This window comes from Nostoc sp., assembly GCF_036917555.1.
Taxonomy (GTDB): domain Bacteria; phylum Cyanobacteriota; class Cyanobacteriia; order Cyanobacteriales; family Nostocaceae; genus Nostoc.
This window is the reverse complement of sequence record NZ_JBALDD010000047.1, coordinates 115,343-173,013: the sequence shown is the minus strand read 5'-3', so window position 1 is coordinate 173,013 and position 57,671 is coordinate 115,343. Positions and strand designations below refer to the sequence as shown.

Here is a 57,671-nt window from a genome sequence, read left to right as displayed (position 1 = left end):
ACTCTTAAGGATCAAAAGTCAGCTAGCGCGGCGTGGCAATTACTCATAGGTAAATACGGTAACTCTGACGAAGCAGCAGAATACCGTTGGAAAACTGCCCAAGATAAAGCCAAAGCCAAAGATTACGTCGGTGCTTGGCAATGGGCAGAACCAATCGTCACTAATAATCCCAATAGTATTTTGGCTCCAAGAGCAGGCTTTTGGGTAGGTAAATGGGCAGCTTCACTGGGAAAACAGCAAGAATCTAAAACTGCTTATGAATATGTGATTAGCCAGTTTCCCTACTCTTACTATGCATGGCGAGCCGCGACAATGTTAGGGCTAAATGTCGGCAACTTTGACAACGTCCGCGTCATGAACCCGGAAGTAATCGCACCCCAGCGTCCATTACCACCTGCTGGTTCTGAAACTTTCAAAGAATTGTATCTGTTGGGTCAAAACCGCGATGCCTGGTTACAATGGCAAACAGAATTTCAGAACAAAATGCAGCCAACAGTTGCAGAGCAATTTACTGAAGGGTTGATGCGGCAGGCTAAGGGAGAAAATCTCATCGGAATTGATGAAATTTCTAAATTAGAAGACCGAGAAATACCAGCCGAACTTGCCCAATATCAGACTCTGAGTAAACAAATCACCTACTGGCAAGCGCGTTATCCATTTCCCTATTTGCGAGAGATTGAAAAGTGGTCTATTGACCGTAAACTTAATCCTTTGCTAGTAACTGCTTTGATGCGTCAAGAGTCACGGTTTGAACCAAAAATCAAATCTGTCGCTGAAGCTACTGGTTTAATGCAGCTGTTGCCGAGTACAGCTAAATGGATCGCCCCACAAATCAAGGTGGATTTCAAAACAATCAACTTAGAAAATCCCAATGATAACATCATGCTGGGTACATGGTATTTGGGTCATACCCACGATCAATATAACAATAACTCCTTGCTGGCGATCGCTAGTTATAATGCTGGCCCCGGCAATGTCTCCAAATGGTTGCAAACTTTAACTACAAAAGATCCAGATGAGTTTGTTGAAGAAATTCCCTTTGATGAAACCAAAAACTATGTGCGGCAAGTATTTGGCAACTACTGGAATTATCTAAGGCTTTACAACCCTGAAATTTCTGGCATCGTAACAAAGTACTCGACTACACACCCACAATTACCGGCGCGATAATCTTAGAAAGTTATGAGTTGTGAGTGTTGAGTTCAAGCAATTTTTTAATTCAAAGTTCACAACTCATAGTGATATCTGTTTAACTAATTACTAATAGGTATTACCTTCAATGCTGTTATTACAGCCATAAATGCTGGTACATTCAAGTAGGGCATAGGTAATAGCAAAGCCTGGTCAAAAGCATCACTTTTACCCAGGTTTACGATGTGCTATTATTGACAGTTGAAGCTCGTAAATAACTTTTCATCTGCTGGCAACAGTGTTATAAAACGCAATTTTTGGAGAGGCGATCGCTAATAGCTTGAGTTGATTACACCTGTGGCGTTAATATATCTTAATGTATTCAGTATTGCTTTTTTAGCGCCCCAATGGAGTTAACCTCAAAAGAATTTAAGTCAGAACTGATATTAGAAGTCCAAGCCTGCCTGCAATTAGCAATTCCTTTGGTAATTACTCAAATATTAGAAGCGGGCATTCCTTTATTGGATGGGGTAATGATGGGCTTACTTAACAGCCAAGCTTTAGCTGCGGGTGCTTTAGGCGCTGTTACCTTTTCTACCTTAGCTTCCGTTTGTCGTTCTGTTCTTTCAGCCGTGGGTGTGAGTGTTGCTAACGCTTTTGGTGCAGGAAAGATAGACCAAGTGAGCCGTGCTACCGGTCAAGGAATTTGGTTAGCCGTGACGATGTGCTTACCTGTGATGTTTATCATTTGGCACTTTGACTATATCCTGCTGCTAACTGGTCAAGAACAAAGCAATGTATTATTAGCTCAAACATATTTGCGGTCTATTGTTTGGGGTTTTCCGGCTGCACTCGGTTTTTGTATCTTAAAAGAAGTTAGCTCTGCCCTGAATCGTCCCCAATTCTTAACAGTAATTACGGTAGCTGGACTATTATTAAATGCGGTTGTTAATTACGTGCTAATGTTCGGTAAATTTGGTTTACCAGCCTTTGGTTTAGCCGGTATCGGTTGGGGAAGCACACTCATTTTTTGGCTAAATTTTATCGCTGCCGCCAGTTGGATTTGCTTTGATAACTACTTTCAATACTATCAGCTTGATTGTGCTTTGCATCAGTTCGATAAAGATATGTTTATAGATATCTTCCAAACTGGGTGGTTTTTGGGGTTGCAATATGGAGCAGAAATTGGAGTATTCACTGCCACTGCTTTACTGATGGGGTGGTTTGGAACAGAGACGTTAGCAGCACATGAAATTACCGTCGAGACAGAAAGTTTTGTCGAAACAGTGTCTATAGGTATTTCCTATGCCGTTACGATGAGAGTAGGACAGTTGAGGGGACAAAACGATCTCAAGGGTGCAAGCACAGCGGGATTAGTCTGCATTGCGCTTGTTACTCCTTTTATAAGTATTGTGGCATTAATTTTTTGGCTGTTTCCCAACTATATTGTGGCAATGTATTTGGATACCAGTAATCTAAATAATATCGAGATAGTTAAAACGGCAACTTCTTTCCTCGCTGCGGGGGCAATAGTCCAAATATTTTATTCTATTCAGACTATTGCTGCTGGTGCTTTAATTGGGTTGAAAGATACCAAAGTACCAGTGTTAATTACTATGTTCGCTTACTGGGGAGTAGGTCTAGGTGGGGGCTATCTAATGGCATTCACTTTCGCCTGGGGTGCTATAGGTTTATGGTTGGGTTTAGTACTAGGGCTACTTGTGGGTGCAGTGCTTTTAACTGGGCGTTTTTATCTTTTGACTTCTGAGATTGAGTCTGGTTGACTAAAGAGGTAGAGGGGCAAGGGGAATAGACTTATTGTATTGCAAGTTTTCACTCATGTTTCCTTGTCTCCCCTGCCCCTGCCCCTGCCCTGACAGGTGTAGGTTTGTTGCACAGCAATCAAAAAATAAAGCATAGAAGTAAGTGGGATAGGTAACTCAAATGCTGAAAAATGAGTACCTTAAACAGTGGTCGTGCATAGTATCAACAATGCCCACTTCTGATTACTGTTGAGAAGGTCTAAGTCTATCCCGCCAAGATGGTTGTGGCGATGAAGAACCTGAAGAACCAGAACTATTTGAAGGAGGCAACTCTCGCCGACTTCTTCTAGGCGGCGGTGAATCAGATTCTACTCTTCTGGAGCGTCGCCGTGGAGTAGATGATTCTGAGGAGGAGTTACTAGAAGTTGATTCGCTGCGATCGCGTCTTCTCCGTCTTGGGGTATAATCGCTCGATTGCTGTTCTTCTTGAGAATATCTTCTTCTGCTTCTACGTCTTTGAGATGAACCACTCTCCTCAGAATTAGAATTTCTAGCTCTTTCACCTTCTGAGTCATCATCATCTTTAGAGGCAATAGAACGATTCAGCACTTGTTTGGGCTTGATGGACTGGGCTTTGATAGTGCCTTTGCGACCGTCTAACTTGGGTCGTTTGGGAAACTTTTCTACAGGCATCCCCTCTACCGCTTTTTCCATAAATTCGTGCCAGGTGTAAGCGGCACTACTACTACTGCCATCAGTGGGGTGGTTGTCATCGTTACCTAGCCATACCCCTGTCACCATCTGAGGAATGTAGCCAATAAACCATAAATCGCGGGCTTCGTCGGAGGTGCCGGTTTTGCCTGCAACTGGTCTATTATCTAATTGGGCAGCACCACCAGTTCCCGCTTCGACGACGTTGCGTAGCATCCAAGTCATGATGGCGGCACTGTCAGCATCAAGGGCGCGTTTTGACTTGAAATTAGCTGACCAGATGACTTTGCCTTGGCGGTTGAGGATGCGAGTAATACCATGAGGTTCTGCGTGCAATCCCTGAGTTGCAAAACTGCCATAAGCGCTAGTCAACTCTAGCAGATTGACTTCATTTGAGCCGAGTGCTAAAGAGTAGGTGGGCTTGAGTTCAGATGTTATCCCCATCTCATGGGCAAGTTTAATCGTTGGTATAAATCCCACATCAATCAACACCTTGACCGCAATAATATTAACAGAGCGGGTGAGGGCATCTCGGATGTTCATTGAACCGTGGAAGTTTTCACTATAGTTTTTCGGTTCATAGCCGTCTACAACAAAGGGCGCATCTTCGTAGCTATCGTAAGGGCTTTTACCGGTAGCGATCGCAGTTGCATATACAAACCCTTTAAATGTCGATCCTGGCTGCCGTTGTGCCTGGGTAACTCGATTAAACTGATTTTTACCAAAGTCTTTTCCCCCAACCATTGCCTTAATTTCACCGTTGCGGGGGTCTATGGCCACCATTGCCGCTTGCTTAAAGTTTTCCCAGCGTCCTTGATTTCGCAATGTTTTTGCAACTGCCTCTTCTGCCACCTTCTGCCAACTTGGGTTGAGCGTGGTTTCTACTACTAGACCCCCACTTTTTAGCACGTTAGCAGAAACATACTTGGGCAATTCTTTTTGGATATAGCTGGTAAAGTAGGGTGATTCTACTTGGACTCGCTTGGGTGAACTACTTTTGAGGGTTAATGGCTCCTGAACGGCTACTTGCCTTTGCTCTGGTGTAATTACTTTATCTTCTTGCATCCGTAGCAATACCAAGTCCCGCCGCCGTTTTGCCGCATCGGGATTTTTGTCTGGGGCGTATAAGCTAGGAGCAGGAGCTAATCCAGCAATCGTTGCCATTTGGGCGAGGGAAAGTTGGTCTGGCGACTTACTAAAGTATACCCAGGCGGCATCTGTTACACCGTAAGCTCCACCTCCCAAATAAACCAGATTTAGGTAACGCTCTAGAATCTGATCTTTGGTTAATTCTTGCTCCATTTTTTGAGCTAGGCGGACTTCCTTGAGTTTGCGCCAGATTGTCTGTTCTTGTTTCAAAAATAGAATCCGCGTTAACTGTTGGGTGATGGTGCTACCACCTTCTACCACACCTTGCGATCGCAAATTATTCAAACCCGCTCTGACAATCCCTTGCGGATCGACTCCGTTGTGTTGCCTAAATCTTCTATCTTCTGAGGCGATGAAAGCTTTTTTTAAATTATCTGGTATTTGTTCTAGCTTTAGCTGTTCTCTGCTCGCTTCACCTTGTTGTTGTAATATCGCGCCATCAGCAGCTTTAATGGTCAGTGTTTGCTCTCGAAACACAGCATTCAACTCAGACTTATCTGGCAAAGTCCGATCTATTAAACTAATGCCGTAGATCGAGGCAAGTATCCCACCACCAACACCCAAACTCGCCCAAAACCAGATGCGGCGATAGAGCGGTCTAGCGCCAGTTGCCCGATTGACCCTCATCTTAGATGGTAAAATTTTCATTTTGCTCAGTAACTGCCTCGTCTGTGCCAGATGTGCTGGTGGTAAGCTATCATTCGTTCCTCCTTGTCCAAAGTCACTCAAATTAGTTGGTCTTCGCTTGAACCAGGAGGTAAGCTTCCCCACGTCAGTTCCTCGCTCAAAGTAGTAAGCAATTATATAACCATCAATCAACTTTGGGGTTATACTACTACCATTGTGTTAGTATAATATCCTATAAATAATTAACTAAATTCACTATAAAATAATGTTTTTTAAATTTGGTTAATTTAGTTTTGTAAAAAATGCTGCAATTTTAATAACTACTACGAATATAAAAGCTATTGACAAGTATCCGCAAAGACAGCCCGAAAACGGCTTATGTCAGGAAAGTATAATGTCTACACCGGGCTACGACGAAGCAGAGCTAAGACGAAGCGCCGTTGCTCTTGGTAGTAATATCGGCGATTCCCAGACAATTTTAGAAGCAGCTATAGAGACTTTAGCCCAAACGCCAGGTATTGTTTTAGAAGCCAAATCCCATTGGTATCAAACCAAAGCTGTCGGGCCACCACAGCCAGATTACCTCAATGGCTGCGTCACATTGCAGGTAGAAATACTCCCCCAGCAATTATTAGAAATTTTGTTAGGAATTGAACAACAATTTGGGCGTGTGCGTCAGGAACGCTGGGGGCCACGAATTATAGATATGGATTTGTTATTATATGATGACATTACTTTGGATACATCAAATCTCCAGATTCCCCATCCACGAATGCGGGATCGGGCCTTTGTGTTAGTCCCACTGGCAGAAATTGCCCCAGATTGGATAGAACCAGTTTCCGGGTGTGTTATTAAAGAGCTGTTGAAAAAGGTAGACTGTTCTGATGTACATTTATGGATGGACTATTAAAATTACCATCCTTAAAAGTAGAAGAACACTGATTTTGCCTCTGTATTCACAGATAATCAGATTTTATTATGCCATTAGGTAGAGAATTACCACAACTGCTGAGACAACGCTTGTTTCATAAAGGACGCAAGTTTGATTTTGAAGTTAATCGCTTGCGTTTGCCGAATAAATCGGAAGGAGAATGGGAATGTATTCGTCACCCTGGTGGTGCCCTAGCTGTACCAGTGACAGCGGAAGGTAAACTTATACTGGTACGCCAGTATCGTTTTGCGATTCAGGGACGGATATTAGAATTTCCGGCGGGGACAGTGGAAGTAAGTGAAGAACCTTTAGAAACAATACAGCGTGAAATTGCCGAAGAAACTGGCTATAGTGCCCAAAAATGGGATAAATTAGGCGAATTTTTCCTAGCTCCTGGCTATTCTGATGAAATTATCTATGCTTTTCTGGCGCGAGATTTAGAAAAGCTGGAGACACCACCACCACAAGATGGAGACGAGGATATCGAAACTGTGTTTATGACTCCTGAAGAATTAGAAAAAGCTATTCTAGAGGGAGAGCCGGTAGATGCTAAATCAGTTTCTAGCTTTTTTCTAGCGCGTCCGTTTTTAGGTTAATACCCTTATGCTGCTAGAGTTAGCGATTGCAGATGCCTATGGTGCAGATTTTGAATATGCTGAGGAAACGATCGCTAACAATGATTTGAGTCGATACGTCGAACATCCGCGTTTTCGACTCAATCCTGGCAGCTACACTGACGACACCCAGATGAGTATTGCCATTGCTGAAGTAATTGTTTCTCAAGTACCGTGAACGGCAGAAGTTTTAGCCGATAGTTTCATTAGAGCCTTCAAACGTGATGAGATAGAAGGTTATGCTCGAAGCTTCTACCATTTTCTGAGATAAATTCAAGATGGGGAAGAGTTTTTAACGAAAATTAACCCTGAGAGTGACAAAAGCGGGGCGGCGATGCGTGCAGCCCCCATTGGCATCTATCTGACACCAAGAAAAAGTCATTGAGGCGGCAACAATTCAAGCGGCAATTACCCACACCCGATGGGATCAATGCTGCCGTTGCGGCTGCCTTAATGTCACATTATTTTATCTATCGACTGGGAGCAAAACGCAAATTAGGAGAGTTTCTGGAAGGTTATGTATCTGGAGAGTGGAATCAACTCATTCCAATGAGAAGGAACATTCCTATTACAAAGCTAAATCAAAAACCTGTTGTGCAGTTAGGTTGAGTTTGGGAAAGGTGGGGGAAATAATCACATCACTACCCCTGAATAACTTTTTTATATATTCTCCATCAACTAGTTCGCAGACAAAAAGAGCAGGTTGTTTGGGGTTTCCAATAAAATCACGTCCCCCTAACCCGGCATAATCTACAATCCAGTATTCGGGGATACCCATCTCCTCATAGTCCCCAAACTTGTCATAGTAATCGTCACGCCAATTGCTGCTCACAACTTCTACTATTAATTTGACGGAAGTTGAGTTTTGAATAACTGATTCACTTTCCCAACGTGTTTCAGTATCAATAGTTTCTTGGTTCAGAACAATGATATCCGGTTCGTAACCTGACTGATGGCGATTAGGTTTAATTATCGATTCTCTAGGAATAAACCAAATATCGCCTTTAGCTGTATCTCTAAGAGGGTGTTTATAAAATAAATCTTAAGCAGTTGAGCAATGATGATTGTGGGCTAATCGACGTAACATTAGATGCGTCATTGCGGCGTATATCATGGTTTCGCTTGTTTGAGGATGATATTCGTAATCTTTACTCAGACGACGATAGCGACCAAGCCATGCAAGTGTACGCTCTACAACCCAACGTCGAGGCAATACTTTAAAACCTGAAGCGTCATCAGAGCGTTTGACGATCTCAATTACACAACCAATAAAATATCTGACCCAATCGACTAATTTTCCTGCATATCCACCATCCGCCCAAATTAAATGTAATTTGGGGAAAGAATATCGAATTTGATTTAGTACAAGCTTTGCTCCATCACGGTCTTGAATTGAAGCAGCATGTACAACAACGATTAAAAGTAAACCCATCGTATCGACAAGAATATGGCGTTTACGACCATTAATCTTTTTTCCAGCATCATAACCATCAATCCCTCCTTTTTCAGTTGTTTTAACCGTTTGAGAGTCTATAATTCCAGCAGATGGTTCTACGTCTCGTCCTTCAATTTTACGCAGTTGCGATGGCGTAACCGCCCGCTGGAAGCGATCGCAATACGGTATGAATTTTTTGCCATACCCCTTTACGCTCCCAGCGTCAGAAATATGAATATACCGTTTGCCATGCAGGTAAATCGTGAGGCATCATTTGCCATGAGCAGCCTGCACGCAATATGTAAAAAATCGCATTTACTACTTCGTGCATATCTACTTCACGCTTTTTTCCACGCTTTCGCTTACATTCTGTTGGAATCATTGGTTTTATCAAATTCCATTCGATATCGGAAACGTCTGTGGGATAAGGTTTTCGACTCATGGCATCCAATTCAAATCTGACGACTGTCTCTTTTAAAACACGTGTCCTGAAGAAGAAATGCCGTGCTCTTTATTTTTTATTTATAAACACCCTCTAATAGTTATAAGTAGTTTTTCAATCAAGGAACCTGTTAATTTAGAATGCTTGCCTCTAGGCTTAGGCATTTCAACAATTACCCCATTATGTAATTCGTAGCGCACTTGTGAGGTTTCTGGATACCATTCGATAAATTCATCGAAAGTAAATATTTTTGGTTCGGCTTGTATTTGGTTCATAAGGTTTGGTAGTAATCCTTGCTTTGAGCGATGAATTGCTCACTACAAACTAGGATTTTATTTATGTTGAATTATGCCTACTGGTTTGTCAAACCCATTTTGACGTTTGCACAGACGCGATAAATCACCGTCTCTACAGAAAATTTATTTGTCAATTATTTCTTGACAGACTACTACCTACTTATTAAAAAGGCTGATAGCGCACTGAAAAATTAAACCCATTCTCTTGCAGCGAATTACCGCGATCGCTTGTGCCAATTAATGGTATACCATAGTCTGCACGCAATACCAAACCGTTAAAAGGTTGCCAGTTCAAGCCCAACCCCAAGCTGGCAATGGTTTGCGGGTCTGCATTAATACCGCGATTATTCCAAGCTGTACCGATGTCGAAAAATGGGATTAGCTGTAGTGTTTCCACATTTGAGGCCAGGGGAATCCGAACTTCCATACCTCCAACTACCCCATTGTCAGCAACAATTTGATTTTGATCGTAACCGCGCACTGTATCAACTCCTCCAATGCTAATTTTTTCCAACGAAAGTAAGGAATCAGGTGTAAGTTGGGTGTTAACTTTGGCTAGCATCAAGATGCGGGGAGATAGTCGTTGTACCCATTGAAATTGTCCCACCCAAGAGAAAAAACGCCCATCAGTACCACTATCGTTAATGGTTGCGTCAATTGCATCAATCCCAAAACTAAATTGCGATCGCGCTGCTAAAACACTGTTAGCGTTACGTTGTAACCAATCTTGGGAAAAGCGGATTACCGTAACTCTTGATTCCCCATCTTCGGGGCCTTCGGTAAAGGAGAAGGGGATATCATTGAGTATGTATGTTTGACTGCGCCGTAAATCGAATGCTAACGAGAGAGCAAATTCTCTGTTTGGCGTGTGGATTAGTGGTTGACGGACGTTAAAAGAAAGGGTTTCGGCTTGGCTGCGAATATTTAAGTCACGAAATTCGCTTTCAATAATGCGGCTAGCGCTGTTGCTGTAGCGGACACCAATGGTTCCATCTAAGGCGTTGAAGGGAATAGAATAATTGATATCGTAAATGTCTAAACCTTCGCTACCACCATATTCAGCACTAAATTTATCCCCAAATCCTAATAAATTATCATGAGCAAGAAAAACACTCCCTTGTTCTGAGCCTACGCTAGTTGATTGGTTATTTGCAAAAGTAACTCCAAGGTGGAATGGTGGCGATTCGGTAATTGTCACCTGTAAAATATTATTTCCAGGAGTGCTACCTGCAGTTAACTCAGCATTAACTCGTTGAATCACCGGATCAAGTTGTAATAATTGTAGTGCTTGTTCGAGACTTTTTTGATTTAAAGGCTTACCTGCAAGCCGTTCAATCCGGGAACGCACATATCCAGGCTGCAATCTTTGTAACCCTAAAATGGAAATTCCTTCAAGTTCGCCTTCCACAACTTGAATTTGCACGACACCGCTAGCGACATTTTGATTGTTGGAAATAAATGCACCACTGGTGATATAGCCATTATCAACATAGAGTTGAGTGATTTGCGATCGCAGTTGCAATAACTGCTCAAATGTAATTTTTTTATTTTCTAAAGGCTGTTTTAACTTGATGATTTCATCTTCTAAAACAGAATAGCCTATGACTTGAATTTCTTTAACAAAGAACTTTTCACCGCTAGGAAAAGTTGTATCGGGTAGATTTTCCTGTGGGGGTGATGGGAGTATGGGGACAGTTGGTGTCGGTGGTGTGGGCAGAAGAGTTGGTGTCGGTGATGGTTGGGGTAGAGTTTCTTCGACTTTCCCCGGTGTATCGGGAGGAATTGTGACTCCCGATGGGGGTGTCGATTGTGCAAATACTGCAAGTGGAGTAATGCTGATGCAGGTAAGTAATATGAAAAAAAGCTTTTGAAACTGAAAGTATGAACCCATTGTTTATATATGATATGTAAAATTTGTAAAATAATTTTTGCAAGTTACAATAGGGTATCTGAGAGGATAAAATACCCAGATATCCGACTTTTATTTAATAATTAATAAAGCATATATGATGTTATATCATGTCCAGATTAATCATTAATCAAGCAGGCATGATGTTAGTAGATTCTCTAAAATTGTGTTCTCAGGCTGAAATCTGGAACAGGATATTCTTATTTAATTAAAATACCATAATAGTTTTCTTGATGATTGCATAAAAGTGCAAATCATCAAGAAACGATTTGGAAATGTCTAAGATTATTGATGGTCGCCTCCATGACCATAAAAAGTTATTCCATAGGTACTGCAAAGATCGGCCTGACGCATGAGATCATAAGTACCATCGCTATAAATAGCTTTGACATCATAGGTACAATGATTACTATTATTGCCAAAGGTAACGGTGTCAGATGAACCGTTAACAATATCTGAATTGAGAATATTACTACCCCAATATTTAGATTTTGTTGAGGATACATACAATTGAGTGATTTCTAACTCATTGTTGTTGTAAACTAAAAAATCGCGCTCGTCTGCAAGAGCATTTTGGCTAGTTAATGGTACTATTGGTAATGCCAAAGCTGTTGTTAAAAGTATGTTGCGAAATAGTTTGGAAAGCATAAAAACCTCTCAATCTGAGTGAATAAAAATTACAAGATTTTTATCAGCAACGGTTAATCAATGATGGTTTTGGTTGTTTTTCGATTCATTAACTGTTTCTTTAATACTCAGATTAAGGGATATGACTAAGTAATGCATTCACCATTTATGCACATATAGTTACATGAATTGTATGGTGCGATCGCATGATGGTGCGTCCCATTTTGCAGAAAACTGTGTATGCGATTTTTCCGATATGTGCAATATTTATTTTGAACAACTTCGACTCAAGATTAATTGCCCATTGGGTAATTGATACAATCCTTGTGGTTCAATTATTGGGTCGCCTTTTTTCCAAGGACGTGGTGCTGGTTCCACATTACGCACATCACCAGTTGTGTAGGCTGAAGTTAACACATCTCCGGGAGTATAGCGTAAAGCACCAGAACCTGTGATGGTAAAAGAGTTTTCTTGTCGCTTGGTGCCGCGTGAAATGCAGCTATTGGCAATGAGTGCGTTGGTATCGATAACGTTTGGTGATAATCCGGTGAAGCTGTTTTGGATTGAACTATTGTCAGGAGAATTAACATCAACAGTTCCTGATAAGCCTACTCCAGAATTCGCTGTAATATATTTAGAAACATCGCTGGGTTGAGTACCAACAAATGCACCTTGGGAGTTGACTACAACTCGACCACCGCGAGAATTGTCTGAGTTAACGCTGATGCGGCTATTTTCTAAAGCGATTAAGAATTTTGTTGTATATATATTGATATTGCCACCAAAGACATTTTCGCCTGTGGCATCGGTAGTAATGTTGCTACCATGACGAAGGGTTAAATTTTGGGTGTTGAGGTTGATGGTTGCTTGTTCTCGGTTGGGATCTTTATTTGGGCTACGGGTGTTGGCGTTGAGGGAGGCTTTGTTGTCTAAGTTGATGCGATCGGCGTTGATGGTCATAATACCTGCGTTACCTGTTCCCAGACTATTCACAAATACCCCAGCGCGATCGCTTATAAGTAAATTTTGGGTATCAACCTGCAAATCTCCTGCATCTCTAGACCCTAAAGTGCTAGTAGAGATAGTGCTGGGAGTAGTATTGAGTGAACTACTTACAACCTCTATTGAGTCTTTAGCATTTATGGTCAAATTTCCTGGGTGACCAAGCTGACTCGCAGTGCTAATATCTCCACCATCGAGAACACTCAGTCGTTCCGTATTAATAGTTAATTGCCCACTATTTCCAGTACTGAAAGCGCTCGTCGTCAGCCGACTTCCTGTAGTAATTTTCTCTCCTGTTTGTCGATCAATCAGCGTTGTTATGCCGCTCAAGCTAACGGAATCTGAAGCGTTAACTAATAAATCGCCACTACTACCATGTCCTGACGATTGCGTACCAATGTTTCCACCGTTGGCCAGTGTAAGCGATCGCGTTTGAAGTTCGATATTCCCACCATCTCCTTTACCACTGCTAGAAGATGAAATGGACACCAAGCCATTTAAAGAAATAAAGTCATCTGCGATAATTTGAATATTACCTGCCTTACCATCATCCAGATTTGTAGAAGTAATAAAGGTATTTGCACCACCGTCAATAGAAAGTTTTCTCGTACGAATTTCAATATCACCGCTTGACTCGCTATTAACTCCACCAAAACTGGATGCACCAGAATTACTAGTAATAGTACTTCCATCAGAGAGCGAAATGGTATCCTCAGCTTTTAGACTTATTTTTCCGCCTTGTCCTTGCCCTAAAGTACTAGAAGTTATAAACCCTTGGTTACTCAAGTTAATTGTTTGAGCTTTAAGCGTAATATTCCCAGCATTACCAATGGAACCTGGTTGAGTAGAAGAATTTAATCCGCCATCAATAAATTGAACACTACCAGATGCGTTGACTGTCAAATTTCCCCCTTTACCCTTACCGGATGTGCCACTAAACACCTTTGTCCCATTCCGCATAAGTAAATTTTGGGTGTTGATGTCAATATTTCCACCATTTGCCTGTCCATCATTGCCAGAGGATAGTACAGCGCCATCAGTGAAAGAAACCGATGGTGCAGAGATTTGAATATCGCTACCATTGCCCACAGCCCCTGATTCTACATTGGCAAATATCCCACTATTTGTACCTGTAAAAGAAATGGTGTCCTGAGCTTTGACAGACACAAGTCCCGCATTTCCTTCACCCCCAGAATAAAAACCTGCTTGCAATTGCGCCCCATTGCTTAAGGAAACTGTTCTCGCTGAAATCTCAATATTACCAACATTGCCCTTGGCTTGCTGTCCTTGAGGACTGCCAATATTGCTGGCAATCAAACTATTATTGGCAAAGAAATTGTCTTGAGCCTGCACCAGTATGTTACCTGCATTCCCCTGTCCTGCATTACTAGACCTAATAATCGCTTGGTTGCTTAAGTTAATCGTTTGAGCATTAACCGTAATATCTCCAGCATTTCCAGTTGAATCTCGTTGAGCATAAGAATCCAAGCCACTACCAATTAATTGAACGCTACCAGATGCGTTGACTGTCAAATTTCCCCCCTTGCCCTTACCAGATGTACTAGTACTAATAAACGCCCCATCACGCACTAGTAAATCTTTTGTGGAAATTGTCAAGTTTCCCCCATTTCCAGTTGCACCTGGATAAACTTGAGCAGCCAAATAAGTGAGAGTATTATTAAGTTCCACCGACTCAGTAGCATTGACAACTAATCCCCCACCATTATTTGCTTCCAAGGTGCTAGCTTCTATTTGGGAACCATCACTCAACGTGATACGCTTACCAGTTACCTGCACATCACCTGCACCTGTCCCACTCGCGTCAACTGATGCTTTTTGAGTTAATTGAATATTGCCAAAATTTTGAACGCCACTATAACCCAACGAAAAGCCTTTATCCGTCGAATTCAAGCTAACCAAACCTTCTCCAGAGACACTACCTAACTCTATCCTTCCCCCAGCAGTCTTAATGGTTGCACCTTCTAAATTGATATCATCACCCACCAATGCCAAAGTTTGATTAGAAGGCACTCGTAACCCAGAATTAGTATCAATTAAATCTACGGTGCTTCTAAGTCCTGTGCCATCACCCTGTACTGTAATTTTTCCAGGGTTCGCGCCAAATTGTAAACCTAGAGGAATGCTGATAGTTAGCAAAGGTGCGTTTTGAGGGGTAGTTGCACTAAACTCTCTACCATCAGCGAATTTTACACTACTTGCTGTTGTCCCCACAAACGAACCCTGCACATTTAAACTAGCATCTTTCCCAAAAACAATTCCATTGGGATTTATCAAAAATAAATTGGCATTAGAACCAGCTATATTACCATTAATAATCTGGAAAGTACCTAGGTTACCCAAAATTTCTGAAGGGTTATTACCTGTGACCCGTGCCAAAATATTCTGGATGTCAGCATTAGGAGTAAAAAAATAAGCTCCTCTATCAGCGCTAACATTAAATTCTCCAAAGCTGTGAAACAGATTGATTTGGCGAATCGCACCACCTGTAATTACTTCAATCGGTTGTCCCTGAAAGTTGCCTATCACTTGAGATGACTCAGCGCCAAGTGTGTTGTCAGGTACGATATTACTTGGCTGTGCCAGGGTTTTATTAATGAACAGACTTATATTTAACCAGCCCAGAAACCCCGTCAATCCCAACTGCAAACACTTATTTAAGGCGTATTTGATCGTCATAGGGTGCTATTCATATAGATTATTTGAGTATCTAATAAAACTGTACTTTTGGACAATAAACAAGACAATATTCGTTAATTATGCAGTTTTCTGCAATGGGACATCATATTTATGCATTCTCCGGTTTTTTGAATGTTTCCCTAGAGCAACGTTCTTAATGCAAGGTGCGATCGTATTTATTTAGTACATAAGTTTTATATTGAAACTAGGCGATCGCATTTTGGTTTTTGACGAGTACGATAAGTCTGAAACCGCCTGTTAAAACCATATTATGACTAATTTACACAGTGCGTAAGTCTTATAAATTGCAGAAAACTGCACACTTTCCGAAAGCTCGGTTTTCAATGCCTATTTCTGGTAATTTAAAAAATAAAAGCGAATAGAATTCACACGCTAGTTGCTTATGGGCAAAACCCCCAGACGCTCACTGACTCGCTAAAGTGTCTCCCTTTCTCCCAAAGGGACAGGCTAAGGTCTGTCGTAGGATAACCTGCGTAGCATCTACTTTAGGAGAAGGGCGGTAGAGAGAAGACTGCACTGCCTTTGCTATACAAATTACTAAATTAAAATATGAAATTCCAAAATAAATATCTCAACCTCTTACTTATTGTACCTTTGGGATTCTGCACAAGGCTAATTCATCTCTTCACCCAGCAATACCAAAAACTAAATCACCATCGATTGATTAAAGTATTATTTTTGGCAAGTCTCGTAATTTGTTTATTGTTTGGACAAGTTGTATCTGCACAAACTCCAAATGTCACTGTACTAATTGAACAAGGAATTAAAGACTATAATGCCGGAGATTTTGTTAATGCTATAAAAAATTGGCAAGAAGCATTAAATCAGGATAAAAATAATCCGTCAGTTACAGCAGTTGTGAATGAAAATTTGGCGCGTGCTTACCAACAAATAGGAGAAAGCAAAGCAGCAATTACATCCCTATCGGCAGCAATTAATAACTATAATACGGTGAATAATGTCCAGCAAGTCGGACGCATGAAGTCAGAACTTGCCCAAGTTTACAGCAATTTGGGACAGCCTCGCAAAGCGATCGCACTTTTGTGTGGCAAACTAGTAGATAAGTCGAAAAATTCCGAAAATCAACTAAATCACGAAGAAAAATGCACTCCAGAAAGTGCTGAACAAATCGCCACCAAATACAACGACAAACACGGTCATGTTGCAGCTTTGGGTATTCTTGGTGAAGCATATCGCTTAATCGGAAGTTACGACCAAGCAATTAAGTATCTAGACACAGCGCAACAAGTTGCTCCCGAATCTAAATTTTTGGTGTTTAATAGTTTGGGTAATGCTTATAAAAGTCGCGGTCAATTGCGAGAGTTACAAGCCGATTCGGCAAAGAAGGCTGGTATTTTTAGTAAAGAAAAAGAATTTACTCAAAATTCACAAGAAGACTACAACAAAGCTTATCAATATTTTCAAGATAGTATAAAACTCGCCCGCAACGAAAAACAACCTTTAGCAGAGATGCGGGGATTATTAAATTTTATTCAGTTGGCTTCCCAGACAAATAAGAGCAAATTTATTAATGATGAGGAGTTTAATAAAGCCCTTAAGGATGCTTTAAAAGTTCTCAAAGCTTTGCCTGATTCCGCCACAAAAGTCTATGGCGCAATTGATTTAGCATACTTGCAGCGCGATGCTAAAGGAACTTCACCCTTTACCTACTGTCCAACTCAGTTGGTTTTATCTGGAGACAACGAAGCATTAAATTTGCTCGAAAACTCAGTATTAACAAGTAAAAAATTACAAGATGAGCGCCTCATTTCTTATGCTAATGGTGCTTTGGGTCATTTCTGGGAATGTAGCCCAGATAATGAAAAAGCATTAAATAATCAAAAAACATTCAATAATCAAAAAGCATTAAAATATACCCAAGCTGCTCTCATCGCAGCAGACAGCAAGTTGAGTGCAAAAGATAGCTTGTATTTGTGGGAGTGGCAAGCTGGACGGATTTTAGACGAACAGAAGCGAAAAGAAGAAGCGATCGCATCTTATCAACGAGCATTTGATACCTTAGAAGATATCCGCCAGGATATTTTGACCGCCGAACGAGATGTACAGTTTGACTTCCGCGATGTCGTTCGACCATTATACCGGACATTGGCACAGTCGCGGCTCGATTTGCTAGGAGTTGGGGCAATTGCAGACGAAGGACGTGGGAAGGAACTATCGAAAGTAGTTAACACCATCGATGCTCTGAAACTCGCAGAATTACAGAATTATTTTGGCAATGATTGCATTTTGAGTGGGTTGAATCCCAAACAGGTGGGCGAACTCCTTGAAGATAACAGTGTAGCCTTTAAGAAGACTGGGTTTTTGAGTTCAATAATTTTAGATGGCAAAACCGGGATATTATTGCAGTTACCCAATCAGGCAACTAAATTTAAGTGGATTGAAAACCGCAATCAACAAGGTGAGAAAATAGTTAGCAGTGAAACCCTACAGAAAAAAATTGCCGAGTTTCGCACCGGACTAGTTAAAAAAGAAGAAATTAATTACGATACAACAATTGCAGCACAGCTTTATGATTGGATGATTCGTCCCTTTGCTGAGGATATCAACCCAGAGAAAGTCAAAACTCTGGTATTTATTCAGGATGGGTTTTTGCGTAGCGTTCCAATGGCGGCACTTTATGATAGCAAACTCAACAAATATTTAGTTGAAACCTACGCAGTTGCGACAACTCCCAGTTTACGACTTAACACACCTAAAATACGCGATCGCAGTACGCAAAAGGCGTTAATTTTGGGTTTGACAAAACAAGCCACTATCGACGGCAAGACTTTTGAACAACTTTTTGCGGTTGCCGATGAAATCAGTGCAGTTGAAAGTATATTCCCCAATCATACCCCCCTGATTGACGATAATTTTCTCCCCGAAAGTTTTCAAGACAAACTTGATAAAACCACATATCCCATTGTTCACATAGCTAGTCACGCTCAATTTGGCATCATTCCTGAAGACACCTTCATTGTCACAGGGAAAAACCAAAAACTTACCATTAGCCAATTAGAAAACTCACTGCGAAACCTCAACAGTAAATCAGATAGCGTCGAACTACTCACACTAACTGCCTGTGAAACCGCAGTTGGCGATGACCGTGCCACACTAGGATTAGCTGGAGTTGCATTGCAAGTTGGGGTTAAAAGTGCGATCGCATCTTTGTGGAGTGTTACCGATCAATCGACATCCAAACTAGTGAAAACATTTTACGCCAACTATCGCAACACTGGCATGAGTATTGCAGAGGCTTTACAAACGGCTCAAATCAGAATGATTCATGCTAAGAAATTACCGCCATCAGAAGGTGTCAATATCATGTACGATCATCCTGCATATTGGGCACCAATGGTTGCGATCGGTAATTGGCTTTGAAAAAGATCCCCAGTACCGCAAGGCGGAAGTCAAAAGGAGCCAGTGCGTTGGGCGGCTCTGCCGACTTGAAGCAACTGGCGTTCAAAAGTCAAAAGTCAAAAGAATTGTATTTCAAGCTCTTGCGCCATTTGAAATGGTATGTTTATTTACGCAGTGCTGTGCTAGTAGTTTGCAAAAGGAACTTGACTGGGTAAAGGGGAAAGGTGTTTATATCCCTTAGTTGCACAAAATTCATTCTGAATTCTGGTGACTGACGCTTTTATTCTGTTTCGATAAATTACCATAGGGACGCATAACTATGCGTCCCTAAAGCAAATTGCTGTAAACCTTTAGAAGGTGAAAGTTGTTCTCAGCGTACCGATAATTGCATCATCGTTATTGCTGTTTTGACCAGGAGAGGTCAACCAGATTACACCAGGAGTGATTGAGATGTTATCTGACACGCGATATTTGTAAAAGCCTTCAAAGTGATAAGGTATATCATTACCAGTACCAGCAAAAACTCCTCCTCGGTTACGCGCATAAGGTTCTGCACCAGCAAAAATACCTAAAACGTTACCCTTTTTACCAAGGTCAGGTAAGGCTACCCCAAGACCGTAGCTCCAAGCTTCATAATCATCATCAGCACCAACGCCTGTGACATCGTGGTAAGAAATGAAGCCACTAATTGACAGTTTGTCACTGGGTCTGAAAGCTGCCGACACACCATAGGAATTACTGGAAGATGGGTTTAGGAGGGTGTTAGCTTGATTAGTACCTACGACGCGGATAGTGCCTGGATTACCACTACCTCCATCAAATAAACCGATACTTCCAGCACCATTATAACCGTGAACGTAGGTAGCACCTATAGAGAAGCGATCGCCAACACTAAAGTTCAACTGTCCAAGAGCTGCATAGTTACCTTCCAATAAACCTTGATTTGGCCCAGGATCATTAGCATTTGACGCCAAATAACCTATAGTCAATGAAGGTTTGAAAAAACTGCTACTGCCACCTAAGGGTAAAGTTAGTGCTGCACCTGCACCACCACCAATGCGATAAATCGGACTTTCAGAAGCAAAGGTAGACAAGGCACCATTACCACCATCAAAATCCTCAAAGTAAGGGTTGTTAGTGGGCACATAATCACTATGAATACCTCCGGTGCCCGCAAAGTAAGCTTGAACTGGGCCTATAGGTACGTAATAGGCCAGCCAGTCTATAATTACACCGTTGTTACCAGTGCTACCGATTTGAAAACTTTGTGTGCCTTCAGCAGTATTGATCGCAACACCATCATTTCCTACTTGTGTAAAGGCTAGTGCATTCCCGGCTGCAAGACGGGTGTGTAAAAGGTCTTTACCCGTGAAACTGGTTTGCAAGTCTAAACGTATCCTATCTTGGAAGACAGTATTATTCGCATCGCCAGTATTATTGCCAAAAATATCAGTAGCGACAAAAATAGCTTCACCCACCAATTTTGTGGTAGTAGAAAACTGATTGGCTTCTAGTTCAGCAGTCCGTGCTTCTACAGAATCGACTCGACCGCGTAGAGTTGCCAGTTCTGCCGAGAATTCCTCTTGCAAACGCTGGAGAGTCGCCAAATCCTGTTTTGTCACCAAGTCAGTAGTTGCTGTCGCAATCAGTTCATTAACTCGATCTAAACAAGCATTCAAACCTGCGGCAAACTCATAACGAGTCAGTGCCCGATTGCCACGGTAAGTGCTATTAGGGTATCCTGCAATACAACCGTAGCGTTCAACCAAGGATTGCAAAGCTTGGAATGCCCAATCAGTCGGCTGTACATCAGAAAATTGAGAAACTGATGTAACTTGAGACAGTGAATTCTGGTTTTTGCCTTCGTTGGTGTAGCGATTAACCTCTTCTAAAACCTTATTCTCATCAGTCTTTTGGGCAACCAATTGCTGATTAACTTTTGGTTGCTCTATTTGAATGAATATTGAAGCATTAGCAGCTATTGGTGCTTCTGTCTGAGCAGCTTTTGGCTTTATATCTTCAGAATAACTTGCTACTTTAGTAGCCATAGCCCTAGCAGAAACCAACACCGTCACTCCCAAAACTACTGGACTTAGTACCAGAGTTTTCCACAATAGATGAGACATTTTTATTTTCCTTTCCCAAAAAATAACCGAAATCAGTTGGTTCAAGAAAAAGAGAACAAGTGATTATTCTACTTGTTGGGAATCTTATCAGATTGCTGTTACCTAAGCTATATATCTAAGAAAATTTTTACAGATAAGGAATTGTCAAGTTTTGCAGATAATTTATTTGCAAAAGGTTGAGTTTATAAGGTAATTTCGGACGATTTTGTGCTATTCATGGACTTTATCTTCTTGTTTTTAACCCTGATTTGCGGTAGTTGCTTTTTATCTTTAAATTTATTCCTGAATCAAGAAAGTATATTTATATATGGGGTTTTGATGATAAATTAGTAATTATTGATTATTAATTATTTTGAACCTCCAACCTGCCGAATGTCGGATAAATCAATACTGTTCAGTTAAGCCCAAAATCCTTAGTAAAGACACAAAATTTTACTTCTTACCACTGCGCTAACGCGTCTCTACAGTTTGAAAATCAGTACTAAAAACTTTACCAAGGGGATTTAGATATAAATGTTAGTGTAAATAATCTTTAATAGTAGCCAGTTTTGTGTTGGAATAGCGACCCCAAATACATCTCAATGCTTTATTAAGCCCCTGATTTAGGCAGATAATTTTTCATAACTATCGGCAGTTGTTGCTTCTAATCCCAAAATAGAATATATATCTGGTTCAGATGTTCCGTGTATCGTCAGAAGCAGAGCGTCGATTAAGGCTTTGGCTTTAAGCAGCGTTTCCTGAAACTCCATCTCCGGCTCAGAAAGCGCTATAATCCCGCCACCGATACCAATGGAGGTTTGATTGGGAGTCAAAACAGCAGTCCGAATCACAATATTCAAATCGGCTGAACCATTCAAACCCAAAAAGCCGATCGCACCTGAATAGACTCCCCGCGCCTCTTGTTCCAAGCGATCAATTATTTGCATGGTGCGGATTTTGGGCGCACCAGTCATCGATCCTCCGGGAAATGCAGCTTGCACGCAATCTACCGCTTGTAAATCTGAACGTAACCGCCCGTGTATCGTTGTCACCAACTGATGTACTGTTGAGTATGTTTCCACATCCATTAATTTTGGTACATGGATGCTACCAACTTCACAGACTCGTCCCAAATCATTGCGTAACAGATCGACAATCATCAGATTTTCAGCTCGGTCTTTTTCGCTGTTGCGTAGCTTCTCACGCAGGACAAAATCGGCTTCGGGGGTTTCTCCTCGTGGTAGGGTTCCCTTAATAGGCTTAGTTTCTACCCATCCTTGGCGATCGATCCGTAGAAACCTTTCTGGAGATGAGCAGGCGATCGCAATCTTACCAAAGCGTAAAAATGCAGAGTAAGGAGCTGGGTTGATTTTACGTAATGTGCGGTAGAACGTCAATGGGTCAGGGGTTGCATCGGTGTAAAGCTGATTTGTCAGGCAAACTTGATAAGTTTCTCCTTCGTGAATTTCGTCCAAGCATTGCTGAATATCTTGGATGTAATTTTGGTAAGTACGACTCAAACGGAACTTAACAGGCTGGCAATTTTCTTGGGGTACAAGAGCAAAAAGAGGATCTAGAGTTTCGAGTTGTTGTTGGATAGTATCAAACCAAGTTTCTACTTGTTCTGTTTGTCCTTTTTTGATTAATTGCAGCAAATAAAGGCACTGTTCTTGATGATCGATCGCAATCATGCGATCGGCAAGTAAGAAAATTGCATCAGGTAATGGTGAAGAATGCACCAATGACGATCCACACTCCGCCTTGAGTTCATAGCCAAAATAGCCAACAAATCCACAGTTAAAATCAAAAGGTAACTCATCAGATTGACAAAATCGGCAGTCTATTTCTCGCTTCAAATACTCAAAAATACTTTCGGTGCAACGAGTGACGGTATCTGACTGTGTGATAATGAGTTCTTGCGTTTGGGTATGGTATCGCACCAATAAACTGTTTACGCCACTACCATCACCCATAAACGAGAAGCGAGATAAACCAAATTCCACACGGCTGCTATCTAGCCAAAAAACGTTTGCTGCATCCCCAAACAGCTGTACAAATATTTGTTCTGTATTTGGGCAGATATCTAACTTGCGTGTATACAATTTAAACTTCTCTTTCTGTTCTTGGCGGGGTCGATCGATAACAGGAGTAACAGATCCATATCCAATCCAATATTGCTTTTGTGGACTTCTTGACGATTTATCTGTAAATTGCAGCGTAATATCTCGAAAGTTTGCTATTAATCTTTGACCATATTCTGTACAGATAGACTCTGGATGAAACTGCACGCCCCAAAAAGGTAGATGGCGATGACGCAATCCCATCACCAGTCCTTCTTCAGTCCAAGCAATTTTTTCTAGACACTCAGGTAGTTCATTAGCAACTAATAACGAGTGATAGCGCACCACAGAAAAATTACTAGGAATACCTTGAAATAATTCCAAATTATTATGATAAATTTTACTGAGTCTACCGTGTCGAACTTCCGGTGCATGAATCACTCTTGCACCATGTAGGTAGCCAAGTCCTTGATGCCCCAGACAGACTCCCAGCAAGGGCACATCCGTATTCTCAATTATCTGTCGGCAGACTCCAAAATCTTCTGACCTTTCTGGACGACCGGGGCCTGGTGAAATCACAATGTTGTCAAATGCAATTTCTTTCAATTCATCCCAGTTAAGGCGATCGTTATAAATTACTAGAGGTAGTTTACCATTTACCTCGGCAATCATCTGGTAAAGATTAAAGGTATAAGAGTCATAGTTATCAATAATTAATGTTTGCATACATACTTAATTAACGACTATATAGAACATTTTTGCAATTAGAATAGCACCTAGATAATTTATCTACTAATTTAAATTTTTCGGTTCTATCTTTGTTAATAAGTTATATTGTCATACACTTCGCAGTTCTTGATTTTGGTTAAGCTTGTCCTTACTGCCTGTAAAGTATCCTAGCATAAGGTATTTCCAACAAATAAATTATCTCATCTTGTAGGGTGGCAGTATTCGACTCAGCACTTACGTCGAAGTCCTGCTCATCCTGAATATGAAATGGGTAAGGACACCCAGATCACAAGAAAATTTGGGATATTTTTTTATATGGTGGCAGCAGTCACGCTAGTAAATAGTTGGGTATCTATCTGTAGTTTTCGGAGAGTAACATAAGAGGGTTATAACGAGAAACTCATTTATTTAGGTTTGTAGTCAGAGCAATTGAGTGCTTGTTTTGTTAGAGCAGTGGTAGGATGTACTGCACACTTTAGAAAATAGTTATTGTTAAAAAATTGGCATTTTTTACAGGTATGTTGCTCTAAATGTTTGATGCTTACTATTTCGTCTTTATCTTGTGCCGTATTTTCGGGAGGATCTTCTAGTACCTTGCAGACAGATGAAACGATAAAAACGACAATTGTCCAAACAACCATGAAGGAAATATGAACCAAAAACACTGCTACAAACGGAATGTCTCCGTCATGTGGTTTTGTATCACTATGTGTTGCCTTAGCCAGGTTAGCTTCAATCAGAGTAGACTGATAAACGCTTTTTTGAGTGGATACATAAAGTCGGAAAAACTCCGAAGTATGCATATTAAAAACCTTTAGTTAATCGAACTTAGATTCAGTAAAGTTAAGGAGGCAGGAGGCAGGAGGTAAAAACATATTTTCTTCCTCCTGTTGCAAGCTGGAACTGCCCTCTACCTTTCTTCGGTAAATGTTCATCTGTCTAATAATATGTGGAATTGAAAGTACTTGATAGGTCTGAGTAATCTGAATTAACAGATTGACTGTCTGTTGGTCGAGCTTCTAATAAGCAACTGTTCAGGGAATAGTAAACAGAATGGATTTTTTAAGAGTAACTTTGAGAGTGGGAATCATCATGTGATGGGTTGCTATTGCTGAAATATAATCCCCAGCAAAAATACTAGGATTATCTGTTGCTGAAATTACTTGCTTTTCTCTTAAAGTTCTTAGAAAAACACATTTATTCGGTAACTAAATATCACTTAAATGAATGCCACAGTAAATGCTATTTACTTGGATTAAAACACCAAACAGGCTTGATCCTAAAGCTTTTTTATTTTTTAACACAAAATATTTTTTAACTCTATCTAATAGTATTGTGCAATAGTTTCTATAAAAAGTATGCTTTTTCTAGGATATATTTTAAATATATAAAAAATAAAGAGATGTGTTTATAAGTAGCTAAACAGATATATATTGAGAGGTGTAGATTTAAATTTTATCTACTAAAAATAAAATTCTCGATTTATTAAATAAGTCGAGAATCTAAACTTTTAAATTTTAAGCAATCATTAAAGATTACTATAGATAACTATTCAAAATAGGAGGCATATTCACTATTTACCAAGCCCTTATCCCTTAATCTTATCCAGAGCTAAATTCAGCTTTAACACATTAACTCCAGGTTCGCCAAAGATGCCAAGAAACCGACCATCGGTGTTTTGGGAAATTAAAGTTTCGAGTTGGTTCGGTTGAACTCCCCGCGCCTTGGCTACTCGTGCAACTTGGGCGATCGCAGCTTCCGGGGTAATGTGGGGGTCAAGGCTAGAACCAGAGGTGTAGACTAAATCGCCAGTCGGCTGCACACCTGCTTTTTTCAGACGATTGAAGTCACCTTCAACTTTTTTGCTGGGATCTGGGTCATCTTTACCTTTAATGCGTTCCAGCAATGCGGGATTACTGGGAGCCAAGTTACTAGCGCCAGAAACCCCAGTTTTCAAAACTCCTGCATCGTCTTTTTTGGGATCGGCTGTGCTGTAGCTCGTCGTACTGGGACGGCTGTTAAAATAGCGATCGCTACTAAAAGGTTGACCAATCAAAGCAGAACCGACAACTTGACCTGTGCTATTTTTCAGTAGACTGCCGTTTGCTTGAAAGGGAAATACAATTTGCCCAATGGCAATCATTGCCAAAGGATAAATAATCGCTCCAATTACCCAGAGTACCAAGGTAGACCGAATAGCTCTACCAGCTTCGCGTGCAAAACTCATTAGAATTTCTCCGGTACAAACATGACAAAAAATAAATAGATGGAAAGTCCCAGTGTCACCATTCCTAACAACCCCAATCCCCAAGATTGACTGCGGGAAAGTTGTTCGCCAGTAGCGGCATAGACTAGAGGTGCAACCACTAGGTTGAAACACATCGCCAAGAATAAATACAGTGGCAGCTTTTGTCTACGCCATTGACACCAGATTTCAGTTATTTCTTCTAATACTTGGGATGTAGCGATGCCTGCGGTGGTCACTGAGCTTTGTCGAAGTGCGAGCTTCTCTTCGAGAGGCTTCTCTTCGAGAGGCTTCGCCAACGCTAACGCGCGTCGGATCTGAATAGGTTTCATAGTAAATTAAGACAAAGGTAGGATGATATCTATCAGTTTGATGGCAATGAAGGGAGCAACGATACCGCCAAGACCAAAGATGAAGATGTTACGACGTAACAGTTGATCTGCTGTTAAAGGTAAGAACTTCACCCCTTTGAGTGCTAGCGGAATTAGTGCCGGAATAATCAAGGCATTGTAAATCAGCGCCGAAACGATTGCAGATTGGGCACTCTTTAATCCCATAATATTAAGTGCGCCGATTCCAGCGGCGGCAAAGATTGTGGGAATGATCGCAAAATACTTGGCAATATCGTTAGCAATGGAGAATGTTGTTAATGCTCCACGAGTAATTAGCAACTGTTTACCTATGGTTACTAAGTCAATTAGCTTCGTGGGATCTGAGTCTAAGTCCACCATGTTAGCAGCTTCTTTGGCAGCTTGCGTCCCCGAATTCATCGCCACACCCACATTTGCTTGAGCCAAAGCAGGTGCATCGTTCGTACCATCCCCGGTCATTGCCACCAGTTTACCCTGAGATTGTTCCGAGCGAATCACCTCAATTTTGTCTTCTGGAGTCGCTTCAGCAATGAAATCATCCACCCCAGCTTCTTCGGCAATTACCGAAGCGGTAATTCGGTTGTCACCTGTAAGCATGATGGTGCGAACACCCATGCGGCGGAGTTCGTCAAATCGCTCTTGCAGACCAGGTTTGACAATATCTTTGAGGTAGATGACACCATAAATTTTGTCATCTTGGCAAACAGCCAAGGGTGTACCGCCTAACCGGGAAACTCGCTCATAAGCTGCATCTATATCATCAGGAACATTGCCGCCACGAGAACGGACAAATCCCTTAATCGCCTCTACCGCCCCTTTGCGAATTTGTTTGCCATCGGATAAATTTGTGCCACTCATCCGGGTTTTTGCAGAAAATTCCACACCTTCGGCTTTGTCAATGTTAAAGTCCACCCCAGCCTGAGATTTTTCTGCTAAAATCACAATCGATTTGCCTTCTGGCGTTTCGTCAAACAAGCTAGCAGCTAGGGAGATTCGCGCCACATCTATTATTGAGTGGTTATCCAGGGGAATAAACTCGTCGGCCATCCGATTACCCAAGGTGATCGTGCCTGTCTTATCTAGTACCAAGGTGTTGATGTCGCCGCAAGCTTCTACTGCTCGACCAGAGGTCGCAATGACATTAAATTGAGCAACTCTATCCATCCCTGCGATACCGATCGCACTGAGCAAACCACCGATAGTTGTAGGAATTAAAGCTACTAGTAGTGATATTAAAATAGCAACGCTAGCACCTGCTTGCAAACTGTTTCCCGCTTCAGCCCCAAAGGCTTTACTGATAAAACTGGCGATGTAGCCGACAAATGGGGGCATAGTTGCCACCACAATCAAGAATACCTGTGTTAACACTGCCAACAATACTGTCAAAGCAATCTCATTGGGAGTCTTGCTGCGTTCTGCTCCTTCTACTAAGGCAATCATGCGATCGATAAAGCCTTGTCCAGGATCGGCACTAATGCGAATTGTCAACTCATCGGAAAGTAGGCGTGTACCGCCTGTCACCGAACTAGCAATATCTGTACCTGGTTGCTTCAATACCGGGGCAGATTCCCCAGTGATTGCCGACTCATCCACTGAGCCAATGCCTTTAATGACATCGCCATCGGCGGGAATCATATTATTTGCAACCACTTTTACCAAATCGCCCCGCCGCAGTTCCGTAGAATTGACTTTTGCTATCGAACCATCGGGGAGGATTTTATTAGCGATCGTATCCGATCGCGTCGAGCGCAGTGAATCAGCCTGAGCTTTACCACGTCCTTCAGCTACGGCTTCGGCAAAGTTGGCAAAAACGAGGGTGAAAAAGAGAATAAAGGTAATCAAACCATTTAACAGGCGTTGTTGGTTTACATTTGCCTGGATTGTGCCAAACAGATTTGGGTTAAGGGTAACAAGCAAGGTGACAATTGTCCCTACCCAAACAACAAACATCACTGGGTTTCTGACAGTAATTCGCGGATCGAGCTTGACAAATGACTCACTAATTGCTTTCTGGTAAAGTCCCCGCATATCTGTTTTAGGGGTGTGTTTGCGCGAGTCACGAGTTCCAGATGGAATACGGGGGGAGGGAGAATCAGTAGTAATTGGCATACATTAAATTTTGAGCATAAGTCTTTGAGGTGGATGAACGGAGTTCAAAGGTGGATAAATCCAGTTCCGAGGTGGATGAACGGAGTTCAGAGGTGGATTCATCCAGTTCAAAGGTAGATGAACGGAGTTCAGAGGTGGATTCATCCAGTTCAAAGGTGGATGAACGGAGTTCAGAGGTGGATTCATCCAGTTCAAAGGTGGATTCATCCAGTTCAAAGGTGGATTCATCCAGTTCAAAGGTGGATTTATCCAGTTCCGAGGTGGATTCATCCAGTTCCGAGGTGAATGAACCAAGTTCTAACTCTCCTCTGCCCCTCGGCTCCCCAATCCCTACCCAATACCTTTGGCAATAAAAAAAGCTTCACCGATGGGGCCTAATGCTAAAACTGGGAAGAATGTAAGTGCGCCCAGGATTAAAATCACGCCTGCAGTAACGCCTGTAAATAATCCGGTATCGGTTCGTAATGTCCCAGTTGTGTAGGGAACAGCTTGCTTACGAGACATACTATCTGCCAAAAACAGCAAACCGATGATGGGAATATAGCGTCCTGCAATTAAACTGAAGCAAGTACTCAAGTTCCACCACAAAGCGGTTACAGTTGGTGCTGTGCCTGTAGAGATTGCAAAAGGTGAAGGTTGTGAATCTCCCAAGCCTTCAAAGCCAGAACCGTTGTTAGCAGCTGCTGAGGCATATTCATAGATAACTTGAGCAAAGCCGTGGAATCCGGGATTGCTAATTCCTGATAGTTGATCGGGAAACGCCAAAGCAATACCTGCGGGAATCATAATTGCGATCGGGTGAACTAGCAAAATCAAAAAACTAGCAAGTACAACCTCGCGCTTCTCAATCTTGCGTCCGAGAAATTCTGGTGTACGTCCCACCATCAACCCTGTAGCAAACACAGCTAGAATCAGGTAAGCAAACAGGTAAGCGGTTCCTGTACCCTGTCCACCCCAGATAATTTGCAGGAACATATTGGAAAGGGTAATAAAACCGCCATTGGGCATGAAAGAATCGTGTAAACTGTTGACTGCACCGCACATAGTACCAGTTGTACTCGTTGCAAATAGTGCAGATTGTGCCCAACCAAACCGGACTTCTTTACCCTCTAAATTTGGTTGCTGACTACCCAGTAGTGCATTCACAGCCGGATTGCCGTTGTATTCACCAATGGCAGTAACGATGATAAATATTACATAGAGTACACCAACCATACCGTAGACTAACCAAGCTTGCTTAGTGTTATTCGCAAACAACCCATAAGTGTAAATTAGGGAAGTAGGAATCGAAAGCATGGCGACAATCTGAATCAAGTTAGAAAATCCGTTGGGATTTTCAAAGGGGTGTGCTGAGTTGATGGCGAAAAAGCCGCCGCCGTTTTCCCCTAATTGCTTGATAATTTCAAAATGAGCAACAGGTCCACGAGCGATCGCCTGACTGATATTCGGATCTTCCAAGGTGGGGAATACAGCTGCACCCGCCAGTGTTTCAGGAACGCCAGCTGCCATGAGAGCGATCGCGCCGACAATACAAATAGGCAACAAAATCCGCGTAATTGAGCGAATTAAATCTACATAAAAGTTGCCCAACGATCTACCTGTCAATCCGCGAATAAAGGCAATTCCCACCGCTAAACCAGTAGCAGCAGAGGTAAACATATGATAACCAAGTCCCCACATTTGGCTGCCATAGCTCATGTAGGTTTCACCAGAATAGTGCTGCTGATTGGTATTAGTAATAAAAGAAATAGTCGTATGCAGCACTGTATCCCAAGTTGGGGCATTTATCTTGGTTGGGTTTAATGGTAGCCATCCTTGATTCATAATAATCAAGAAAATCAGCAACCCCATTGCTACGTTGCTGTATAAAATTGCCCGCCCATACTGCCAGCCGGTCATATTTTCTTTAGTTTTAACGCCAACCAAAGCATAAAGCACTCGCTCAACCGGATTCAAAATCAGATCGAGAAAAGTACTTTGTTTTAGGTAGACACGCGCCATATAGCGCCCAAAAACAGGAGTAATTGCTACTACAATTAGTAGCGTTAATATAATTTGAATCCATCCTTCTAGCATTGGATTAGTCGAACTCCGACATGAATAAATTTCAGATGAATATCAGATATTCTCTTGCAATGAATCAAAAAAATAATCAAGTATATAGGCATTATTATTAGCTAACCTATAACTATGTGCTTCCTCAATCAATCATGGAGCTTTTTGTTAAAGAACACAAGGTATAAATTAATATTTAAACTAGTTTATACAAGGAATATATTTTTCTATATATACAAGTCTTCAGAGCATTTATCTTGATATATATCTGCAAATATAGAAGGACAGCTAAATGCTAAACAAATAGCTATTTTGCGCTAAAGCGGGAACATCTCACAAGCCAAGCCGGCGAAGGCAGTTGTAATACATCTGTAAAATAAAATAAAACGCCTTTTGTCAATCAGTTAAAATACTCAAAATATTCTTACTAAAGTGGAGGAAGTGACCGACGTTCACCTCCTCCAATCTTTTTTAATTATCAATGGACTGCATCTAATAGAAAACGCCAAATTTAAACAAACTAAAAAAGGATTAGTCAGCCTTAAGTTTCACCCCTTGGAAGCTGTATTCAAAAACTCCATAGGGAAGTGGTTTAGTCTTTTGATCCAGTGGACTTTTATTTAAATCATAGTAACTATACTTGTAAGTTCCATTCACTGTTCGAGTTTGTGGATTGAACTTCAAGTGATATTCAGTAACCGCAATATTGCCTGGTGATGACCCTGATGGGAAACTGAAATTAAGTGTCTTGGCAACAATCTCGTTATTTCCAGTACACTTCCAGCTACCTTGTGAAGAACCAAAGGGTTGGTCATCTGGGTTGGATGAACCCGGAACACCATTAGCGTTAGAGTCATTGGCAATAAGATTACCATCTGCGATAAAAGTTGCAATTTCGCGGTATGACGAGGGTTGACCGGAAGTTGAATTTGTTTGGGTAAGTGTCGCAAGGTATGTGCCAACGACCGTTCGGTGACATAGGTTTTCCGAATAATCGTTAGCATCTGCCTTGTGCGGATTCATGAAGACCGGAATAGTCAATGCCAACAGACTGCTAATCATAAAACTGGCAATAGCTCTGCTTTTTTTCATCACAAAACCTCCTGTAATAGTTAGTAGAGAAAGTTGGAACAATGTTTAAGAATGGGGTTCAAATCGAACAAGAAATAGGATCTGCTTGGTCTGGAAAATTCTAGTCAATACCCCATGCAAAAACTAGCTCTTTTCTAATTCAAAAGAACACAATTCCTATTTAAATTGCTATCGCCAATCAAGCTTGGTAAAACTACCGATTAGCTCGGCGCTAAAACTGTCATATTTGATGGCGATCGCAATTAAGTTACAGTACTGACTTTTAAATCATATACATATACGAACAACATACAAACAACATATTTGATAAATTTTGATGAAGAACCCACATTCCGCACGTAAGTTGAAAAATCTGGGTATTTTTCATAATTCAGCTACAGCAAGGCTTTTAGGTATTAAACCTATATTTTGCATTCGGCGATGCCTGCGGCAAGCAACGCTTTCGCAAGTTTGCTTAGTACCAAAATCAAGCTTATTGATATTATTATCAATAATTTTAGTCTGTCTGAGCTTAAATACTTCTATCACCCCCCATAGATGATAAAAAGCGTGAAGCGTTAGCTAAAGTTGAGTTTTAGCCATTTTATTAAAATTCAGATTTTAGCAAAACTGCCTGCAAAGAGCAATTTTTTGAGTATATTTACTCATCCAAAAGATGGGTTACAAAACACCAAATTAACCTAAATATGGATATTTGGTAATATTACATTTCAATAATTGCATCCAATATTTTGTAGCATTTTTTTGAGTTATTTCTATATTGCGCAAATTATGACCTTTGCCTATCTTTAACATATAATATGTTAGTTGTATAGTTATAAATAAATAGCTGAAGCCTAAAGGTTTAAAATGTTGTAATAATAAGTGATATATAACTTTAAGTTTCTGTTTGTGGCGAAAATAAATCCACCATTTCATTTGATGCTCGGCTATGCTTTTTTGTAGACCTAATATAGCCTCAACCTCTATAAATTTATCTTTGACTTGATTATAAAATTTTATTTCTTTCTCGATTTCTCCAGCTTTGTATGATATATCAGCATCGTCGGATAACTGATAGGCTTCACTAATTAAATGACCAACAATTTCTGCTTCCTGTTGGTCATATCCAAGTTTGATATATATTTTAGTTGCGGCTTCTGCCAATTCAGTAAATTTCTCAGCATCATGTAGCCAATATATTTTTGTTTGTAGTTCTCCTAAAGTAGAAGCTAGAGTATTATTCATCAATTTGGCTTGAAATATGCGTTCTATTATCCAACTTAAAATTAAACACTAAAATATAGCCTTTTGAGCATCTGAACTCAACTCGAACCACAATTAGAAAATTAAGATTACCTAGTACTACTCTAATGTACTGAACCAGGCTTCTAAATCTGCGTAGTTTACCGCCGTAGGCATCGCCTGAAAATCTAACAAAGCTTCACCGAGATTTTCTAATTGTTCTAGAGAGAGGCTTTCAATGTGCGATACCTGACGGTAAGCTTCGCTAACGCACCTCTTGGGGTAATTCTCCCACGCGGCGGGCGAGTTAGCATTCGGAGAATGAGCGCTCGTTCTCGTTGTTCTCCTCGTTGTTCCCCTTCTGCAAGAATTTCTTGATAAATTAATGACTCGCGCATCATACCCTCCCGAAATAATTGTCGAATCAAGTCCTTTTTGTATTTTAACCCTGCTAAGATTTGGGTGTAAGCCGAAATTTGCGGTCGTTGTGCTTGCTCAAGTTGATTAACTCGTTCCACAACTTGTTGTAACAAGATTTGGGGTTGCGTGGTTGCCGCCAGTGGTGCTAAAGGTAACAAAGCTGGATCATTGAGAAATAGTTCTGGATTTTCTTCCCATAAGGAAATCACGCGATATTCGTGACGGGTGGTTTCGACACTAAAGGCAGTTTCAATTACCGTTTCTGGTGCAGGGGGAAGCAATAATACAACAACTTGCGTTATTGGGAGACGATACAACCGATATAACCTTACCCAGTAATCTAGCATTCGCAGGGGTAGGGGTGGCGTGGATTCTAGTTTAGTTTGAAATTCCAAGTGTAAAATACGTCTTTGTAGCTGTAAAAATGTGACATAATCAGCGCGAATCAGTTCAATACTCAATTCAGTTTTGAGGACTTTCACATAAGTTTGAGGTGTACCCAAAACCCAAACTGGCAAAGGTAATGGGATGTTTTTCTGAAAGTAGTTTGCACAGGTTATCAAAAGACATTGATGAATTATGAATTATAAATTTCAGGGTTAACACAATAAACCAAACGATCGCCCCTCAGTCCCGCGATTAAATTAGCGATCGCCATTGTTGCCATTTTTGAGCGCGTTTGACGGCTGGCACTGCCAATATGAGGTGCAATAATTAGATTTTCTAGGGTCAACAACAGGCTATCGCTGGGAATCGGTTCTGGTTCGGTGACATCTACTGCCGCCCCAGCGATTTGACCACTTGCAAGGGCGCGATACAGAGAATCTGGATCTACAATAGTTCCCCGCGCCGTGTTAATCAAAATAGCCGATCGCTTCATCAACTCAAATTGGCGATCGCTAATCAAATGGTAAGTATCATCAGATGATGGTGTATGCAGGGTTACAAAATCTGACTCTTGCAGTAAGTGTTGTAACGTAGTAAACTCCACACCTAAAGATTGTTCTAATTCTGGGCTGCATCGTTGCCTACTCGTATACAAAATCTGCATTTCAAAGCCTTTGGCACGACGAGCGATCGCTTGACCAATCCGCCCAAAACCAACAATTCCCAAGGTAGCACCCGTAACATTTGGTCCCAACAACAAGTCTGGTTCCCAAGTCTGCCACAAACCTGCACGAGTAAACCGATCTGCCTCTACTACTCGTCGGGCAGCTGCCATTAATAATGCCCAGGCAAAATCTGCGGTAGCATCGGTTAACACCCCAGGAGTATGACCGACGGGAATTTGTTGTGCTGTAGCTGCGGCAATGTCAATGTTATCGTAACCCACCGCCATTTGACTGATGACTTTGAGTTTTCCAGACTCGATCAGTTGGCGATCGATTTGGTCAGTCAGCAGACATAGCAATCCATCTATTTCCTTGACTTTTTCTAGTAAAATGTCGTAGGGAGGGGGTTGACGTTCTGGCCAAACTTCGACAATGGCGAGCGATCGCAGTTGCTCTAATTCGATGGGTAGGCGACGAGTGACAAATACTTTAGCTTGAAGCATAGTTTTAAAACAATTTCTGGATAAAGGGATGCTTCTTGCATCAGTTTCTCTTTAAAATATCATGGCGTAAATTTAAAATCTGGTAAAGTTGGTTTTTGTTCTGTGAAAATGAACCGTGATGTTCCAATCAAGCAGTAGAGAGTCTACAGACAATCATCACAAGCCGTTGGAATTCAAAAGCTTGTCAAAATGTTCTGCCAGAAACTTACTCGATGAAGTAGATATTCTGAGGATTACTGCAAGCTTAAAACAGGATCAAAAGCAAAAAGGAAAACTGGGGCAATTTTTGACTCTTGCTCCAGTCGCGGAATTAATGGTTGGGATGTTTGGCAAGCTCGATCTTCCTCAAATATCTCTACTTGATGCTGGAGCAGGAGTTGGCTCATTACTTGCAGCCTTTGCAGCTAAACTTTGTCACAGCAAACAACGCCCAGCCAATTTAGATATTGTTGCCTATGAAATTGATCCTTGTTAGACATAGCCGAGATCCTCATTTTTCTTAGATATTTTTAGTCTCAGCGTTTTTTTGTGACTTTTTTTGCTGATTCTCAATCAATCTTAACAATGCCAGCGGCGGGCGTAGCGATCGCAATATCTGCTCAGTTTCTCATACTTCATATCCAGCAAGCTTTTTGCCTTTTTCTAACCGTCGAACTCACGTTAAAGCAGCGTGGGAAAAATCCTTTGGTTAGAAAAAATAAAGTTTAGTATCAAAGTAAATTCTCTCTTTTAAGAGAGTGATAACTTATTAGTTGAAGCCCCATCGCTACCCTGGTAGCAGGTAAATATATTTACACAAGGAGTAACATGAAAACTATCGAAATGAGTTCACTTTACTCAGAAATAACCTCGGAACAAGGCGAAACCATTAGTGGTGGGTATCCTTTTTTAAAAATCTATGAAGATATAAACTTTGGTGGTGATAGTTGGGAAACAGCCGATAGCTATGATTATGTAGGAGGCGATTGGAACGATAGAATTTCTTCAATTAAAATTTTTGAGGGAACATGGACATTCTATGCAGATAGTGATAGAAGAGGTTATAGCAAAACCTTAGGACCAGGAAACTATTCTTGGGTTGAAGACGTTGGAATATCCAATGACTCAATCTCATCCTTCTATTCTTATTAAATTGCAGCTGAAAGTGCTTGGTGATGTTAAAAACCTATAGCCTATCCCATTCTATGGAAGTGCCATAGCGTTTCCGAATCAGAGGATGTTTGAAAAGTGTTTTTGGTAACATCTCACCCTCCCAAATCTAAGAGGATGTTTGAAAAGTGGTTGGCTGTGATTTTAGGCACTTATTGATCCCCCCTAACACACCTCAATTTTTTAAACAACCTTTAAGAGTGAGAGACAAGTTAACTTCACCCCGATAAAGCACAGTTTTATCGGGGTGAAGTTTTGATATGTAGCTTTAAATTATTTACCCAATCTTGACGGTGCGTTGCATTGCGCGACAACACACCCTAAATTTAAATTCATTAACATAGTTTGAAATATTAGTGCCTTTGAAAAAACCATATGCTCAGGAACGGTAGATAGAGATTCTGAAACAGAATAAACTATTCTTAAAAATAAGCGATCGCTAGGTTACAAGTTGTCGTGAAAGCGATACCAGTGTCCACAATATTGTTTTATAGATTTAACAGTTCAGGCAAAGCATAGTAAAGTAAAGTAAGAAATCTCAAGGTGCGTGTAGGTATTGGAACCTACCGACTATAAATTTAACAGCATATACAGCAGTAACGCCGATCGCTCCCAAAGCAATATTGTCGCCATGACTAACTCAACTCCAATGGATGACGAGAAAAAGCTCCCCAAGAAGAAAGGCAAGTCGCTTCCTCCTAAGCTAATTATCTGGCTAGGAAAGTTTGTCTGGACGAGTATGTGGCAGATAATGATGTCAAACCTTGCTCCTCGCAATCAGTCAGGAGCGTATATTCGTCCTAATAGCCAGTTTCGCAAGTTCATCGGTACAGAATCAGGGAATCCACACCCACCAGCAACGGGGCGCTACAAACTCTATGTTGGGCTGGGCTGTCCTTGGGCACATCGAACTTTAGTTGTGCGATCGCTCAAAAAACTTGAAGCGGTAATATCAGTATGTATCGTCTCTCCTTCTCCCATTGAAGGCGGTTGGATATTCAACCAAGAAGAAGAAGGTTGTCGCACACTGGCTGAATTTTATCAGAAGGCAGAACCCGGCTACAATGGACGCTCTACAGTGCCAGTACTATGGGATAAGCAGACAAAAACCATTGTCAATAATGAGAGTTCAGAGATTATCGTTATGCTGAACTCTGAGTTTAACGAGTTCGCTAACAATCTGACGCTAAATCTTTACCCAGAAGAACTTAAAGAGAAAATTGACTGGTGGAATGAAAAGATTTATCACGCCGTAAATAACGGTGTATATCGCTGTGGCTTTGCCCAGACTCAAGAAGCATACAATCAAGCTTGTAATGAACTGTTCGCAACTCTTGATGAGATTGAACTTGCATTGCAGACTAATCGCTATCTCTGCGGTGAACATCTGACACTTGCAGATGTACGTTTATTCACAACATTATTTCGGTTTGATAGTGCCTACTATGGGCTGTTTAAATGTAATCGGCAGCGAATTCGAGACTATCAGAATCTCGGAGCTTATCTGCGCGATTTGTATCAGCTTCCGGGTGTGGCTGACACTTGTGACGTAGAAACTGTGAAGCGGGACTACTACGGGAACCTATTCCCACTCAATCCCGGCGGAATAATTCCCAATGGTCCTGATATGTCCTATCTTAATCAACCACACGATCGCGATCGCATCGGCAAGGTGAATGCTTCATGAATCAGATTAATCGAGTTGCAATTGTCGGTGGAACTCATGGCAATGAGTTTACAGGTGCCTACCTAATCCAGAAATTTGCCCAGTTTCCCGATTTAATTACTAAGTCAAGTTTTGAGACAGTCACTCTGTTAGCAAATCCTCATGCTTTTGCCGCCGGGAGACGATATGTAGAGAAAGACTTAAATCGCTGTTTTCTCAAGCAAGATTTACAAGATCCGACTCTGAAAAGTTACGAAGAATTGCAAGCTAAATTAATCCAGGATACCCTAGTTTCAAACGGGGATAAACAAGCAGATTTCATCTTAGACTTGCACAGCAGTACAGCTAATATGGGTCTGACAATTATTCTTGATAACAGTCATCCCTTCAACTTAAAATTGGCTGCTTATCTGAGCCAGCTTAATCCTTTAGTTAGGGTTTATCGCTGCTCTTTTAAATCACTTGCAGAAAACCCATTTGTAAATTCTCTGTGCGAATTAGGCTTTGCATTTGAGCTTGGCCCAATTGCCCAAGGTATCTTAAAAGCAAGGCTGTTCCAACAAACAGAGGAACTTGTTCACGCCCTTCTGGACTACCTAGAACAGTTTAACCACGGTAAAATTCCATCAAATAACGAAACGTTGATTCTCTATGACCATTTATCAGTTGTAGACTACCCAAAAAAACTGGATGGCACAATCTTTGGAATGATTCATCCAGAGCTTCAGGATAAGGATTATCAAGCCTTGCACCCAGGAGATCCAATTTTTATAACTTTTGACGATAAAACAATTGTTTATGAAGGTGCATCTACTGTTTGGCCAATTTTTATTAATGAGGCAGCTTACTACGAAAAGGGAATTGCAATGTGTTTGACCCAAAGGCAGCAAATCAACATCTAAGATGTCGATAAAAATTTTTGTATAATTACTTTTAATTAGAAGTGATGATAGAAATTGAGCATCTAAATCATTAATAACTTCTATATCTAGCGCGATGTCTGCGACGGGCTACGCATACACTAAAATCTACTTATGTAAGTTTATATGTATCTTGGTTATAATTATTAATGACCAGTAACTAAGTATCAGGGTAAAAAGTTGTCCAAAGGTTTGATAAAATCGAGATCAAAGGACGATACTAATCTGGGCGATGCCTATGATATCAAGTCCGGGTAATTACTTATGATTCCCACAGTCATTGCACCTCACACGCCAGTCGCTCATGGGGGAAACCCTCAGACGCTTGATGACTCGCTCTAAGCGTTGGCACAGCCTCTCTAAGAGTTGCCATGCCGTTGGCGTAACCTTACAGGGAAGCAAGCTACGCGTAGCGTGTCGCAGACAAGCCTCTCGAACGCGAGTGCATCCCGCAGGGAAGAGAAGGCTTTACGCTGCGCTATGCGCTGAAGCGTCTCCCCTTCTCCCAAAGGCAGAGGCTAAGGCCTTTCCTTCGGAACGCTCCGCGAACGCGGAGCGTCTCGTAGAGAAGGGAGAAGACCGGGCCTGGCTCCCCAAAGCATCGGCTACGGTGTACATACAAGTCTTTTAGAGTGGCTCCACAGACTTTTAATCCCCCCAACCCCTCTCGAAAAGCAAAGCTGTTTCATTCCCTCAAAGGCTCAAAAAAGACTTGTGTTGTGAAGGAAAAGACTTGTGTTGCGAACGAAAGTACTTGTGTGTACACCGTAGCCAAAGCATCGGGGAGGGGAGACAAAGCGTAGCTTTGGTGGGGTGGGGTGATTCGGGTTTAATAAGTAATCAAGCAGACATGATATAACGGCGATGTCTACCAAATGCTGCTCTTAAAGTAACTCTTTATTTTGAAAATTAGGAGCCGCAAATATTCTAGCTTGAGTTTTCCCTTAAACTCAGCCCTGGTCTAACTATGAAACTTGACCAATAAAGTCCAAACCTTAGACTATAATTGACGCTTAAAATTGTCCAAATAATTTAACTCATAATGAAAACAAAGCAAAAAGGAAACAAACCAATAGCCAGTCTTTCTTTAGACTTGGATAATATTTGGTCTTATTTAAAAAATCAGGGCGCTTTGGGTTGGGAGACTTATCCTTCTTACCTGGATATCGCAGTACCTCGTTTCTTAGATATTCTCAAGCAATGGGATTTGACAATCACAGTATTCATTGTCGGTCAGGATGCAGCGCTAGAAAAGAATACTAAGGCAATACAAGCGATCGCTAGCGCTGGTCACGAAATTGGCAACCATTCATTCTATCATGATCCTTGGCTACATCTGTATTCAGAGAATGAGATTGAAGAAGAGGTGGCGCTCGCCGAAGAACATATCAAACGCGTTACTCATCAACATCCTATCGGCTTTCGGGGGCCAGGATACAGTTTTTCTCCAGCAGTATTGAAAGTCTTAGCACGCCGGGGATACGAATATGATGCTTCGACTTTTCCCACATTTTTGGGCCCCATAGCACGAGCATACTATTTAATAACTTGTAAATTGAGCAAGGAAGAACGTAAAAAACGGGAAGCGCTGTTTGGCCGTTTTAAAGAGGGTTTGCAACCTCTAAAACCTTACCAGTGGCAACTAGATAAGGATAAACTGACTGAGATTCCTGTTACCACCATGCCAATTTTTAAAGTGCCAATTCACTTCAGTTACATAATGTTTCTGAGTACATTTTCTTCGGAAGTGGCTTTACTCTACCTGCGAATTGCCTTGTGGCTGTGTAAAGTTACACGCGTCCAGCCTTCTTTGCTACTTCATCCTACAGACTTTGTAAGTCAAGAAGATGTGCCAGAACTCTCATTCTTTCCAGGTATGAGTGTCCCTACCTACAAAAAGCTGGCAATAGTGAACAAAAGTTTAGAAATGATATCCAGTCAGTTTAATGTTTTGACTGTTGGACAACACGCTAAATTTGCAGCCGATGGGCGTAAACTGCCTGTATTAGTGCCTCAAAAAAGGTAAAAATATCATCTATTATCACTTTACCTATGCCGATTTTGACAGCAGAAATCCTCTGTTTAGAAGCTGAAATATTTTCATTAACCGAGTCTCAGCATCCAGAACCTCTGCTGTATGGTGTTACTGATGGAAAAGCTGTCGGAACTTACCTAGAACAGAAATTTAGACTTTACTTAAAAGCTAAGTACGATTTCATACAAGGAAATTCTGCGATTGGTCTTGATTTTCCAGGGTTGCTTATAGATATGAAGGTAACAAATATTAGACAACCACAATCATCATGTCCATTCAAATCTGCACGCCAAAAAATTTTTGGGCTTGGTTATTCGTTGCTTATCTTTGTCTACGATAAGGTAGATAATAGTATAAACCGTATGGCAACTCTGAATATTTTGCATACGATTTACGTAAGTGCTGAAAGAACCGCAGATTTCCAGATGACACGTGGAATTTATAATATTTTAGAGAACGAAGGTAATAAAGATGACCTAATTGCTTTTATGCTCAACCGCAATTTGCCTGTTGACGAACTTGAAGCAAGTAACATTGCGGATGAAATATTGAGAAATCCACCTTTACAGGGATTTTTGACAATTTCCAATGCTTTGCAATGGCGGCTTCAGTATGGGAGAGTGATAGAACGTGCTGGTCTAAGAAAAAGGTATAATTACCGTTTATAGAGCTAATCCATGATGCGTACTCTTCAGAAACTTAAAGTAGAATACGGTGATTTTCAAACGCCGATAGAATTAGCCGATCAGGTATGTAAAAAGCTAGTAGAGCTTGGTGTTAAACCACATATTATAATTGAGCCAACTTGTGGAATAGGAAATTTTGTTGAAGCTGCCTCATCTTGTTTTGAATCGGCAAAAAAAATTTTAGGAATTGAATTAAATCTTGACTACTTTAGCCAGATTCTAAAAGAAGAAAAGTTTTTACATGACCAAAGGATTGAAATTAAATGTGAGGATTTTTTTCAAGTAGATTGGTTATCACTAATAGGTGAATCAAATGAAGAAATATTAGTGCTTGGTAATTTACCTTGGGTAACAAATTCACAACAGGGCAGTATTGGGGGCGTAAATTTGCCCAAAAAGAGCAATTTTCAAAATCATACTGGTTTAGATGCAATTACGGGAAAAAGTAATTTTGATATATCCGAATGGATGCTTATACAGTTTGTACAATACTTACAGAAGCATAACAGTTATCTAGCGGTGCTTTGTAAAACTTCGGTTTCTAGAAAAATATTAAATTATATCTATTCTGAAAAGCTAAATCTTGCTTACTGTGCAGTTTATAAGATAGATTCTAAGAAATATTTTGATGCTGCTGTTGAAGCTTGCTTATTTTTCTGTAAATTTGATTCAAACTCACAAAAATATTATTGTGATGTATTTGATAGTCTTGCAAGCTCAGTTTGCTCTCGTGTAGGCTATTTGAATAATATTCTTATTAAAGATTTGATTACATTTAAAAAAGTAGAAAGCTTATACAATAAGCAATCAAAAACAAAATGGCGTTCTGGTATTAAGCATGATTGCGCTAGCGTAATGGAATTTCGCAAAAATAATGACTATTTTATAAATGGGCTAGGAGAATCTTCTGAACTCGAAGAAACTTATATTTTCCCTTTATTTAAAGGTTCTTCTGTTGCCCAAAATAAAACAAAAGCGACTGATCGATATATTTTAGTTACTCAAAGTTTCGTTGGTGAGTCTACTGAATCTATAAAAAAATTAGCACCTAAAACATGGGCATATTTAGAAAAGCATGAACGTCTTTTAAATAATAGGAAAAGTAAAATTTATCAAAATAGCCCCAGATTCTCTATTTTTGGTGTTGGCTCATATACTTTTGCACCTTGGAAAATAGCAATCTGTGGACTTTACAAAAAATTAAGTTTTAGATTAATTGGTCCAATAAATGAAAAGCCTGCTATTTTTGATGATACTGTTTACTTCCTCAGCTTTTTTGATGAGAAAAGTGCATACGAATCATATCAGCTTTTAACTTCTTCATTAGCGAAAGATTTTTATTCATCTCTAATATTTTGGAATGAAAAACGTCCAATTAAGTCTAGTATTTTAAATAGCTTAAACTTGGCAGCTTTAGCAAAGTTAGTATTTTAATGTGCTGTTTAGCAATACAATTATTGGTTGTCATAAAGGTGCTTGTTCCACCGCGCCCGTTGCACAAAGTGAGGCTCAACCAAACTGTACTGTAATGTAACCATATTTATGAATAGTCCGGTATAATTTCTAATTTTTGATAACCTGAATATCCAGCAGTTAAACCGTATAAAAATTCTCAGGAATTTTACTGAACCATCAAGACAATAAATATTACTAATATGTAGATAAATATTGTCAGGATGCTGAATATGTCAGATTTACCGCTTCAGTGCAGAAATTTGAAAGAGCAGGTTGAATCTATATTACAACTATTACAACAAGAACCAACGCTACGTTCCCAAGATATTACACCTGTACGAACTTCTTTAAGTAAAGCGATTTCTCCCAAGTTTGAAATTGTATTTGCAGGTGCTTTTAGTGCCGGAAAATCAATGCTAATCAATGCACTATTAGAAAGGGAATTACTCTACAGTGCAGAGGGACACGCTACAGGTACAGAATGCAAAATTGAGTATGCAGAAGTAGATAAAGAACGTGTTGTTTTGACGTTTTTAAGTGAAGCAGAGATTCGAGAACAAGTAGCTTCTTTGTGTCAGCAACTAGGATTTAAGACAGTAGCTAATATCAACCAACCTGATTTAATTAACTTGCTACGTCAATATTCTGAAGCAATTATTCAGCAGGAGGGTGGTGAGAGTAAATCAGAACGTGCAAAACAGGCGAAGGCGTTAATGTTGTTGGTAGAAGGATATATAGCAAATAGCGATCGCATAAACACGGTGACTAATGCTACATATTCAATGGAGCAATTTAACTTTTCTAACCTTAAGGAAGCGGCTGGATATGCCCGTCGTGGTAGTAATAGTGCCGTATTGAAGCGAATAGAATATTACTGTAATCATCCTTTGCTACAAGATGGTAATGTAATTATTGACACGCCGGGTATAGATGCACCAGTAGAGAAAGATGCACAACTAACTTATGCCAAAATTCAACATCCTGATACTTCGGCGGTGGTGTGTGTGCTAAAACCTGCTGCGGCGGGTGACATGACAAAAGAAGAAACAGAACTTTTGGAATTAATGCGGGAAAATGGGGGAGTACGCGATCGCGTTTTCTATGTCTTCAACAGGATCGATGAAACTTGGTATAATACTCAGCTACGGCAACGATTGGACGATTTAATTAGTGGGCAATTTGCCAATTCAAGAAAGGTTTATAAAACGAGTGGATTATTAGGATTTTATGGCAGTCAGATTAAACAGACAAGCCAACGAGATAGATTTGGTTTAGATTCTGTTTTTGCAGAAAGTATTAAAGGTTTAGATGGTAAAGAAGAAACACCACAATTTGTCTATGCGTTTAACAACTACTGTGTAAATTCAGGAAAGCTATCTTCTACTAAATTCCGTGTTTCTGTTAACGGCTATGAAACCCCAAATCAAAATTATGTGCGGATTTTGGGAGATTGGGGAAATGAACTGATAGAAAGGCTAATTCAAGATAGTGGTACTGAAGAATTTCGCACAGCTATTACTCATTATCTTACGGAAGAAAAGCGTCCACAATTATTCAAAAATCTCGCTGATGATTTGGAAGATGTTTGTATTAAGCTCAAAAAACATTATCAGAGTGTCCAACGCGATTTAGATAGTCAGCCCCAAGAAATTGAGACGATGAAGGCGCAAGAGTTGCAACACCTAAATCAGCAACTACAGCAAATTGGGAGAGAATTTAGTGAGCATATCAAAGAAGAAGTTAATCATGTAATTAATAATTCTTGTGATGCTTTTGAAGCAGATTTTAAGCAATTGCAATCACGAATGATTCGCCGTTTAGATGAGTTGCTAGATACTTTTTCTGTAGCTTATGCTTATCGACGTGCAACCATTAGCCATCCTCGCAACGCTACTGCACCTTTAATTGCTATTTTAGTTGAGGCATTTTATTACTTAGCAAATCAATTAGAAGATATTTTGGTTGAATATTCTCAGCAATTAGTTGCAAATTATTTCCAGCAGTTGATTGAAAAGATTCGCAAGTCAGAATATTATCGCCAGTTGTATCGTTTATTAGATCATGATGGTGGCATTGAACAAGAGATCAGAATTTTAGAAAAAGTAGTTACTCAAGCATTAGTGAGTGCAGCTAGTGTAGAGTGCGATCGCTTTGTGCGAGAAAGCCCTAGATTTTACGATGAAGGCACTTTTTCTATATATCAATTTCGTCAGACTTTATTACAAACTTCTCAGGGTTACGACGCTGAAAGTATTGTGGAAGCAGAGCCAGCAATTAGGCAATTATTGAAATTAGATTTTGAACCAAAAGTTTCCCATACTATTCGGAAATCTTTTCGTCAAACCATTAATCAAATATTGAAAACTCAATTGATCCCAATGGCAAATCAGCAAGCAGATGAAATTTTGCAGCAATACCCACAGGCGCGTGCTTATTTAGAGAAAACATTGGAACAAGAAGCTGAAGAAAAAATTGCAAATAATCACCGATTGTTGAATGTTGTTGAAGAAAATATTGCAGCATATAATTTGGCAGCTTTTAGTATCAATAATTGTTTACAGGCAATGCAATTATCTGACAATCTTTTGCCTGTAATTGGTAATACAGAGTTGCTCTATGCTACCCCTGCTTCATTCGATAATGATGGCAAATCTGATAGTAATGGATTTGTGAACTTAGATAAGGTAGTAGAGGTTTAGTATTAATATCAGGTAAACACAGATAATTTTGGATTTCTGTAGCTTGTAGTTAGTGACTTTAACCCTCACTAACTACAGTTTTGTGTAAAGTAGAAAAATTTAAAAAATTGAGGTTGATATGGAAGATGAATTCAAGCCAATAGAGTGTAACGATGGTGATGTTTTGGACTTTGGAGAGAACATATATAAAGTTGCTAAATTTAAAGAAGCAATGAATACCTCATCTAACTACAGCCTAGAATGTACATTGAATCAAGAATTAAGTAGGCAACAAGTAAAGATAAAACAGTCTCAAGATGCGAATTTTAATTGGTTTCAGAAGGGTATAGATTGTGAGATTTTAACATTAGGTTCTCCAAGCTGGAAAAAGGGTAAAGTAAAAATTAAAATAAGCGTTGAATTTTATGTTGAAGAGGAAAATGTACAAATAACTAACAGCAACAGTTCAGAAATCACCGAACCAGACTCGCCTCTTGATGATCTTCGCCGCATGATTCACGAGTAAAATTATTCAATCAAAATTTACATATAGCAGTCCTATTTGATTTGTGAAAATCAAAAGGCTTAAATTCCTGGCTTCTTTAATAAGTCAGGAATTTTGTTGTTGACGAATGATTTATGCTTGCTATAACTACTCTGTATAAAACTAGGTATTAGGTATTAGGAAAACAGTCTTTAGTCCCCTGTCCCCAACTTAATGGTTATGAATATCAAACGTCGGGAATTTCTCACAACCTGTGGGCTGGCTACCTTAGCCACCCAAATACCAACACTTACCGCCCAAGGTAAGCCATCTCTAAACACCATCCGCAAGCCGCCCCGCCTGCAAGCTGGCGATACCGTAGGGTTAATCGCCCCTGCGGGTATTGTTGACGCTAAAGACATCGAAGCAGCGCAGAAATCAATTTCAAAGTTGGGGTTAAAAGTCAAGCTGGGGAAGCATATTTTAGATCGTTACGGCTATTTAGCGGGTAAAGATGCCGATCGCGCCCAGGATGTAAACTTGATGTTTAGCGATCGCACCATAAAAGCAATTATTCCTATGCGTGGAGGTTGGGGCTGTAATCGCATTTTACCCTTACTCAACTACTCACTAATCCGCTCCCATCCGAAAATTCTCATCGGGTACAGCGATATTACTACCCTGTTGTTGGCAATTAATATCCGTAGTCAAATGATTACTTTTCATGGGCCAGTTGCCACATCTACCTGGAATCAATTTACAGTCGATTACTTCAAGCGCATCCTATTTAATGCTGAAGCGGTGACTATGCAAAATCTCAACCTTAGCGAAGTGCGGATGGAGATAATAGCACCGGGAAAGGCGAGGGGTAAACTTGTGGGTGGAAACTTGTCAGTTTTATCAGCAATGGTAGGTTCACCCTACCTACCTTCTTGGAACAAAAGTATCCTGTTTGTGGAAGAAGTTGGCGAAGATGTTTATCGTATAGATAGGATGCTGACGCAATTAAAAACTGCTGGGATACTTAATCAAATTGCTGGCTTTATCTTTGGGCAATGCACTAAATGTAGTCTTGGAGATGAACCGTCATTTACATTAATGCAAGTATTGCAACAACACATACTTCCTTTAAATATTCCTGCTTGGTATGGTTCAATGATTGGTCATATTAAGGATAAATTTACTTTACCAATCGGTGTAAAAGTGGAAATAGATACTGAACTTGGGACGATACGAATGTTAGAAGCGGCTGTTAATCTCGTTTAACACGACATATCTTATCTCTCTAATTAGCCATCATAAAAACACCTCTCCCTGGTTTTACTACGCAAAACTGTTCCTCTCCGATTCAGAGAGGGACAGACTTGAACTAAAGTTCAAGGCAGGGAGAGGTTTATCGAACTCACGTTTCGTTTAAGCCTCGAAAGTAAATCAGCCGCGCCATAGTAATTTTGATTAAGATTTTAATAGACAGTATGAATTTCTCCTCGCTATGTTACGCCTAACAGAAGTAAAGCTCCCGCTCGATCATCCTGAAAATGAAATCAAGTCTGCCATCCTCAAAAAGCTGCAAATCACGGACGAAGATTTGATCGGTTATTCCATCTTCAAGCGTAGCTACGATGCCCGTAAGAAAGGAGAGATCGCTCTTGTTTATATTCTGGATGTAGAAACGACTCAGGAAACTCATCTGCTGAAGCGCCTGAAAAAAGATCCCCATGTAATGGCTACACCAGACATGAGTTATCGCCCAGTAGCACAAGCACCGAGCAATTTGACGATTCGCCCCATCGTGATTGGTACTGGGCCTTGTGGCTTGTTTGCAGGTTTGATGCTGGCGCAAATGGGCTTCTGTCCGATCATTTTAGAACGTGGCAAACAAGTCCGCGATCGCACCGCTGATACCTTTGGCTTTTGGAAGAAAAAATCAGACTTCAACCCCGAATCTAATGCCCAGTTTGGCGAAGGTGGGGCGGGTACATTCTCTGATGGCAAACTCTACAGTCAAGTCAAAGATCCTCAGCATTATGGACGCAAGGTACTAACCGAACTTGTCAATGCAGGAGCCTCACCAGAAATTCTCTATATCAACAAACCTCATATCGGCACATTCAAACTGGTGGGAATCGTCCAAAGTATGCGTGCCAAAATCGAATCCCTCGGCGGTGAAATTCGCTTTCAAAGCCTAGTGGAAGATATCAACATCGAAAATGGACAGGTGCGGGGAGTCACCCTCGCCAGTGGGGAATATATCGCCAGCGATCATGTGGTTCTGGCGGTAGGTCATAGCGCCCGTGATACCTTCCAAATGTTATTCGATCGTGGGGTTTACATCGAGGCTAAACCATTTTCCATCGGCTTTCGAGTCGAACATCCCCAGACTCTCATCGACCAATGTCGTTTTGGCGCTCAAGCTGGTCATAAGCTTTTAGGTGCTGCCGATTATAAACTGGTTCACCACTGCCAAAATGGTCGTTCTGTCTATAGTTTTTGTATGTGTCCGGGAGGTTTGGTAGTTGCAGCTGCATCAGAACCGGGGCGACTTGTCACCAATGGGATGAGCCAATACTCTCGCAATGAGCGTAATGCCAACAGTGCGATCGTTGTGGGCATCACCCCCGAAGATTATCCAGGAAATGCCTTGGCAGGAATTGACTTCCAACGGCGCTTGGAAGAACGGGCTTTTGAATTGGGCGGCGGGACTTATGAAGCTCCAGGGCAGTTGGTGGGAGACTTTCTCAACCATCGTCCCTCGACAGCATTGGGCACTGTTAAACCGTCTTATACACCTGGGGTACATTTGGGTGATTTGAGTCAGAGTTTACCAGATTATGCGATCGCCGCCATCCGTGAAGCACTTCCCGCTTTTGACAAACAAATTAAAGGATTTGCAATGGACGATGCTGTGTTGACAGGGGTGGAAACCCGCACCTCATCTCCGATTCGGATTAAACGCAAAGAGGATTATCAAAGTTTAAATACAGTCGGTCTTTATCCAGCTGGTGAAGGCGCGGGATATGCCGGGGGAATTCTCTCGGCGGGTATCGATGGGATTAAGGTAGCGGAGGCGGTGGCTTTAAGTATTTTGAGGAATTGCGTAGTTGACCGCTGTAGGCATCGTAAAATCTGAAATATTGCAAATATCAATTCTAATATCAAGCCCCACTTAGATACATTTCGAGGTAGGGCTTTTGTTTTTATGACTGGAATCGATATGCAATCATGTATCAAGCGCGATGGCGTACACGCCCGCCGTAGGCGATCGCAGTGCAGAATTTATCCGATTGTTAAAGCTGGTTCTTTACAGAAGTTAAATAGGGCTGACTCAGTTTCTGATTCATCTTCAAATATAGCAGAAATGTACCATTCACAGGGCGAACCATTCGTATATTCAGCCCAAGCAATTGTTGCTGTTTCACCTGATGGAATCCCTGACTCACCCAAGTTAAATGAGGCCCACTCTTGATCATCGATAGATACCCACAACTCTGTAATTGCCAATTCAGTTTTATTAGTAACGGTAAAGGTGAATTGGTCTGACATAAATAGCCTTGCCTTTTAACGATAAATAAATTGCAGATTGTCAGTCACTGATTATACTGCCACTTGTTTCCAAAGTTGTCATACTAATTGCCAGAATATAGACTTACACATAGTTTCAAGTTTGTTTGACTTAATTTAAATTTATTAAAGAGTATTAAAAATATCACTGATTCAGATTGAGTTTATCGAGATAGCCAATGCCATGCAACAACAGATTTAGGTCGCGGTTCTCACAAACTCCGACAATACAGCACATCCCCAGTGTCACAAAATTTTCAGGCAATGTATTTTTTACTGAGCAAAAGTAATTGAGAGCGATCGCCTTAAATATACTACAAACCAGAAATTGTCTTAATACAACTCATATTTCATTAACTGACAGGGCAACGCTCCGTTATACACTGCAATTCGCTGGGATGATTTTAGTCCAATCGATTGAGATAGTTCCTTGTTGCCACTGAGTACAAACGCAGTCCAGCCTTTGAAGCGTTGTTTCAGCACGTCGCCCAAAAGTTTGTAAAATGCCCCTAAATCGCTATCTCGCCCCAGCCGTTCGCCGTAAGGTGGATTGCAGAATAAAATCCCACTGTCTGCGGGGGCGACAACATCAGCAAGCTCCATTTGAGAAAACCATACATGGTTATCAACGCCGCAGTTTTGAGCATTGTTAATTGCTTGCTCAATTATATTTTCATCGCGATCGCTTCCCCAAATAGGTGCGGGCAGGGTATCTAGTTGGCTATCCTTAGCTTCTTGCAGCAGTTTTTCTAAAAGGGACAGATCAAAATCGAGCCAATTTTCAAATCCAAAGCAATCCCGAAACAGCCCTGGTGCTATATTCAGCGCCTTTAAGCTAGCTTCGAGAGGTAGAGTGCCAGATCCACACAGAGGATCGTAGAACATCTGGTCTGGTTGCCAACCCGAAAGTTGAATCAAAGCAGCAGCTAGAGATTCCTTAAGAGGGGCTGCTCCCACCGCAGGACGGTAGCCTCGGCGATGCAGACTATTTCCAGAACTGTCGAGTTTGACGGTACAAAAGTCGCGTTCAATATGAACATTTACCCGCACATCTGGTTCATGAAGCTCTACATTTGAACGTTCGCCCAGATTTTCTTGCTGCTGGTCAACGATCGCATTTTTGACCTGGAGAGATGTGAAGTGGCTGTGGTTGAGGCGATCGTTTTTGCCCGTGACATTCACCGCTAATGTCATGTCTGGCGTGAGATAGTTTTGCCAATCGATAGTCTGGATACCGCGATAGAGATCCTTGGCATCAAAGCATCTAAACTCATGGATATTCACCAAGATTCGGAACGGCAGCCTAGCCCAGAGGTTGACGCGATAAAGTAGAGTGCGATCGCCCTCAAAGGCTACACCGCAAAACCCCGGCTCTACGGAATGGGCACCCAGTTGCTCTAACTCCTGAGCCGCAAGGGTTTCTAATCCGCGAGCAACCGTTGCAAAATACTGATTCATCCTCTAATCCAAAGCATTATCTTCACTGCTCACCCATTGACGCACTTTAGCTTAACTCATATCTTGTAACATTCTCTCTCGTTAAGTCTGCGATTATAACCCTAGTAGGGTGGAGGCAGGAGGCCTTTTTTCGGTAACTCAGCACAACCAGCCCCAGACAAACAAAATCAACCCTGAGTAAAGACACAGGAAATATTTGTTCAAAGAGATTATATTTTCTTCAGTTTAAGTACTATCTTAAATCAATTAACCTTGCTAATATCAAGCTGAAATAGTATTCAGACACTTTGCAATACAACCCATTAATAAAAATAGTCCCAGGAAAAACTATGAGTTTAGTATCTGATATTGTCCTGCTACAAGACTTAACATCGTCAGCTAATGACAATTTAGTCCAGCTTAAAGTTGTACTTCCGGCAACGGTAAATCGCTTAACCAACCCGACGTTAGCAAGGATCTTTGGTGATGACCTGAAATTTGGTATTGCCTCTTTCAAGGATAAGCCACTTGCGCCTTTTGGGGCTTACGCTGACTATGTATATCAACCAGAAGTCGCTTTGACAAATAATGTCACAACAATTAAAGACAAAATCTTTGGCTTTGAAGCTTTTGGTGGCAATGATGGGCCAGAATCACAATTATTTGCACTCTTGTTCACAGCTTTTGATAGCGCCAGTCTTGGTTACAGAGTCGGTTCGTTTCGTGTTGTTATCATAGCCACCGATAGTACTTATCACGTTGCTGGCGATCGTGCAGCAGTTAGGCCAGATAGTATTGGCAATAACGGAGATGGGATAGCTGATGCTTATGAAGATTATCCAAAGAGCGAACAAGTAAAAACTGCGCTAGAAGCAAATAACATTATTCCAATTTTTCTAACTACGAGTAATGTTGCAGCCGATTACCAGACACTAGTTACCCAGCTTGGTCGAGGTGCTGTACTGACTCTTGGTTCTACAAGTGAGAATCTTGCTGATGTCATAAAAGAGGCAGTTGCTCGAGCCAGAAATGTGATAAGTACTGATGTCACTACAACCAATGGAAACGATACCTTTAGTGGGGGGAACTTTTCGGCTGGCGATAAGATTATTTTTGCTAGGGATGGTAATGACAGTATTTCGCTTTCTGGTGTTATTGGTAATCATTACATTGACGGTGGAGCAGGTAGTGACACTCTCGTTGGTGGAGTTGGTGCAGACAGAATAGATGGGGGTAGTGATGACGACAACCTTCTGGGCGGCAACGGTGATGATATTCTTTTTGGCAGTAGTGGAAAAGATATTCTGAGCGGGAATCAAGGCAACGATTACCTACAGGGAGACAGTGGGGATGACTTACTAGAAGGAGGTGCTGGTTCAGATAAGTTTGCATTTGCAACAGGATCAAAGTTTAATATTAGGGAACTCGGAGTTGATGTTATTAGTGACTTCAATCCTGAGCTAGATAAGATCCAACTATCTAAATCTACCTTTATCGCTTTAAGTAACTCGGTATTTCCGACTCAATTAAATTCCGCAGACTTTGCCACGGTGACAAACGATACTTTAGCTGCAAGTAGTAGTGCTGCGATCGTTTATAATAGCGCAAATGGTAGTATCTTTTATAACCCTAATGGTTCGGCGGATGATTTTGCTGAGATTAATTCCGGGGGTAAATTTGCACAATTGGATGCTACCTCTTTTCCTGCTCTAACTACCGCTAGTTTTGAGGTAGTTTTTTAAGGAGGCAGTACGAAGGAAGTAAAAATTTTTTGTGTCTGATTTTGAGTCCTGCATTTTGTAACTCATCTACCTGAAAACAGCTTTAACAAAAAACAAGAGGCTATCACCAAGTTTCAAGATTTTTCAAGTCCTTGCTTATCGCTCTGCTTACTTTAATGGATTACTGTCTGCTTGAGCCATCTTAAAAAGTGAGATCCTCCCAGACAAACGAATTGAACTGAGATTAATCTATATTTTTCTAAAATCAATCATTGTCTGACGATAAGCATCTGGCAAACCTGTATCAAAACACTTCCCTTTAACAACATATCCTGTCATTCCTTCTTCCTGACGCAATTTTTCAAGACAGGATGTTAACTGAAATTCACCTCGTTCCCGGAAATTTTGGTTGATATGTTCTGCTAGAAAGTCAAAAATTTTTGGCGTTAGTAAATATAAGCCAAATATACCTAAAAAATCATTTTCTGACATTCCCTCTACACGTAAATACTGTTGTGCATACTCTATAGTCGGTTTTTCATAGAGTTGTGTAACTGATAAAATCGAGTTTAACTCTTGCCAAATTCCTGTTATACACCCAGCTTTATGAATAATTTCTGCTGGCATTGTAGTTAAGCCAATAACGTTTTGATTAACTTGTTCGTAGACATCTAAAACTTGACTAGCACAAGATTTTTCAATATCAGATGTATAAATATGGTCGCCCAACATCAGCAAAAACGGCTCATTTTGTACCCAATCCTTGGCACAAAATACCGCATGACCATAGCCTAATTGTTCCTCTTGTAACAAAATGGTAATTTTGCTACCTAAATCTTCGAGATATCGACTATATTCTTGATTTTGCGGTGAAAGTTTATCTAAAAGCTCTTTTTTGGGTGGGTTTTTCAAAAAATCTGCAAATATTTCTTTGTCATCTGGCTGCACCACGATCCCCACTTCTGTAATTCCAGCATTAATTGCCTCTTCAATAATTGCGAGAATCACAGGTTTTGCCCTACCATCTCGATCAATAATCGGGAAAAGTTCTTTTTTCACAACTTTAGTAGCCGGAAATAAACGAGTACCGAAACCAGCTACCGGAATCACAGCTTTTCTAACTTTATTTTTTTGCATAAGCAGTTCGTCACCCCAACTTCTCAAACAATTCCGCTAACACCACATTAGAAAACAAAAACCCTTGGGGATCAATCAAACGCAACCTTCCCTCTGCAATTTCCACCCAACCTTTTTCAAAATACAATTGCAAACATCGACAAATTTCCTCCACCTTCTCTTCCCCATAAGCTTCCGCCAACGTCGCCAAACTCAAACCCTCTGCCAAACGCAACCCCAACATTAACGTTTCTAACAATACTTCCTTTGGGGGAGTCACATCACAATCAATTACACCGCCAGCTTGTACCCACTGGTAATACTCCTTAGTTTTACGCAGACGAGTGAACCGCTTCCCCTCAACATAACTTGCCGCCCCCATCCCAAAGCCATAATAAGGGCGGTTTTCCCAGTACACTCGATTATGCCGACACTGATGACCAGGTTGAGCATAATTAGAAATTTCATAATGCTCATAACCAGCAGTTGTCAAAACCTGCTGACCCATCTGGTACATTTTGACTGTGGCTTCATCCGTCGGCATTGGAGTATCGCCAGGTTTGTAGTAACGACCAAAGGCTGTACCTGGTTCAATGGTAAGATCGTAAATGGAAATGTGAGTGGGTGCGATCGCTACGGCTTTTTCTAGGGAATCCTGCCATTGATCCAAAGACTGATGCGGCAACCCAGAAATTAAGTCTAAACTAAATTCGGGAATCTCGACTTGGTGGATTAGTTCCACAGCTGCAAAAATATCTTCAACTGAGTGCGATCGCCCCGCCCTTTGCAATAATTCTTCTTGAAAGGCTTGTACACCTAAACTTACCCGGTTCACACCTGCACTGCCATAGCCTGCTATGTGGGCTAAATCAAAGGTGGCTGGGTCAATTTCCATAGAAATCTCTGCCCCAGACGCAATCTTAAAATGCTTCTGTAGCTCTGTCAGTATCCGTTGTAGCTGCTCTATTGATAGGAGTGAAGGAGTTCCACCACCGAAGAAAATTGTCTTGAGAGGTTGACCAAATGCTGGTGTAATGGCAATTTCTTGACATAGCACCTCAACATATTGGGAGATAGTACCAGATGTTTCGCCCCGCAAGCGATCGCCCACAACAGACACCGGGAAATCACAATAAAAGCACCGCCGTCTGCAAAAGGGAATATGCACATAAGCAGAACTCGCAATTCCAGAAATACTAAATTTTTTACTCATTTTGAGAAAAGTTTTAAGTTAATCCAACTGCGAATTAGAGACAATGAAAATGAGGTAAGAATTCAGGAGTTAGGAGTCAGTAGCCAGAATAATTGTAAAATCAAGCGTAGAATAACTTCTTGATTTTATTAAAATTATTAAGTTTGGGTATCAAAGTCTTCTTAATTCTGACTTCTGGATTCTGGATTCTGAATTCTTACAAAATAAGTAGTTTATTTACAAGTTTTTGTCTTTTTACAACGAAATAATGAAAAATTTTAAGATAAAAGCCTTTAGTTATAATAATTGCAGATATTGCCCTACTAAACCCTTAGTGTAAGTCAATATTGATGAGTTTATCTTACCGATGAAATAAAACATACTTAACTTTATCGGTGAACACAGTTGCAGGAAAACAAGACAACCATGCTTGACGCCATTATTATTTTCTCATTTATCCTAGCAGCGTCGGGAATAGGGTTCTACAGCATTGAACTACTACCCAATGGGGCGCTAGATCAGGTAACGAATCTAGAAGCTTTACGCTTAGTTGTTGCCGTCTTTGCCGCTATTATTGGTGGTGCGATCGGGCTGAGTTTCCAGACGACATATCGTCGCCTAGAATCACAAGTCAAAGAAATGCCTCTGGAAGTAATCTTAACTCGTGCCATTGGCTTAGTGATTGGGCTATTACTAGCCAACCTGATGCTAGCCCCACTATTTTTGCTCCCGATCCCGGCGGATTTTGGATTTATTAAGCCACTTGTGGCAGTTGTCGGTAGTATTATCCTCTCCGTTACTGGCATGAATTTGGCAGATACCCACGGACGAGGCTTATTGCGGTTCATTAATCCCAACACCGTCGAATCGATGGTAGTGGAAGGAACGCTAAAACCAGCCAATACCAAAGTTCTAGATACTAGCTGCATTATTGATGGTCGCATTGAGGCCTTACTAGAAACAGGGTTTCTGGAAGGGCAAATTCTCGTACCACAGTTTGTCTTGCAAGAACTCCAACAAGTAGCGGATGCTAGCAAAGACCAAAAGCGGGTACGGGGAAGGAGAGGACTAGAAATTCTCAACCGCATTAAGGAAGATTATCCCGATCGCATCCTGATTAATGCAGTTGACTACGAAGATATTCCCACAGTGGATGCCAAGTTAGTACGCTTCGCGCAAGAAATTAGCGGCACACTGCTAACCAACGACTACAACTTGTCTAAAGTCGCCAGTGTTCAGAAAGTACCTGTTTTGAATGTGAATGATTTAGTGAATGCCGTCCGTCCCAGTTATTTACCTGGCGACAACTTGGATTTGAAAATTCTCAAGGAAGGCAAAGAACCCAGTCAAGGCATTGGCTACCTAGATGACGGCACAATGGTAGTTGTTGAAGAAGGTAGCAGTTATGTGGGTGGTGAACTGCGAGTAGTAGTCACCAGTGCTTTGCAAACTACAGCAGGAAGAATGATTTTTGCCAAACCCCAAGCTTCAGCATTAGCGTGAAACAATGGGATGTTCAATTCGAGTGACACTTGATAATCGGTGCAGGTTGACTGCACCGATTATTTATTGATTAGAATCACGAGACTCACTTGCCTGTAAATACTGTAACTGCTCAATTGATAACCCTGTGACTCTGCCAATCTGTTCTAATGGCATACCAGTACTAAATAGATTTCTTGCCACTTCGAGTAAAGCTTCAGCCTTGCCTTCAGCCTTACCTTCAGCCTTACCTTCAGCCTTACCTTCAGCTTTACCTTCAGCTTTACCTTCTTGCAGAATGTCTTGATAAATCGCTGACTCACGCATAATATCTGACCTCAAAACTCGTTTAATAACTTCTTTATCTAATACTAAACCAGCTAAAATCGCTGTAGAAGCAGCAATATTACTTTGAGTTCTTAATTCTGTAATACTGTTAATTTCCCGTGCCACTTCGTTAAGTATAACTTCTGGAGCAATTGTACTGCTTAACACCGCCAAAGGTAAAAGTCCAGGTGTTCTAAAAAATACTTCAGTTGGTTGTTCCCAAAGTCTGATAACTGCAAATTCATGTCGGGTCCCAGCAATTGTAAATGTATTTTGTTGCACCAAATTTGAATTTGTCTGCTTGAGATAAATTACGACTTGATGCATTGCTTTGTCTGGAAAGCGGCGATATGCTCGTAATCGATAGTCAATCATCCGAAAAGGAATTTCCGGATCGACTTGGGTTTGAAATTCCAAATGCAATATGCTTTGCCCCGACTGCAACAGAATTAGGGCATCAGCCCGAATGGGTTCGAGAGATAATTCTTTTGGACTTAGTTCTGTTAAATTAATAGATTCGCCTAATAACCATGTAGCGAAGTCACTGGAGAAGTTCTCAACTAAGAATTTGCATATATTGTCAAACATCTGAATTAGTGTGGTTGGGGCAGACGGGTTCGCATGATGCTGGGAACCTATCTAACACATTGCCTGTATGTTGTATACGACTATATGTCCATAATTCCATCAAACTAAAGTCTGCGTCTATACAAACAGAGTTATAGATTAGCAGGTTAATTATTTTATGGTCAGTTAGATAAACATCATATAACTAAAAGTGACTTTTATTTTAAGACAGATTTGTTAATTGCGTACATACCAAGTTTCGCAGCGCCGTTTTTTGAGAATTTATGCAGCTTCAAGGTGTTAAGGATGCAAAAGTGTTAATCCCGAAATATACGGTTGCGGTATTGATTATTCCTATACCAAAAGCTGCAAACGATCTTGATATGGTAGACGACTACGAGCAGCAACTATATATTTTGTAAATTGGACAGGATGCTTAACATACAATAATAATGCTATACCTTTGTAGTTAAAAATTTTAATAAACCACGAAGGCTTAAAAAAATCACAAAGCC

Annotated in this window: 40 protein-coding genes and 5 pseudogenes (1 of these 45 cut by a window edge); 21 read left to right on the top strand and 24 right to left on the bottom strand. The window is 40.9% G+C overall.

Annotated elements, in window-relative coordinates:
* Both V7K60_RS18865 and V7K60_RS18860 read left to right on the top strand, forming a co-directional pair.
* Nucleotides 1-1,170: the 3' portion of a lytic transglycosylase domain-containing protein gene (locus V7K60_RS18865; protein ID WP_334927339.1), read on the top strand. It extends 1,026 nt beyond the left edge of the window; the window shows 1,170 of its 2,196 coding nt (coding positions 1,027-2,196); its start codon lies off the left edge, out of view; the stop codon is at nucleotides 1,168-1,170.
* Between the two features lie 368 nt (nucleotides 1,171-1,538).
* The gene (locus V7K60_RS18860; protein WP_334927338.1) at nucleotides 1,539-2,915 is read left to right on the top strand and encodes an MATE family efflux transporter; all 1,377 of its coding nucleotides are present in this window, start codon (nucleotides 1,539-1,541) and stop codon (nucleotides 2,913-2,915) included.
* Nucleotides 2,916-3,137: 222 nt separating this feature from the next.
* On the opposite strand, the gene V7K60_RS18855 is transcribed toward V7K60_RS18860, so the two are convergent.
* Nucleotides 3,138-5,525, bottom strand: a complete 2,388-nt coding sequence (locus V7K60_RS18855; RefSeq protein ID WP_334927337.1) for a transglycosylase domain-containing protein — start codon at nucleotides 5,523-5,525, stop codon at nucleotides 3,138-3,140.
* Between the two features lie 250 nt (nucleotides 5,526-5,775).
* On the opposite strand from V7K60_RS18855, the gene folK reads away from it, so the two are divergent.
* The 4 genes from folK (at nucleotide 5,776) to V7K60_RS18835 (ending at nucleotide 7,535) form a co-directional block, all read left to right on the top strand.
* Entirely contained in the window at nucleotides 5,776-6,291 is a 516-nt protein-coding gene (gene folK / locus V7K60_RS18850; protein ID WP_334927336.1) for a 2-amino-4-hydroxy-6-hydroxymethyldihydropteridine diphosphokinase, read from the top strand.
* 68 nt (nucleotides 6,292-6,359) lie between these two features.
* A complete protein-coding gene (locus tag V7K60_RS18845) occupies nucleotides 6,360-6,908 on the top strand; it encodes an NUDIX hydrolase (protein WP_292857803.1) in 549 nt (182 codons plus the stop codon).
* Nucleotides 6,909-6,915: 7 nt separating this feature from the next.
* Complete coding sequence (locus V7K60_RS18840) at nucleotides 6,916-7,104, top strand: ADP-ribosylglycohydrolase family protein (protein ID WP_334927335.1); 189 nt, start codon at nucleotides 6,916-6,918, stop codon at nucleotides 7,102-7,104.
* Nucleotides 7,105-7,307: 203 nt separating this feature from the next.
* Nucleotides 7,308-7,535 (top strand): hypothetical protein, encoded by a 228-nt coding sequence (locus tag V7K60_RS18835; RefSeq protein WP_334927334.1) that lies wholly within the window; start codon nucleotides 7,308-7,310, stop codon nucleotides 7,533-7,535.
* Here V7K60_RS18835 and V7K60_RS18830 read toward each other — a convergent pair.
* From V7K60_RS18830 to V7K60_RS18805, 6 genes and pseudogenes are all read right to left on the bottom strand, one after another.
* Nucleotides 7,495-7,932 (bottom strand): annotated as a pseudogene (locus V7K60_RS18830) (Uma2 family endonuclease); the annotation flags it as partial. The gene V7K60_RS18835 and the pseudogene V7K60_RS18830 sit on opposite strands and share 41 nt — an antisense overlap.
* A 36-nt stretch (nucleotides 7,933-7,968) precedes the next feature.
* A pseudogene (locus V7K60_RS18825) lies at nucleotides 7,969-8,803 on the bottom strand (IS5 family transposase).
* A 92-nt stretch (nucleotides 8,804-8,895) separates the two neighbouring features.
* A pseudogene (locus V7K60_RS18820) lies at nucleotides 8,896-9,078 on the bottom strand (Uma2 family endonuclease); the annotation flags it as partial.
* A 184-nt stretch (nucleotides 9,079-9,262) separates the two neighbouring features.
* Nucleotides 9,263-10,990: a ShlB/FhaC/HecB family hemolysin secretion/activation protein gene (locus V7K60_RS18815; protein WP_334927333.1), complete on the bottom strand. Its 1,728-nt coding sequence runs from the start codon at nucleotides 10,988-10,990 to the stop codon at nucleotides 9,263-9,265.
* A gap of 303 nt (nucleotides 10,991-11,293) precedes the next feature.
* Entirely contained in the window at nucleotides 11,294-11,656 is a 363-nt protein-coding gene (locus tag V7K60_RS18810; protein WP_334927332.1) for a hypothetical protein, read from the bottom strand.
* Nucleotides 11,657-11,902: 246 nt separating this feature from the next.
* A complete protein-coding gene (locus tag V7K60_RS18805; protein WP_334927331.1) occupies nucleotides 11,903-15,334 on the bottom strand; it encodes a two-partner secretion domain-containing protein in 3,432 nt (1,143 codons plus the stop codon).
* 570 nt (nucleotides 15,335-15,904) lie between these two features.
* Here V7K60_RS18805 and V7K60_RS18800 point away from each other — a divergent pair.
* Nucleotides 15,905-18,736, top strand: a complete 2,832-nt coding sequence (locus V7K60_RS18800) for a CHAT domain-containing protein (protein ID WP_334927330.1) — start codon at nucleotides 15,905-15,907, stop codon at nucleotides 18,734-18,736.
* Between the two features lie 329 nt (nucleotides 18,737-19,065).
* Here V7K60_RS18800 and V7K60_RS18795 read toward each other — a convergent pair whose 3' ends face one another.
* The 12 genes and pseudogenes from V7K60_RS18795 to V7K60_RS18740 form a co-directional block, all read right to left on the bottom strand.
* Complete coding sequence (locus tag V7K60_RS18795; RefSeq protein WP_334927329.1) at nucleotides 19,066-20,841, bottom strand: iron uptake porin; 1,776 nt, start codon at nucleotides 20,839-20,841, stop codon at nucleotides 19,066-19,068.
* 602 nt (nucleotides 20,842-21,443) lie between these two features.
* Nucleotides 21,444-23,606, bottom strand: a complete 2,163-nt coding sequence (pabB, locus tag V7K60_RS18790) for an aminodeoxychorismate synthase component I (protein ID WP_334927328.1) — start codon at nucleotides 23,604-23,606, stop codon at nucleotides 21,444-21,446.
* A gap of 407 nt (nucleotides 23,607-24,013) precedes the next feature.
* Nucleotides 24,014-24,412, bottom strand: a complete 399-nt coding sequence (locus tag V7K60_RS18785; RefSeq protein WP_334927327.1) for a hypothetical protein — start codon at nucleotides 24,410-24,412, stop codon at nucleotides 24,014-24,016.
* A 785-nt stretch (nucleotides 24,413-25,197) separates the two neighbouring features.
* The gene (gene kdpC / locus V7K60_RS18780) at nucleotides 25,198-25,836 is read right to left on the bottom strand and encodes a K(+)-transporting ATPase subunit C (RefSeq protein WP_334927326.1); all 639 of its coding nucleotides are present in this window, start codon (nucleotides 25,834-25,836) and stop codon (nucleotides 25,198-25,200) included.
* On the bottom strand, nucleotides 25,836-26,078 hold the full coding sequence (locus V7K60_RS18775) for a potassium-transporting ATPase subunit F (protein ID WP_334927343.1): 243 nt from the start codon (nucleotides 26,076-26,078) through the stop codon (nucleotides 25,836-25,838). Before V7K60_RS18775 ends, kdpC begins: the two co-directional genes overlap by 1 nt.
* Before the next feature lie 114 nt (nucleotides 26,079-26,192).
* Nucleotides 26,193-28,334 carry a potassium-transporting ATPase subunit KdpB gene (kdpB, locus tag V7K60_RS18770; RefSeq protein ID WP_334927325.1) on the bottom strand — a complete coding sequence of 714 codons (2,142 nt, stop codon included), beginning with the start codon at nucleotides 28,332-28,334 and terminating at the stop codon, nucleotides 26,193-26,195.
* A 3-nt stretch (nucleotides 28,335-28,337) separates the two neighbouring features.
* Complete coding sequence (locus V7K60_RS18765) at nucleotides 28,338-28,628, bottom strand: hypothetical protein (RefSeq protein WP_334927324.1); 291 nt, start codon at nucleotides 28,626-28,628, stop codon at nucleotides 28,338-28,340.
* Between the two features lie 36 nt (nucleotides 28,629-28,664).
* Nucleotides 28,665-30,410, bottom strand: coding sequence for a potassium-transporting ATPase subunit KdpA (gene kdpA, locus V7K60_RS18760; RefSeq protein WP_334927323.1), 1,746 nt, complete (start codon nucleotides 30,408-30,410; stop codon nucleotides 28,665-28,667).
* Between the two features lie 510 nt (nucleotides 30,411-30,920).
* Nucleotides 30,921-31,481 (bottom strand): hypothetical protein, encoded by a 561-nt coding sequence (locus tag V7K60_RS18755; protein ID WP_334927322.1) that lies wholly within the window; start codon nucleotides 31,479-31,481, stop codon nucleotides 30,921-30,923.
* A gap of 675 nt (nucleotides 31,482-32,156) precedes the next feature.
* A complete protein-coding gene (locus V7K60_RS18750) occupies nucleotides 32,157-32,708 on the bottom strand; it encodes a hypothetical protein (protein ID WP_334927321.1) in 552 nt (183 codons plus the stop codon).
* A 117-nt stretch (nucleotides 32,709-32,825) separates the two neighbouring features.
* Nucleotides 32,826-33,695, bottom strand: a pseudogene (locus V7K60_RS18745) (Rpn family recombination-promoting nuclease/putative transposase).
* 7 nt (nucleotides 33,696-33,702) lie between these two features.
* Nucleotides 33,703-34,680 (bottom strand): 2-hydroxyacid dehydrogenase, encoded by a 978-nt coding sequence (locus V7K60_RS18740; RefSeq protein ID WP_334927320.1) that lies wholly within the window; start codon nucleotides 34,678-34,680, stop codon nucleotides 33,703-33,705.
* Between the two features lie 115 nt (nucleotides 34,681-34,795).
* Between V7K60_RS18740 and V7K60_RS18735 the strand changes: the two genes are divergently transcribed.
* From V7K60_RS18735 to V7K60_RS18680, 12 genes and pseudogenes are all read left to right on the top strand, one after another.
* A complete protein-coding gene (locus tag V7K60_RS18735) occupies nucleotides 34,796-35,155 on the top strand; it encodes a hypothetical protein (protein WP_334927319.1) in 360 nt (119 codons plus the stop codon).
* A gap of 89 nt (nucleotides 35,156-35,244) precedes the next feature.
* Nucleotides 35,245-35,388 (top strand): hypothetical protein, encoded by a 144-nt coding sequence (locus tag V7K60_RS18730; protein WP_334927318.1) that lies wholly within the window; start codon nucleotides 35,245-35,247, stop codon nucleotides 35,386-35,388.
* Between the two features lie 99 nt (nucleotides 35,389-35,487).
* Nucleotides 35,488-35,811 (top strand): beta/gamma crystallin-related protein, encoded by a 324-nt coding sequence (locus V7K60_RS18725; protein ID WP_334927317.1) that lies wholly within the window; start codon nucleotides 35,488-35,490, stop codon nucleotides 35,809-35,811.
* Nucleotides 35,812-36,460: 649 nt separating this feature from the next.
* Nucleotides 36,461-37,516, top strand: coding sequence for a glutathione S-transferase family protein (locus V7K60_RS18720; protein WP_442944424.1), 1,056 nt, complete (start codon nucleotides 36,461-36,463; stop codon nucleotides 37,514-37,516).
* A complete protein-coding gene (locus V7K60_RS18715; RefSeq protein WP_334927316.1) occupies nucleotides 37,513-38,397 on the top strand; it encodes an aspartoacylase in 885 nt (294 codons plus the stop codon). Before V7K60_RS18720 ends, V7K60_RS18715 begins: the two co-directional genes overlap by 4 nt.
* Before the next feature lie 1,060 nt (nucleotides 38,398-39,457).
* A complete protein-coding gene (locus V7K60_RS18710) occupies nucleotides 39,458-40,441 on the top strand; it encodes a polysaccharide deacetylase family protein (protein ID WP_334927315.1) in 984 nt (327 codons plus the stop codon).
* A 26-nt stretch (nucleotides 40,442-40,467) separates the two neighbouring features.
* Nucleotides 40,468-41,131: pseudogene (locus V7K60_RS18705) on the top strand (restriction endonuclease).
* Nucleotides 41,128-42,570, top strand: coding sequence for an SAM-dependent methyltransferase (locus V7K60_RS18700; RefSeq protein ID WP_334927314.1), 1,443 nt, complete (start codon nucleotides 41,128-41,130; stop codon nucleotides 42,568-42,570). The pseudogene V7K60_RS18705 and the gene V7K60_RS18700 overlap by 4 nt, the downstream one beginning before the upstream one ends.
* A gap of 251 nt (nucleotides 42,571-42,821) precedes the next feature.
* A complete protein-coding gene (locus tag V7K60_RS18695; RefSeq protein ID WP_334927313.1) occupies nucleotides 42,822-45,290 on the top strand; it encodes a dynamin-like GTPase family protein in 2,469 nt (822 codons plus the stop codon).
* 118 nt (nucleotides 45,291-45,408) lie between these two features.
* On the top strand, nucleotides 45,409-45,795 hold the full coding sequence (locus tag V7K60_RS18690) for a KGK domain-containing protein (protein WP_292861915.1): 387 nt from the start codon (nucleotides 45,409-45,411) through the stop codon (nucleotides 45,793-45,795).
* A 198-nt stretch (nucleotides 45,796-45,993) separates the two neighbouring features.
* Nucleotides 45,994-47,019, top strand: a complete 1,026-nt coding sequence (locus V7K60_RS18685; protein ID WP_334927312.1) for a S66 peptidase family protein — start codon at nucleotides 45,994-45,996, stop codon at nucleotides 47,017-47,019.
* A gap of 226 nt (nucleotides 47,020-47,245) precedes the next feature.
* A complete protein-coding gene (locus tag V7K60_RS18680; RefSeq protein WP_334927311.1) occupies nucleotides 47,246-48,883 on the top strand; it encodes an NAD(P)/FAD-dependent oxidoreductase in 1,638 nt (545 codons plus the stop codon).
* Between the two features lie 146 nt (nucleotides 48,884-49,029).
* On the opposite strand, the gene V7K60_RS18675 is transcribed toward V7K60_RS18680, so the two are convergent.
* Together V7K60_RS18675 and V7K60_RS18670 are read right to left on the bottom strand one after the other, a co-directional pair.
* Nucleotides 49,030-49,296: a hypothetical protein gene (locus V7K60_RS18675; RefSeq protein WP_334927310.1), complete on the bottom strand. Its 267-nt coding sequence runs from the start codon at nucleotides 49,294-49,296 to the stop codon at nucleotides 49,030-49,032.
* A gap of 351 nt (nucleotides 49,297-49,647) precedes the next feature.
* Nucleotides 49,648-50,772 carry a THUMP domain-containing class I SAM-dependent RNA methyltransferase gene (locus tag V7K60_RS18670; protein ID WP_334927309.1) on the bottom strand — a complete coding sequence of 375 codons (1,125 nt, stop codon included), beginning with the start codon at nucleotides 50,770-50,772 and terminating at the stop codon, nucleotides 49,648-49,650.
* Between the two features lie 329 nt (nucleotides 50,773-51,101).
* Between V7K60_RS18670 and V7K60_RS18665 the strand changes: the two genes are divergently transcribed.
* Nucleotides 51,102-52,493 (top strand): hypothetical protein, encoded by a 1,392-nt coding sequence (locus tag V7K60_RS18665; RefSeq protein ID WP_334927308.1) that lies wholly within the window; start codon nucleotides 51,102-51,104, stop codon nucleotides 52,491-52,493.
* Nucleotides 52,494-52,721: 228 nt separating this feature from the next.
* On the opposite strand, the gene V7K60_RS18660 is transcribed toward V7K60_RS18665, so the two are convergent.
* Both V7K60_RS18660 and hemW read right to left on the bottom strand, forming a co-directional pair.
* A complete protein-coding gene (locus tag V7K60_RS18660) occupies nucleotides 52,722-53,609 on the bottom strand; it encodes a UTP--glucose-1-phosphate uridylyltransferase (protein WP_334927307.1) in 888 nt (295 codons plus the stop codon).
* Between the two features lie 10 nt (nucleotides 53,610-53,619).
* Nucleotides 53,620-54,801, bottom strand: coding sequence for a radical SAM family heme chaperone HemW (gene hemW, locus V7K60_RS18655; protein ID WP_334927306.1), 1,182 nt, complete (start codon nucleotides 54,799-54,801; stop codon nucleotides 53,620-53,622).
* 405 nt (nucleotides 54,802-55,206) lie between these two features.
* Here hemW and V7K60_RS18650 point away from each other — a divergent pair, with 405 nt between their 5' ends.
* Complete coding sequence (locus tag V7K60_RS18650; protein WP_292775495.1) at nucleotides 55,207-56,283, top strand: PIN/TRAM domain-containing protein; 1,077 nt, start codon at nucleotides 55,207-55,209, stop codon at nucleotides 56,281-56,283.
* A gap of 63 nt (nucleotides 56,284-56,346) precedes the next feature.
* Here the strand turns inward: V7K60_RS18650 and V7K60_RS18645 are convergent, their stop codons facing one another.
* Nucleotides 56,347-57,177 (bottom strand): Rpn family recombination-promoting nuclease/putative transposase, encoded by an 831-nt coding sequence (locus V7K60_RS18645; protein ID WP_334927305.1) that lies wholly within the window; start codon nucleotides 57,175-57,177, stop codon nucleotides 56,347-56,349.
* Nucleotides 57,178-57,671 lie beyond the last annotated feature (494 nt).

Bases quoted from the DNA above. Each gene is read 5' to 3' on its own strand.
- V7K60_RS18740 (WP_334927320.1), bottom strand. From the start codon at position 34,680: ATGCTTCAAGCTAAAGTATTTGTCACTCGTCGCCTACCCATCGAATTA.
- V7K60_RS18645 (WP_334927305.1), bottom strand. From the start codon at position 57,177: ATGTTTGACAATATATGCAAATTCTTAGTTGAGAACTTCTCCAGTGAC.
- V7K60_RS18845 (WP_292857803.1), top strand. From the start codon at position 6,360: ATGCCATTAGGTAGAGAATTACCACAACTGCTGAGACAACGCTTGTTT.
- V7K60_RS18670 (WP_334927309.1), bottom strand. From the start codon at position 50,772: ATGAATCAGTATTTTGCAACGGTTGCTCGCGGATTAGAAACCCTTGCG.
- V7K60_RS18710 (WP_334927315.1), top strand. From the start codon at position 39,458: ATGAAAACAAAGCAAAAAGGAAACAAACCAATAGCCAGTCTTTCTTTA.
- V7K60_RS18650 (WP_292775495.1), top strand. From the start codon at position 55,207: ATGCTTGACGCCATTATTATTTTCTCATTTATCCTAGCAGCGTCGGGA.
- V7K60_RS18750 (WP_334927321.1), bottom strand. From the start codon at position 32,708: ATGAATAATACTCTAGCTTCTACTTTAGGAGAACTACAAACAAAAATA.
- V7K60_RS18815 (WP_334927333.1), bottom strand. From the start codon at position 10,990: ATGGGTTCATACTTTCAGTTTCAAAAGCTTTTTTTCATATTACTTACC.
- V7K60_RS18700 (WP_334927314.1), top strand. From the start codon at position 41,128: ATGATGCGTACTCTTCAGAAACTTAAAGTAGAATACGGTGATTTTCAA.
- kdpB (WP_334927325.1), bottom strand. From the start codon at position 28,334: ATGCCAATTACTACTGATTCTCCCTCCCCCCGTATTCCATCTGGAACT.
- V7K60_RS18720 (WP_442944424.1), top strand. From the start codon at position 36,461: ATGACTAACTCAACTCCAATGGATGACGAGAAAAAGCTCCCCAAGAAG.
- V7K60_RS18785 (WP_334927327.1), bottom strand. From the start codon at position 24,412: ATGCATACTTCGGAGTTTTTCCGACTTTATGTATCCACTCAAAAAAGC.
- pabB (WP_334927328.1), bottom strand. From the start codon at position 23,606: ATGCAAACATTAATTATTGATAACTATGACTCTTATACCTTTAATCTT.
- V7K60_RS18860 (WP_334927338.1), top strand. From the start codon at position 1,539: ATGGAGTTAACCTCAAAAGAATTTAAGTCAGAACTGATATTAGAAGTC.
- V7K60_RS18810 (WP_334927332.1), bottom strand. From the start codon at position 11,656: ATGCTTTCCAAACTATTTCGCAACATACTTTTAACAACAGCTTTGGCA.
- V7K60_RS18795 (WP_334927329.1), bottom strand. From the start codon at position 20,841: ATGTCTCATCTATTGTGGAAAACTCTGGTACTAAGTCCAGTAGTTTTG.
- hemW (WP_334927306.1), bottom strand. From the start codon at position 54,801: ATGAGTAAAAAATTTAGTATTTCTGGAATTGCGAGTTCTGCTTATGTG.
- V7K60_RS18800 (WP_334927330.1), top strand. From the start codon at position 15,905: ATGAAATTCCAAAATAAATATCTCAACCTCTTACTTATTGTACCTTTG.
- kdpC (WP_334927326.1), bottom strand. From the start codon at position 25,836: ATGAGTTTTGCACGCGAAGCTGGTAGAGCTATTCGGTCTACCTTGGTA.
- V7K60_RS18685 (WP_334927312.1), top strand. From the start codon at position 45,994: ATGAATATCAAACGTCGGGAATTTCTCACAACCTGTGGGCTGGCTACC.
- V7K60_RS18675 (WP_334927310.1), bottom strand. From the start codon at position 49,296: ATGTCAGACCAATTCACCTTTACCGTTACTAATAAAACTGAATTGGCA.
- V7K60_RS18725 (WP_334927317.1), top strand. From the start codon at position 35,488: ATGAAAACTATCGAAATGAGTTCACTTTACTCAGAAATAACCTCGGAA.
- V7K60_RS18680 (WP_334927311.1), top strand. From the start codon at position 47,246: ATGTTACGCCTAACAGAAGTAAAGCTCCCGCTCGATCATCCTGAAAAT.
- V7K60_RS18715 (WP_334927316.1), top strand. From the start codon at position 37,513: ATGAATCAGATTAATCGAGTTGCAATTGTCGGTGGAACTCATGGCAAT.
- V7K60_RS18755 (WP_334927322.1), bottom strand. From the start codon at position 31,481: ATGAAAAAAAGCAGAGCTATTGCCAGTTTTATGATTAGCAGTCTGTTG.
- folK (WP_334927336.1), top strand. From the start codon at position 5,776: ATGTCTACACCGGGCTACGACGAAGCAGAGCTAAGACGAAGCGCCGTT.
- V7K60_RS18805 (WP_334927331.1), bottom strand. From the start codon at position 15,334: ATGACGATCAAATACGCCTTAAATAAGTGTTTGCAGTTGGGATTGACG.
- V7K60_RS18730 (WP_334927318.1), top strand. From the start codon at position 35,245: ATGCCAGCGGCGGGCGTAGCGATCGCAATATCTGCTCAGTTTCTCATA.
- V7K60_RS18690 (WP_292861915.1), top strand. From the start codon at position 45,409: ATGGAAGATGAATTCAAGCCAATAGAGTGTAACGATGGTGATGTTTTG.
- V7K60_RS18660 (WP_334927307.1), bottom strand. From the start codon at position 53,609: ATGCAAAAAAATAAAGTTAGAAAAGCTGTGATTCCGGTAGCTGGTTTC.
- kdpA (WP_334927323.1), bottom strand. From the start codon at position 30,410: ATGCTAGAAGGATGGATTCAAATTATATTAACGCTACTAATTGTAGTA.
- V7K60_RS18840 (WP_334927335.1), top strand. From the start codon at position 6,916: ATGCTGCTAGAGTTAGCGATTGCAGATGCCTATGGTGCAGATTTTGAA.
- V7K60_RS18665 (WP_334927308.1), top strand. From the start codon at position 51,102: ATGAGTTTAGTATCTGATATTGTCCTGCTACAAGACTTAACATCGTCA.
- V7K60_RS18695 (WP_334927313.1), top strand. From the start codon at position 42,822: ATGTCAGATTTACCGCTTCAGTGCAGAAATTTGAAAGAGCAGGTTGAA.